The sequence below is a fragment of the Marinifilum fragile genome (assembly GCF_963677365.1).
Classification (GTDB): domain Bacteria; phylum Bacteroidota; class Bacteroidia; order Bacteroidales; family Marinifilaceae; genus Marinifilum; species Marinifilum fragile.
The window spans coordinates 4,267,693-4,325,363 of sequence record NZ_OY781962.1 but is presented as its reverse complement, the minus strand read 5'-3'; the positions used below and the strand labels follow the sequence as shown (position 1 = coordinate 4,325,363).

Annotated in this window: 52 protein-coding genes and 1 tRNA gene (2 of these 53 only partly in view); 26 read left to right on the top strand and 27 right to left on the bottom strand. The window is 37.6% G+C overall.

Annotation, left to right across the window (positions count from 1 at the left end; all coding sequences use genetic code 11):
• Positions 1 to 918, top strand: partial view of a lysylphosphatidylglycerol synthase transmembrane domain-containing protein gene (locus tag ACKPCA_RS17390; RefSeq protein ID WP_321280205.1) — the 3' portion only. The gene continues 102 nt to the left of window position 1, outside the view; 918 of the gene's 1,020 nt are visible here — the last part of the coding sequence; its start codon lies off the left edge, out of view; its stop codon occupies positions 916 to 918.
• A gap of 1 nt (position 919) precedes the next feature.
• A complete protein-coding gene (locus tag ACKPCA_RS17385) occupies positions 920 to 2,098 on the top strand; it encodes a hypothetical protein (protein ID WP_321280204.1) in 1,179 nt (392 codons plus the stop codon).
• Between the two features lie 45 nt (positions 2,099 to 2,143).
• Here ACKPCA_RS17385 and recQ read toward each other — a convergent pair whose 3' ends face one another.
• On the bottom strand, positions 2,144 to 4,321 hold the full coding sequence (gene recQ / locus ACKPCA_RS17380) for a DNA helicase RecQ (RefSeq protein WP_321280203.1): 2,178 nt from the start codon (positions 4,319 to 4,321) through the stop codon (positions 2,144 to 2,146).
• A gap of 260 nt (positions 4,322 to 4,581) precedes the next feature.
• Between recQ and ACKPCA_RS17375 the strand changes: the two genes are divergently transcribed.
• The 8 genes from ACKPCA_RS17375 (at position 4,582) to clpX (ending at position 13,583) form a co-directional block, all read left to right on the top strand.
• Positions 4,582 to 5,550 carry a KpsF/GutQ family sugar-phosphate isomerase gene (locus ACKPCA_RS17375; RefSeq protein WP_321280202.1) on the top strand — a complete coding sequence of 323 codons (969 nt, stop codon included), beginning with the start codon at positions 4,582 to 4,584 and terminating at the stop codon, positions 5,548 to 5,550.
• A 27-nt stretch (positions 5,551 to 5,577) separates the two neighbouring features.
• Positions 5,578 to 6,408, top strand: a complete 831-nt coding sequence (gene tatC / locus ACKPCA_RS17370; RefSeq protein ID WP_321280201.1) for a twin-arginine translocase subunit TatC — start codon at positions 5,578 to 5,580, stop codon at positions 6,406 to 6,408.
• A 75-nt stretch (positions 6,409 to 6,483) separates the two neighbouring features.
• Entirely contained in the window at positions 6,484 to 8,997 is a 2,514-nt protein-coding gene (locus tag ACKPCA_RS17365; protein WP_321280200.1) for a DUF5686 and carboxypeptidase-like regulatory domain-containing protein, read from the top strand.
• Between the two features lie 54 nt (positions 8,998 to 9,051).
• Complete coding sequence (gene lptB, locus ACKPCA_RS17360) at positions 9,052 to 9,786, top strand: LPS export ABC transporter ATP-binding protein (RefSeq protein WP_054716838.1); 735 nt, start codon at positions 9,052 to 9,054, stop codon at positions 9,784 to 9,786.
• Between the two features lie 139 nt (positions 9,787 to 9,925).
• Positions 9,926 to 10,007 (top strand) — tRNA-Leu (locus ACKPCA_RS17355).
• A 104-nt stretch (positions 10,008 to 10,111) separates the two neighbouring features.
• Entirely contained in the window at positions 10,112 to 11,461 is a 1,350-nt protein-coding gene (tig, locus tag ACKPCA_RS17350) for a trigger factor (protein ID WP_321280199.1), read from the top strand.
• Between the two features lie 145 nt (positions 11,462 to 11,606).
• Positions 11,607 to 12,281, top strand: coding sequence for an ATP-dependent Clp endopeptidase proteolytic subunit ClpP (clpP, locus tag ACKPCA_RS17345; protein WP_054716831.1), 675 nt, complete (start codon positions 11,607 to 11,609; stop codon positions 12,279 to 12,281).
• Between the two features lie 87 nt (positions 12,282 to 12,368).
• Positions 12,369 to 13,583 (top strand): ATP-dependent Clp protease ATP-binding subunit ClpX, encoded by a 1,215-nt coding sequence (gene clpX, locus ACKPCA_RS17340; protein WP_321280198.1) that lies wholly within the window; start codon positions 12,369 to 12,371, stop codon positions 13,581 to 13,583.
• Positions 13,584 to 13,688: 105 nt separating this feature from the next.
• Here the strand turns inward: clpX and ACKPCA_RS17335 are convergent, their stop codons facing one another.
• From ACKPCA_RS17335 to ACKPCA_RS17320, 4 genes are all read right to left on the bottom strand, one after another.
• Positions 13,689 to 14,540 carry a hypothetical protein gene (locus ACKPCA_RS17335; RefSeq protein ID WP_321280197.1) on the bottom strand — a complete coding sequence of 284 codons (852 nt, stop codon included), beginning with the start codon at positions 14,538 to 14,540 and terminating at the stop codon, positions 13,689 to 13,691.
• Position 14,541: 1 nt separating this feature from the next.
• Entirely contained in the window at positions 14,542 to 15,027 is a 486-nt protein-coding gene (locus ACKPCA_RS17330) for a dihydrofolate reductase (protein ID WP_321280196.1), read from the bottom strand.
• 23 nt (positions 15,028 to 15,050) lie between these two features.
• Complete coding sequence (locus tag ACKPCA_RS17325) at positions 15,051 to 15,845, bottom strand: thymidylate synthase (RefSeq protein WP_321280195.1); 795 nt, start codon at positions 15,843 to 15,845, stop codon at positions 15,051 to 15,053.
• A gap of 73 nt (positions 15,846 to 15,918) precedes the next feature.
• Positions 15,919 to 16,884 (bottom strand): nucleoside recognition domain-containing protein, encoded by a 966-nt coding sequence (locus tag ACKPCA_RS17320; RefSeq protein ID WP_321280194.1) that lies wholly within the window; start codon positions 16,882 to 16,884, stop codon positions 15,919 to 15,921.
• Between the two features lie 251 nt (positions 16,885 to 17,135).
• Between ACKPCA_RS17320 and ACKPCA_RS17315 the strand changes: the two genes are divergently transcribed.
• Both ACKPCA_RS17315 and ACKPCA_RS17310 read left to right on the top strand, forming a co-directional pair.
• On the top strand, positions 17,136 to 18,392 hold the full coding sequence (locus ACKPCA_RS17315) for a nucleoside permease (protein WP_321280193.1): 1,257 nt from the start codon (positions 17,136 to 17,138) through the stop codon (positions 18,390 to 18,392).
• 410 nt (positions 18,393 to 18,802) lie between these two features.
• Positions 18,803 to 19,138, top strand: a complete 336-nt coding sequence (locus tag ACKPCA_RS17310; protein ID WP_321280192.1) for a helix-turn-helix domain-containing protein — start codon at positions 18,803 to 18,805, stop codon at positions 19,136 to 19,138.
• Between the two features lie 53 nt (positions 19,139 to 19,191).
• On the opposite strand, the gene ACKPCA_RS17305 is transcribed toward ACKPCA_RS17310, so the two are convergent.
• Positions 19,192 to 19,794, bottom strand: coding sequence for a bifunctional nuclease family protein (locus ACKPCA_RS17305; RefSeq protein WP_054716809.1), 603 nt, complete (start codon positions 19,792 to 19,794; stop codon positions 19,192 to 19,194).
• Between the two features lie 473 nt (positions 19,795 to 20,267).
• On the opposite strand from ACKPCA_RS17305, the gene rplU reads away from it, so the two are divergent.
• From rplU to ruvC, 7 genes are all read left to right on the top strand, one after another.
• Positions 20,268 to 20,579: a 50S ribosomal protein L21 gene (rplU, locus tag ACKPCA_RS17300; RefSeq protein ID WP_054716805.1), complete on the top strand. Its 312-nt coding sequence runs from the start codon at positions 20,268 to 20,270 to the stop codon at positions 20,577 to 20,579.
• A 19-nt stretch (positions 20,580 to 20,598) separates the two neighbouring features.
• Entirely contained in the window at positions 20,599 to 20,859 is a 261-nt protein-coding gene (rpmA, locus tag ACKPCA_RS17295) for a 50S ribosomal protein L27 (protein WP_054716802.1), read from the top strand.
• Positions 20,860 to 20,975: 116 nt separating this feature from the next.
• Positions 20,976 to 22,250 (top strand): serine--tRNA ligase, encoded by a 1,275-nt coding sequence (gene serS, locus ACKPCA_RS17290; RefSeq protein ID WP_321280191.1) that lies wholly within the window; start codon positions 20,976 to 20,978, stop codon positions 22,248 to 22,250.
• Between the two features lie 87 nt (positions 22,251 to 22,337).
• Positions 22,338 to 24,152, top strand: a complete 1,815-nt coding sequence (locus tag ACKPCA_RS17285) for a tetratricopeptide repeat protein (RefSeq protein ID WP_321280190.1) — start codon at positions 22,338 to 22,340, stop codon at positions 24,150 to 24,152.
• Between the two features lie 38 nt (positions 24,153 to 24,190).
• Positions 24,191 to 24,493, top strand: coding sequence for a DUF4286 family protein (locus ACKPCA_RS17280; protein ID WP_054716794.1), 303 nt, complete (start codon positions 24,191 to 24,193; stop codon positions 24,491 to 24,493).
• Positions 24,494 to 24,503: 10 nt separating this feature from the next.
• Complete coding sequence (locus ACKPCA_RS17275) at positions 24,504 to 25,397, top strand: DMT family transporter (protein ID WP_321280189.1); 894 nt, start codon at positions 24,504 to 24,506, stop codon at positions 25,395 to 25,397.
• On the top strand, positions 25,390 to 25,944 hold the full coding sequence (ruvC, locus tag ACKPCA_RS17270) for a crossover junction endodeoxyribonuclease RuvC (protein ID WP_054717077.1): 555 nt from the start codon (positions 25,390 to 25,392) through the stop codon (positions 25,942 to 25,944). The genes ACKPCA_RS17275 and ruvC overlap by 8 nt, the downstream gene beginning before the upstream one ends.
• 58 nt (positions 25,945 to 26,002) lie before the next feature.
• On the opposite strand, the gene ACKPCA_RS17265 is transcribed toward ruvC, so the two are convergent.
• The 3 genes from ACKPCA_RS17265 to ACKPCA_RS17255 form a co-directional block, all read right to left on the bottom strand.
• Positions 26,003 to 26,398 (bottom strand): HIT family protein, encoded by a 396-nt coding sequence (locus tag ACKPCA_RS17265; protein ID WP_321280188.1) that lies wholly within the window; start codon positions 26,396 to 26,398, stop codon positions 26,003 to 26,005.
• Positions 26,399 to 26,433: 35 nt separating this feature from the next.
• Complete coding sequence (greA, locus tag ACKPCA_RS17260; RefSeq protein WP_054716785.1) at positions 26,434 to 26,907, bottom strand: transcription elongation factor GreA; 474 nt, start codon at positions 26,905 to 26,907, stop codon at positions 26,434 to 26,436.
• A gap of 177 nt (positions 26,908 to 27,084) precedes the next feature.
• Entirely contained in the window at positions 27,085 to 27,543 is a 459-nt protein-coding gene (locus ACKPCA_RS17255) for a hypothetical protein (RefSeq protein ID WP_321280187.1), read from the bottom strand.
• An 86-nt stretch (positions 27,544 to 27,629) separates the two neighbouring features.
• Between ACKPCA_RS17255 and ACKPCA_RS17250 the strand changes: the two genes are divergently transcribed.
• Positions 27,630 to 28,109, top strand: a complete 480-nt coding sequence (locus ACKPCA_RS17250; RefSeq protein ID WP_321280186.1) for a Rieske (2Fe-2S) protein — start codon at positions 27,630 to 27,632, stop codon at positions 28,107 to 28,109.
• 202 nt (positions 28,110 to 28,311) lie between these two features.
• A complete protein-coding gene (locus tag ACKPCA_RS17245; RefSeq protein WP_321280185.1) occupies positions 28,312 to 30,831 on the top strand; it encodes a sodium-translocating pyrophosphatase in 2,520 nt (839 codons plus the stop codon).
• 112 nt (positions 30,832 to 30,943) lie between these two features.
• On the opposite strand, the gene ACKPCA_RS17240 is transcribed toward ACKPCA_RS17245, so the two are convergent.
• A complete protein-coding gene (locus tag ACKPCA_RS17240) occupies positions 30,944 to 31,876 on the bottom strand; it encodes a bifunctional riboflavin kinase/FAD synthetase (RefSeq protein ID WP_321280184.1) in 933 nt (310 codons plus the stop codon).
• A gap of 321 nt (positions 31,877 to 32,197) precedes the next feature.
• Here ACKPCA_RS17240 and ACKPCA_RS17235 point away from each other — a divergent pair, with 321 nt between their 5' ends.
• The 3 genes from ACKPCA_RS17235 (at position 32,198) to ACKPCA_RS17225 (ending at position 35,635) form a co-directional block, all read left to right on the top strand.
• Entirely contained in the window at positions 32,198 to 33,352 is a 1,155-nt protein-coding gene (locus ACKPCA_RS17235; RefSeq protein ID WP_321280183.1) for a peroxiredoxin family protein, read from the top strand.
• A 96-nt stretch (positions 33,353 to 33,448) separates the two neighbouring features.
• Entirely contained in the window at positions 33,449 to 34,210 is a 762-nt protein-coding gene (locus ACKPCA_RS17230; RefSeq protein ID WP_321280182.1) for a UDP-2,3-diacylglucosamine diphosphatase, read from the top strand.
• A 51-nt stretch (positions 34,211 to 34,261) separates the two neighbouring features.
• Positions 34,262 to 35,635 (top strand): DNA recombination protein RmuC, encoded by a 1,374-nt coding sequence (locus tag ACKPCA_RS17225; RefSeq protein ID WP_054716767.1) that lies wholly within the window; start codon positions 34,262 to 34,264, stop codon positions 35,633 to 35,635.
• 629 nt (positions 35,636 to 36,264) lie between these two features.
• Here ACKPCA_RS17225 and ACKPCA_RS17220 read toward each other — a convergent pair.
• From ACKPCA_RS17220 to ACKPCA_RS17185, 8 genes are all read right to left on the bottom strand, one after another.
• The gene (locus ACKPCA_RS17220; RefSeq protein ID WP_321280181.1) at positions 36,265 to 37,440 is read right to left on the bottom strand and encodes a trans-sulfuration enzyme family protein; all 1,176 of its coding nucleotides are present in this window, start codon (positions 37,438 to 37,440) and stop codon (positions 36,265 to 36,267) included.
• A gap of 60 nt (positions 37,441 to 37,500) precedes the next feature.
• A complete protein-coding gene (locus ACKPCA_RS17215) occupies positions 37,501 to 38,823 on the bottom strand; it encodes a 4Fe-4S dicluster domain-containing protein (protein WP_321280180.1) in 1,323 nt (440 codons plus the stop codon).
• 210 nt (positions 38,824 to 39,033) lie between these two features.
• Positions 39,034 to 41,067, bottom strand: a complete 2,034-nt coding sequence (locus tag ACKPCA_RS17210; RefSeq protein ID WP_321280179.1) for a molybdopterin-containing oxidoreductase family protein — start codon at positions 41,065 to 41,067, stop codon at positions 39,034 to 39,036.
• A gap of 157 nt (positions 41,068 to 41,224) precedes the next feature.
• Entirely contained in the window at positions 41,225 to 42,442 is a 1,218-nt protein-coding gene (locus tag ACKPCA_RS17205; RefSeq protein ID WP_321280178.1) for an aminotransferase-like domain-containing protein, read from the bottom strand.
• Between the two features lie 159 nt (positions 42,443 to 42,601).
• Positions 42,602 to 43,510, bottom strand: coding sequence for a thiamine pyrophosphate-dependent enzyme (locus tag ACKPCA_RS17200; protein WP_321280177.1), 909 nt, complete (start codon positions 43,508 to 43,510; stop codon positions 42,602 to 42,604).
• On the bottom strand, positions 43,503 to 44,693 hold the full coding sequence (locus tag ACKPCA_RS17195) for a transketolase C-terminal domain-containing protein (protein ID WP_321280176.1): 1,191 nt from the start codon (positions 44,691 to 44,693) through the stop codon (positions 43,503 to 43,505). Before ACKPCA_RS17195 ends, ACKPCA_RS17200 begins: the two co-directional genes overlap by 8 nt.
• A 42-nt stretch (positions 44,694 to 44,735) precedes the next feature.
• The gene (locus ACKPCA_RS17190; protein WP_054716730.1) at positions 44,736 to 45,029 is read right to left on the bottom strand and encodes a 4Fe-4S binding protein; all 294 of its coding nucleotides are present in this window, start codon (positions 45,027 to 45,029) and stop codon (positions 44,736 to 44,738) included.
• Positions 45,030 to 45,055: 26 nt separating this feature from the next.
• Positions 45,056 to 45,595: a 2-oxoacid:acceptor oxidoreductase family protein gene (locus tag ACKPCA_RS17185; protein WP_321280175.1), complete on the bottom strand. Its 540-nt coding sequence runs from the start codon at positions 45,593 to 45,595 to the stop codon at positions 45,056 to 45,058.
• Positions 45,596 to 45,915: 320 nt separating this feature from the next.
• Between ACKPCA_RS17185 and ACKPCA_RS17180 the strand changes: the two genes are divergently transcribed.
• Positions 45,916 to 46,374, top strand: coding sequence for an Lrp/AsnC family transcriptional regulator (locus ACKPCA_RS17180; protein ID WP_054716724.1), 459 nt, complete (start codon positions 45,916 to 45,918; stop codon positions 46,372 to 46,374).
• A gap of 86 nt (positions 46,375 to 46,460) precedes the next feature.
• Here ACKPCA_RS17180 and ACKPCA_RS17175 read toward each other — a convergent pair whose 3' ends face one another.
• From ACKPCA_RS17175 to ACKPCA_RS17135, 9 genes are all read right to left on the bottom strand, one after another.
• Positions 46,461 to 46,808, bottom strand: a complete 348-nt coding sequence (locus ACKPCA_RS17175; protein ID WP_054716722.1) for a chaperone NapD — start codon at positions 46,806 to 46,808, stop codon at positions 46,461 to 46,463.
• 68 nt (positions 46,809 to 46,876) lie between these two features.
• Positions 46,877 to 47,449: a nitrate reductase cytochrome c-type subunit gene (locus ACKPCA_RS17170; protein ID WP_321280174.1), complete on the bottom strand. Its 573-nt coding sequence runs from the start codon at positions 47,447 to 47,449 to the stop codon at positions 46,877 to 46,879.
• Between the two features lie 27 nt (positions 47,450 to 47,476).
• On the bottom strand, positions 47,477 to 48,274 hold the full coding sequence (gene napH, locus ACKPCA_RS17165; protein ID WP_321280173.1) for a quinol dehydrogenase ferredoxin subunit NapH: 798 nt from the start codon (positions 48,272 to 48,274) through the stop codon (positions 47,477 to 47,479).
• Between the two features lie 10 nt (positions 48,275 to 48,284).
• Positions 48,285 to 49,061 carry a ferredoxin-type protein NapG gene (gene napG / locus ACKPCA_RS17160; RefSeq protein WP_321280172.1) on the bottom strand — a complete coding sequence of 259 codons (777 nt, stop codon included), beginning with the start codon at positions 49,059 to 49,061 and terminating at the stop codon, positions 48,285 to 48,287.
• A gap of 21 nt (positions 49,062 to 49,082) precedes the next feature.
• Positions 49,083 to 51,872 (bottom strand): nitrate reductase catalytic subunit NapA, encoded by a 2,790-nt coding sequence (napA, locus tag ACKPCA_RS17155; RefSeq protein WP_321280171.1) that lies wholly within the window; start codon positions 51,870 to 51,872, stop codon positions 49,083 to 49,085.
• 203 nt (positions 51,873 to 52,075) lie between these two features.
• On the bottom strand, positions 52,076 to 52,963 hold the full coding sequence (locus ACKPCA_RS17150) for a c-type cytochrome (RefSeq protein WP_321280170.1): 888 nt from the start codon (positions 52,961 to 52,963) through the stop codon (positions 52,076 to 52,078).
• Between the two features lie 4 nt (positions 52,964 to 52,967).
• Positions 52,968 to 54,293: an NrfD/PsrC family molybdoenzyme membrane anchor subunit gene (nrfD, locus tag ACKPCA_RS17145; RefSeq protein WP_321280169.1), complete on the bottom strand. Its 1,326-nt coding sequence runs from the start codon at positions 54,291 to 54,293 to the stop codon at positions 52,968 to 52,970.
• A 187-nt stretch (positions 54,294 to 54,480) separates the two neighbouring features.
• Positions 54,481 to 55,374 carry a 4Fe-4S dicluster domain-containing protein gene (locus ACKPCA_RS17140; protein WP_321280168.1) on the bottom strand — a complete coding sequence of 298 codons (894 nt, stop codon included), beginning with the start codon at positions 55,372 to 55,374 and terminating at the stop codon, positions 54,481 to 54,483.
• A 658-nt stretch (positions 55,375 to 56,032) separates the two neighbouring features.
• Positions 56,033 to 56,641, bottom strand: coding sequence for a hypothetical protein (locus ACKPCA_RS17135; protein ID WP_321280167.1), 609 nt, complete (start codon positions 56,639 to 56,641; stop codon positions 56,033 to 56,035).
• A 393-nt stretch (positions 56,642 to 57,034) separates the two neighbouring features.
• On the opposite strand from ACKPCA_RS17135, the gene ACKPCA_RS17130 reads away from it, so the two are divergent.
• On the top strand, positions 57,035 to 57,671 hold the 5' portion of the coding sequence (locus ACKPCA_RS17130; RefSeq protein ID WP_321280166.1) for an OmpA family protein. The gene runs 755 nt beyond the window's last position; only the first 637 of its 1,392 coding nucleotides appear in the window; its start codon is at positions 57,035 to 57,037; its stop codon lies off the right edge, out of view.

Genomic DNA, 57,671 nt, shown 5'->3' with positions numbered 1-57,671 from the left:
TTACATACCTTAAAAAACGATGTAAATTATTACTGGATTCTTCTTTCTCTGTTTTTTGGCTTATTAAGTCATATTAGCAGAACCATTAGATGGAACCTGTTAATTGAATCTTTAGGTAAAAAGCCCAGAACTGTAAATACATTCCTTGCGGTAATGGTTGGCTACTTTGCCAATTTGGCCTTACCTAGAATGGGTGAAATTTCACGATGTGGTATTATTAGCAGATATGAAAAAATTTCTTTTTCTCAATTGGTAGGAACAGTTGTACTGGAACGAGTTCTTGATATTATCATGCTTATCGTATTCCTTTTAATTGCCCTATCCACTCAATTTTCTGTAATTGCCAACTTTTTTGCCAACAACCCAGAAGTAAGTGAAAAGCTATCGAATGTATTTGCCTCTGCTTACACGCTATACGCATTAACTACAATTACTCTTGTAATTTGGTTGTTGAGAAAACAATTTAAGCATACTGGACTTTTCAAAAAAATAGATAAAACATTAAAGAGCTTCATGGATGGATTTCGCACCATCAAAAAGATCGAAAACAAATGGCCATTCATTCTACATACAGTCTTCATTTGGGTGATGTATTATTTAATGACCTATATCTGTTTCTTTAGTTTTGGTTTCACTTCCAATTTACCAGCACTTGCAGGTTTAACTGTATTTGTGATGAGTGCTTTTGGAATGGTAGCTCCTGTACAAGGAGGGGTTGGTGCATGGCATTTTATGGTAATTGGTACGCTTCTAGTTTACCTTCCGGGAGTTAATAACATCGAAAGCATGTCCAGAAGTTTTGCTTTGGTGGTTCACGGAGCACAAACGGCCATGATAATTATTGTTGGGGCATTATCCGTAATCGCTCTACCTTTTGCCAACCGAAAAGAATTAATCAACAACAAAGCAAAAGCCTAAAATGGGAACTTATAAACTTATCGAAGTAAACGACGACATTACAAAAAAAGAGTTTATAGAATTACCGGTTCGATTGTATCAAAACGAAAAGAATTGGGTAAGACCGCTCGATTTTGAAATCAACAACATATTCGATCCCAAGGAAAATAAAATGTTTCAACATGGAGAGTGCTGTCGCTGGATCATGACCAACTCTTCCAATGAAACCATCGGAAGAGTTGCTGCATTTGTTGATTACAAATCGAAAGATTTAAACGATCAGCCAACAGGTGGAATGGGATTTTTCGAATGTATTGAAAATAAAGATGCTGCGTTTAGCCTGTTTGATCATTGCAAGAAGTGGCTACAAGAGAGAAATATAGAAGCCATGGATGGCCCAATAAATTTTGGAGAAAGGCATCAATGGTGGGGCTTGCAGGTGGAAGGAGAGCATAGACCTGTTTACAATATGCCATACCACAAATCCTACTACAAAAAGTTTTTTGAAGATTATGGATTTCAGGTTTACTTTAAACAGTTCACCTACAAAACAGTTTTCTCGCCGGATAGCTTAAGCGATATCATTAAATGGAAAGCTGATAGACTAAGCAAAAATCCTGATTACAGAGTTGAGCATTTTTCTAAATCCAAAACCCAGCGTTTTATTAAGGATTTCGTTCACATATACAACGAAGCATGGGTGAAAGAAATTCCAGGAATTGAAGGCATCTCCGAAAACCAAACCCAGACTCTTTTTGATGATTTAAAACCAATCATTCATGAAAAACTCATGTGGTTTGCTTACTACAAAGATCAGCCTATTGGATTTTTTATCATGATTCAGGATTTGAATGAATATCTGCAACACATTAATGGTAGAATTACACTTTATGGAAAGTTGAGATTTCTTTATTACAAATACTTTCAAAAAAACAAAAATGCCATTGGCTTAATTTTCGGAGTTGTACCTGAGTTTCAAAAAAGAGGAATAGAAGCAGCCATGATTTACGAATTTTCAAAATCAGGGTTGGATAAAAAATTCCCGTTTCGAACTTTAGAGATGAATTGGATTGGTGATTTTAATCCTAGAATGAGTCATTTAATGAAACACATTGGTGCTGAAATGCACAAAACTCATCACACTTATCGTAAACTTTTCGATGAGAAAAAAGAATTTAAACGATCAGTAATTATACAATAAAAGAAAAGGCTGCAAATTGCAGCCTTTTCTTTTACATGAATAATTCTATAATCCATTTTCCGAATGAAATAAAATTCGCATCAAACGAATATCTTCCTCAGAATAATCTTCTTCTCCTAATTCATCAAGAGCATCCTCAATACTATCAGTTTCAGCTTCATAAAAATAATCCAGAATTTCTTCTTGCTTATCTTCATCAATAACTTCATCCACATAATAGTCAAGATTTAGCTTGGTTCCAGAATATACAATTGCTTCCATTTCTTTAAGCAATTCTTCATATTCCATTCCTTTTGCTTCAGCAATATCCTCTAAATCTAATTTTCTATCGATACTTTGAATAATATACACTTTAAACTTAGACTTGTCAGCTACGGTTCGTACCACCATATCTTGAGGTCTCTCAATATCATTCTCCTCTACATGTTTTGAAATCAGAGCAATAAAATCCTTTCCGAAACGCTTGGCCTTACCTGCCCCAACCCCTTGAATATGTGATAATTCTTCAATAGTCGTAGGATAATGAATAGCCATTTCTTCCAAGGATGGATCCTGGAAAACCACATAAGGAGGTACATCTTTTTGCTTGGCAACTTTTTTACGAAGATCCTTTAACATAGACAACAAAGCTTCATCCATCGCAGCGGTTCCTCCACTTTTTGGAGCTTCAGCATCTACTCCTTCAAAATCATGATCATCAGTTAACATGAACGGATATGGTTTCTCCAAAAAGGCATGTCCTTCCGGGCGAATTTTAATTACACCATATTGCTCAATATCTTTTTCAATAAATGAATTGATTAATGCACGACGATACACCATATTCCAAAAGTGCTGATCTTTCTCATCACCATCTCCATACAACTCAAGCTCATCGTGCTTATATGATTTTATTGCAGAATTTTGAGAACCAATTAAGATGTTAACCAAATGGTCCACTTTAAATCTTTCTTTTACTTCTTTTACAAGATTTAAAGCTTTAACTACATATTCTTCGCCTTGGAACTCTTTTTTAGGATGCAAGCAATTGTCGCAATTGCCACAATTTTCATCCACATGTTTCTCCCCAAAATAATGCAACAATACTGTACGTCTGCAAACAGCAGATTCTGCATAGGAAACCGTCTCCATTAAAAGCTGCTTACCAATTTCCTGCTCTGCCACAGGCTTACCCTGCATAAACTTTTCAAGCTTCTGTATATCCTTGTAACTATAGAAAGTTAAGCAACGTCCCTCTCCTCCGTCACGGCCTGCTCTACCAGTTTCCTGATAATAACCTTCCAAACTTTTCGGAATATCATAGTGAATTACAAAACGTACATCAGGTTTATCAATTCCCATTCCAAACGCTATAGTGGCAACTACAACATCTACATCTTCCATTAGAAACTTATCCTGATTTCCGGATCGAGTTGAGGAATCCATACCTGCATGGTAAGGCACAGCTTTAATTCCGTTTACCTGAAGAGTTTCGGCCAATTCTTCAACTTTCTTTCTACTTAAGCAGTAAATAATTCCTGATTTACCAGTATTCCCTTTAATAAACTTGATAATCTCTTTTGTTGCATTTACCTTAGGCAACACCTCGTAGTATAGATTTGGTCTATTAAATGAAGATTTAAATACCGTAGCATCCAACATTCCAAGATTTTTCTGAATATCATGCTGAACTTTAGGTGTTGCAGTTGCTGTAAGTGCAATAATTGGTGCATTACCAATTTCCTCTACTATCGGCCTTATCTTTCTATATTCTGGTCGGAAATCATGTCCCCATTCCGAAATACAATGGGCTTCATCCACTGCATAAAAAGAAATCTTAACCTGTTTTAAGAATTCTATATTACTCTCCTTTGTTAATGATTCCGGTGCGACATACAACAGTTTGGTACGTCCTTCTATTACATCCTCTTTAACTTTTAAAGTTGCCGATTTTGACAAGGACGAGTTCAAAAAGTGTGCAATCCCATCATCCTCTCCAAAATTTCTCATTGCATCAACCTGATTTTTCATTAGTGCAATAAGTGGAGATATAACGATTGCAGTACCTTCCAACATCAATGAAGGCAACTGATAACAAAGTGATTTTCCTCCTCCTGTTGGCATCAACACGAAGGTATCTTTACCGTCTAAAATATTTTGGATTACAGGCTCTTGATTCCCCTTGAAGTGCTCAAACCCAAAATACTTCTTTAAATTAGATGATAATTCAAAGTTTTTTCCCATGCTTTAATTAGATATGCTTACTATTTTGCTATGCGGCCCGCTAAATTAATATTATTATTAGCGACCAAAAATTTTTATAAGATGAATTTTACTCCATCTTCAATCCCCGAATTACAAAAATTAGATACTTTTGTATTTTAAATTTAGATAAACACTTGTACAATTCAAAACGATTTTCGCTTTTAACAGATTTTAACTGTATGTGATAAATCAAAATAAATGAGTTTATTTAGCTTTGTACAAACAAAAAACAAGAAGCTGTGAAGTCATCAGAGGATATTAAAAATATTGCAATCCAAACTATCGAAGAGGAAGCAAATTCCATTTATCAATTAAAAAATTACATTGATGGAGATTTTGTCAAAACCGTAGAATTAATCTTGGAAAGCAACGGAAGAGTAGTAATTACAGGAATTGGCAAAAGTGCCAACATTGCCAATAAAATTGTTGCAACTCTTAATTCCACAGGAACTCCTGCCCTTTTTATGCACGCAGCAGATGCAATTCATGGAGATTTAGGAATGATTCGTCCAAACGATACTGTAATCTGTATTTCAAAAAGTGGAAATACTCCGGAAATCAAAGTTTTGGTGCCACTTATCAAAAATATGGGAAATACTTTAGTTGCTATGGTATCTGGACTTGATTCCTTTCTCGCACTAAACTCTGACTATGTACTTAAAGCGAAAGTTGAAAAAGAAGCTTGCCCAAATAACCTGGCTCCTACGAATTCAACCACAGCTCAACTCGTAATGGGTGATGCACTGGCAGTTGCTCTATTAGAATGTCGTCAATTTACCGATCGTGATTTTGCTAAATATCATCCAGGTGGTGCTTTAGGAAAAAAATTATACCTGCGCATTAGTGATTTGGTTTCTAAAGAAAATCCTCCAAAAGTTGCCATCGATGAAAAAATTAGACCAATTATTCTTGAAATTTCTTCAAAAAGAATGGGATCAACAGCTGTTGTAAACGAAAAAGATGAATTATTGGGAATTATTACCGATGGTGATCTTCGCAGAATGTTGGAAAAAAATGAGGATGTGAGTCAACTAACAGCAAAAGATATTATGACTCCAACTCCTAAAACAACCAGCTCAGATGTTTTAGCAATTAATGCCTTCCAAATAATGGAAAAATATAACATTACAGGTCTGGCTGTTGTTGATGAAGGAAAATATATTGGCATGGTTCACCTGCACGATATTTTGAAAGAAGGAATTGTTTAATATCTTAGCTTCGCAAAATAATTAACTATGTCAGAAAAAGAACAACAGCAAGACGAAAATCAAATGAGCTTTCTTGAACATCTTGAAGTGTTAAGATGGCACTTAATGCGTTCTGTAATAGCGGTACTTGTTTTTGCCGTTGCTGCTTTTATATTTTACGATTTCATTTTTGATTATTTGATTTTGGCTCCTAAAAATCCTGATTTCTTCACAAACAGAATGTTTGCTAAAGTGGCAGAATACACGGGAGTTGATGCTTTAAAAATAAATACAAAGCCATTTCAAGTAATTAATATCAATATGGCAGGTCAATTTGCTACTCACATCAGCGTATCGTTGGTGGCGGGTATTATAGCGAGCTTTCCATATATATTTTACGAGTTTTGGTGCTTTATAAAACCAGCACTTTATGCTAACGAAAAGAAACATGCAAGAGGATCAATATTTTACACCAGTTTTTTGTTTGCTCTAGGTGTTCTTTTCGGCTATTATTTAATTACCCCACTATCTGTTCATTTCTTGGGATCCTATAGTGTTAGTGATCAAGTCATGAACCAGATCAACCTAAAATCCTACATCTCATCAGTTACTTCAATTGTTTTGGCAAGTGGAGTTATTTTTGAGCTGCCTGTTCTTATTTTCTTTTTAAGTAAAATAGGTTTGGTAACTCCTGATTTTCTAAAAAAGTACAGAAAGCATTCAGTTGTCCTAATTCTGATTTTATCAGCAATTATCACTCCTCCAGATATCTTTAGCCAGGTATTGGTTTGTTTGCCGTTAATGTTACTTTATGAAATTGGCATTAAAATCTCTAAACGAATTCACAAAAAGCAACAAGCTGAATTAGGTTTAGATTAAGATGATAGCCAGACTATTATAATAAACATTATTAAAGCTTGAGCTTAATCACTCAAGCATTATTTATTTATTAAGATGCAGATACTAAAAAAAGGATTTTTCATTTTAGGTGTTCTTACATTATCCTTATTAAGTATAAAGGCTTCAGGACAGTCCACCAAAGTAAGGGGGAAAATTGTTGACTCTGAAACAAAACAAGCCTTACCCTTTGTAAACATTGCTTACAAAGGAACAACAATTGGTACAATTACTGATTTTGACGGAAATTATTTTCTGGAAACCAGAACTCCAGGAGACACTATTCACATATCATTTGTAGGTTATAAAGAAAGAACATTTGCAATCCAGAAAGGCAAATTTCAAACATTAGATGTTGAAATGGAAGCCGAAACATTCGATCTTCAAGAAATTGTAGTTATTCCTGGCGAGAATCCTGCTCATGTGCTTTTGCGAAAAATCATAAAAAACAAAAAGAAGAACAATCCATCTCGCTTCGAGTCTTTCCAAGCGGAAACCTACACAAAGATGGAAATGGACCTGAATAATATTAAAGATAATTTTAAGGATAAAAAAATCATGCGTCAGTTCCAGTTTGTTTTCGACTACATGGACACCTCGGTGATTACCGGTAAACCTTATTTACCAATCTTCATTACAGAATCTTTGTCTGATTACTACTATCAGGACAAGCCAAGAGTTGAGCGTGAAATAATTAAAGCATCGCAGATGTCAGGAATTCAAGACAATGCCAGTTTAGCCCAATTCACTGGTCAACTTCACCAAAACATAAATGTTTACGACAATTTTATCGACCTATTCGATATGGGGTTTGTGAGTCCGATTGCTGATGGAGGTTTAAGATACTACAAATATTATCTAACAGATAGCACATATCGTGATGGTAATTGGTGCTATCACATGTCTTTTAAACCCAAAAGAAAGCAAGAACCAACTTTTGTGGGAGATTTTTGGGTAGCTGATACAACTTTTGCTATTCAAAATATGCAAATGCGCATTGCAAAAGGCGTAAATCTTAACTGGGTTAAAGATTTGGTGAGTAATAATGAATTTCAAAAATTAAACGATACAACCTGGTTTCTTAAAAAGCAAAATCTATTTGTAGATTTCATGCTTACCGAAAGAGACTCGACCAAACAAATGGGTTTCTTCGGTCGAAAAACCGTATCCTATAAAAATGTAGAGGTTAATGTTCCCTTAAAGGAAGAAATTATAAAGCTAGACAATAATGTTATTGTAAAGGAAGATGCATTATCACAACCACGTGAATATTGGGACAATGCTCGTCCTTATAAATTATCAGAAAGAGAATCTGGCATTTACTCAATGGTTGATTCCATACAAAATGTACCTCTTTATAAGAATATTGTTGATATCATTACAACATTCATAACTGGTTATTACGTTCATGGAAAATTCGAATATGGTCCATACTATAAATTGTATAGTTTCAACGAAATTGAAGGAAATCGATTCATGTTTGGAGGAAGAACTTCAAATGATTTTAGTACTAAAATAATGCTGAATGGACACTTGGCCTATGGTACCAAAGATCAGAAATTCAAATATGGACTAGGCTTCCTGTACATGATTAATAAACTCCCAAGAGAAACTTTTGGGATGCAATTTAAACACGATATTCACCAGTTGGGAAAAAGTCCAAATGCTTTTACCGAAGGAAACATTCTGGCTTCTTTATTAAAAAGAAATCCGAATAACAAATTAACAATGCTCGATCAGTTTGTTACCCACTACGAAAAAGAATGGTTTCAAGGGTTTTCAAACACATTAAAATTCCGATATGGAAAAATGACACCTACCGAGTATGTTCCTTTTTTACGTTCTGAATTTAATGGAGGAGGAATTGTTAAAAATCTTACTGCATCTGAATTGGAGCTAAGAACCCGTTGGACAAAAAATGAGAAAGTGGTAATGGGGGAATTTGAGAGAGTTCATCTTGGAGGGCCAATTCCAATTGTCAATCTGTACCTTACTCTGGGAATGAAAGGAGTTCTTGGCTCTGATTACAATTATCAGAAAATCGACCTAAGTGTAGAACACACATTTGAACTTCCTCCTCTTGGAAACTTGTATTTTTTAGCTTCAGGGGGTAAACTTTTTGGTAAAGTTCCTTATCCTCTATTGCATTTGCACGAAGGAAACGAGACCTATGCTTTCGATCCATATGCTTTTAATATGATGAATTACTATGAATTTGCAAGTGATCAGTATGCAAGTTTGTTTGTAGAGCATCATTTTAATGGATTGATTTTAAATCGAATTCCCTTATTCAGAAAACTAAAGTGGAGAACTGTGGTTTCAGGGAAAGGCCTAATTGGTAAATTGAGTGATAAAAACAATGGATCTTTGGCTAATACAGAAGCATACATGCAGTTTCCTCAAGGACTATCAGATGTTAGCAAACCATATTTTGAGGCAAGTGTAGGAATCGAAAATATTTTCAAATTTATCAGAATTGATGCGATGTGGAGATTAACTCACCTCGATGCAAACCCATACCAGGATTTTGAAGATTTTGGGATTCGAGCCATGCTACAAATCACTTTCTAAGGATATCTTTTTTATATTTGCACAACTCCAAACCATTAAAACAATTGGACAAGGATGATATTAAGAGCTGAGAATTTAATTAAACGATACAAGAGCCGTACTGTTGTAAAAGGTGTTTCGGTTGATGTAAAACAAGGTGAAATTGTTGGATTACTAGGACCAAACGGAGCAGGTAAAACAACATCTTTCTACATGATTGTAGGATTGATTCAACCAAACGGGGGAAGAATTTTTCTTGATGATCGAGAAATTACCAATGAACCTGTTTACAAGAGAGCTCAGCTTGGAGTAGGATATTTGGCTCAGGAAGCTTCTGTTTTCAGAAAGCTAAGTGTTGAAGACAATATTAAGTCTGTTCTGGAAATGTCTGATTTCTCAAAAGAATATCAAGCTCACCGATTAGAGGAGATGCTGAATGAATTCAGTCTTCAGAAAATCAGAAAAAGTTTGGGTATACAATTGTCAGGTGGAGAAAGACGAAGAACTGAAATCGCCAGAGCCCTTTCTATCAAACCGAAATTTATTCTTTTGGATGAACCTTTTGCTGGAGTTGACCCTATCGCAGTAGAAGATATTCAAGATATCGTTCGCCATTTAAAGGATAAAAATATTGGTATATTAATTACAGACCATAACGTACAAGAAACCCTTTCCATTACAGAAAGAGCATACTTATTGTTCGAAGGAAACATCTTAAAATCTGGAACTGCTGAAGAATTAGCAGCTGATGAAGATGTAAGAAGGGTATATCTAGGAAAGAACTTTGAGCTTAGAAAACCAGTAAAATAAAGGCTTCCAATAGGTTTACAGCTTTATATTTTACTGATAAATTTTCATCTCAGATTTTTTCTCGAAAAAAACTTCATTTTTTTCTGATTGCTATTGCAAATTATAAAAAACAGCTCTATATTTGCACCGCAATTAACCCGCGGATGTGGCGTAATTGGTAGCCGCGCTAGACTTAGGATCTAGTGCCGTAAGGCGTGGGGGTTCGAGTCCCTTCATCCGCACTACAGAAAAAATAACCTTAAACCGCCCATACTACGATACAATGTATCAATGGTTGAGCGGTTTTTTTTCAATTAATAAGGTTTTATCTTTTAATAGCTAAAAAATGAACATCACAAAAACCAACATTGATGATTTAAACGCTGTAATCAAATTACAGATTGTTAAAGAAGACTATGAAAGTCGTGTAAACGATGTTTTAAAAGACTATCGTAAAAAAGCAAATATCAATGGTTTCCGCCAAGGTAAAGTACCTATGGGTGTGATCAAAAAAATGTATGGTACTCCTGTTTTAGCTGACGAAGTGAACAAACTTCTTAGCGACGAGCTAATGAAGTACATTCGCGAAAATGATTTGAAAATTTTAGGCGAACCACTTCCTAACGAAACTGAGCAAAAAGAAATCAACTGGGAAAAAGATACTGATTTCGAATTCGCTTTCGATATTGCTTTAACTCCAGAATACACTCTTAATCTTAGCAAAAGAGATAAGATGACTTTCTTCAAAATTGCTGTTGATGAGAAAATGATCGAGAATGGTGTTGAAATGCACGCTCGTCGTTTCGGATCAAACGAGCCAGCTGAAGTTGTTGAAGAAAAAGAACTTTTAAAAGGTAACTACGCACAAGTTGACGCGGAAGGTAAACTTGTGGAAGAAGGAATTACTAGCGAAGATGTAGCAATCTCATTAGAATACATGGCTGATGAAGATGCTAAAAAGAAATTCATTGGAGCTAAAAAAGGTGAAGTTGTGGTATTCAACCCAGCTAAAGCTTTTGCTAACAAAACAGATTTAGCTTCTATGCTTAGCATCTCTAAAGAAGAAGCTGAAAACTTAGATGCTGACTTCCAATTCACAATTACCGAAATTACTAAATTTGTTAATGCTGAGTTGAACCAAGAATTATTCGATAAAGTATTTGGTGAAGGAACTGTTTCTTCAGAAGAAGAATTCAAAAACAGAATCAAAGAAGATATCGAAAAGCAATTGGTTAACGATAGCGATTACAAATTCTTGATTGATGCTAAGGAAAAATTGGTTAAGAAAGCTAAAATGGAACTTCCTGAAGCATTCTTAAAGCGTTGGATTATTGCTACCAACAAAGAAATGAACGAAGAGCAGGTTGAAAAAGACTTCGCAAACTACGTTGATGAGTTCAAATGGCAGTTGATTAAAAACAGATTGACTGAAGAAAACGAACTTAAAGTTGAGCAGGAAGAAGTTATGGAGTTTGCTAAACAACAAGCTCTAATGCAATTCCAGCAATACGGAATGATGGAAGTACCTGAAGAATACTTAACAAACTATGCTCAGCAAATGATGCAAAATCAAGAAGAGCAAAGAAGAATCTACGAACGTATGATCGACAACAAAATTGTTGAGTTCCTAAAAGATGCTATCAAAATTGAAGAACAAGAAGTTTCTACTGAAGAATTCAACAAGATGTTTGAATAAGAAGAACTTTTTACAATACAAAAGAACCACGCTTTTTTGAAGCGTGGTTTCTTTTTGATCCTAATCTAAGTTTTTGTTAAGCTATTCTTTTCAAATGGAGAAAATTTGACTAATTTAGGTCTACAAAATTTAAAATCATATCTATATGGTACCAAAAGACGAATTCAGAAAATTTGCCACACAGCACATGGGCATCAACAGCCTAACATTAGATAAATACACTTCAATTAGCAACAGCTACATTTCTCCAACAATCATCGAGGAACGTCAGCTTAATGTTGCATCAATGGATGTTTTCTCTCGTCTGATGATGGATAGAATTATCTTCCTTGGTGTTCCAATTGATGACTATGTTGCTAACATTATCATGGCTCAGCTATTGTTCCTTGAATCTACTGATCCTTCTAAGGATATTCAAATTTATTTTAACTCACCAGGTGGTTCGGTTCATGCAGGTTTAGGTATTTACGATACCATGCAATACATCAAATGTGATGTTGCAACAATTTGTACTGGTATGGCTGCATCAATGGGAGCTGTATTGCTAACTGCCGGAACAAAGGGAAAACGTTCTGCATTAAAGCACTCAAGAATCATGATTCACCAACCAATGGGTGGCGCACAAGGACAAGCTTCAGATATTGAGATTACCGCTCGCGAAATCTTAAAATTGAAGAAAGAATTGTATACCATTATTGCTGATCATTCAGGGAACACTTACGAAAAGGTAGAAAAAGATTCTGATCGTGATTACTGGATGACAGCCTTGGAAGCAAAAGAATATGGTATGATTGATGAAGTGCTAACGCGCGAGAAATAATCAATCATCTCAAAATCAAAACAAACCTAATGCAGAGTTAATCGTAAAATCATTAACTTTGCATTTTTAGTACTATAAATCAATATCATGGATAAATGCTCGTTTTGCGGGAGAGAAAAGAAAGATACTAACCTTCTGATTGCAGGAATTAGTGGTCATATCTGCGATAGCTGTATCGACCAAGCATATTCAATTGTACAGGAAGAATTAAAAAATCGTTCGGATCTTAACCTGAAAGAGATTAAATTATTGAAACCAATGGAAATTAAGGCTTTCCTTGACCAGTATGTAATTGGTCAGGAAGAAGCTAAAAAGTACCTTTCCGTTGCGGTTTACAATCATTACAAAAGATTACTTCAGGAAAGAGACGATGAAGATATCGAGATTGAAAAATCGAATATCATTCTTGTGGGTGAAACTGGTACAGGTAAAACTCTTTTGGCAAGAACCATTGCTAAAATGTTGCATGTTCCTTTTACCATTGTGGATGCAACTGTATTGACTGAAGCTGGTTATGTTGGTGAAGATATTGAATCAATTTTAACGAGACTATTGCAAGCTTCTGATTATGATGTAGAAGCTGCTGAAAAAGGAATTGTATTCATTGACGAGATTGATAAAATTGCACGTAAGAGCGATAACCCTTCTATCACCCGTGATGTTTCAGGAGAAGGAGTTCAGCAAGGATTGTTAAAATTGCTGGAAGGATCGATTGTTAATGTTCCACCACAGGGAGGTCGTAAACATCCGGATCAGAAAATGATTCCTGTGAACACGAAAAATATTCTTTTTGTGTGTGGTGGTGCTTTTGATGGCATCCAAAGAAAGATTGCTCAAAGAATGAATACGCAGGTTGTTGGTTTTAATGCTAGCAAGGAAAAAGAACAAATTGATCAAGAAAACTTCCTACAGTACATTGCTCCTCAGGATCTGAAATCATTTGGACTAATTCCTGAAATCATTGGTCGCTTGCCTGTTTTAACCTACTTGGAACCTTTAAACAGAGAAGCACTTCGCAACATTTTAACAGAGCCTAAAAACTCGATCGTTAAGCAGTATACTAAGTTGTTTAAGATTGATGATATTGAATTAACTTTCGATGAAAGTGCATTAGAATACATTGTTGACAAAGCTGTAGAATTCAAACTGGGAGCTCGTGGTTTGCGCTCAATTTGTGAAGCAATTATGATGGATGCAATGTTTGAGTTGCCTTCTGGAGACGAAAAGAAAATCTCGATTGATAGTAAATACGCTAGCGAAAAACTCGAAAAAGTAAACCTAAAGCGTTTAAAAGTCGCATAACCGATACCAGATTTAAAATGTAAAATCATATAATTGTATCGGAATATAATATAAAAAAATACCGGAGTTGACCTCCGGTATTTTTTTTACACTATAATAATTTCTCTATAAACTTATTGTAATTGTAGCACCTTGGGCTGTAACACTTGCATCACCATCGCAATTATCAATGGTATCGCCACCTCCATAATTCACAATTCCTTCTCCAATATCCTGCAATGTAAAAAGTGCAGTACCTCCAATAACATTTTTACATGCATAAGCATACAACAAATCAGACTGATTGGTCAATGACATGGCAGCACCAGTAGGATAAGTAATATCAATATCACTGGTAATATTATAAATATCATCTACATAATCCACATCATCTTTTTCACTTCTTACGTACTTGTAATCAGCCTCGAAAGAGGTAACCGGAAATTCAGTTACATTGCTTTCTGAATCGGTAATTGAAAATTTTATGGTACTGGATGATACTGAAAAATCTCTACCTACCACATCTCCAACAACATCAAAATTGAATACTCCAGAAACACCAAAATTATTTACCTCAAGATCTGGGAATCTTATCTCAAATTTTAATAATTTTTCATCTACAGGATCAACGATTACTTTGCCTTTAAATTTTCCCCCAATAGATGAAATAGTTTTTTCACTACCATAATCTATAACTACTGAATCAATTACTTCCCCGGTTCTGTAGATGCTTGGTTTAACACCATCTGGCACTTCATCATCTATTACATCCTTATTGGTATCCAAATTGTTCATTACAATGGCATTTACATTCATTACAATGTCATTAATTCCATTATTAATGTTTAAACAATACTTAGCAGGATCCGTAAAAACATCATCAATAATATCTTCCGGATCAGAACCTGTAGAACAAGAATTCGTTGTTCCTGCAAACAACAAGGCAATAAGTCCTAATTTTAAATATCTAAAATTCATACTATTTTCTTTTGTAATCGATAAATGAATATGAATATTCATTTTTCTCATCAGGCATACAATCCTCTCTGGCTATCGATTCCCATTCAGTTGATTTAATTTCTGGAAAGAATGTATCACCTTCAAATTCTTTATGAACCAAGGTTAGGTACAATTCATTAGCTTTATCCATTGCTTGTTCATAAATTGTTCCACCACCAATAACAAATACTTTTTCCTGATCCTTAACAGCATCCAAAGCTTCTTCCAAAGAATGAACTACAATACATCCATCTTGCTTGTAGTCTTCCTGACGAGTAATGATTACCGAAGTACGATTAGGCAGTGGCTTACCAATAGAATCGAAAGTTTTGCGTCCCATTATAATGGTATGTCCAGTTGTTAAAGCTTTAAATCTTTTCAAATCTGCCGAAAGACGCCAAATTAATTGGTTATCCTTACCAATCACATTATTTCTTGATGCTGCAACTATGATCGCTAAATTCATTTTCTACTATTATAAATTCGTAATTAAATAGATATTGCCCCTTTTATATGAGGATGTGCTTCATAATTCTCCAATGTAAAATCTTCATACTTAAAATCGAAAATACTCTTCACATCAGGATTAATTTTCATCTGAGGCAAATCTTTTGGTTCTCTGCTTAGTTGAAGCTTTACCTGATCTAAATGATTCATATAAATATGCGCATCACCCAAAGTGTGAACAAACTCTCCCGGTTCAAGATCACAAACCTGAGCCATCATCATGGTAAGCAAAGCATAGGATGCAATATTAAAAGGTACGCCCAGAAAAATATCGGCACTGCGCTGATATAGCTGACACGACAATTTACCGTTTGCAACATAGAACTGGAACAATGCATGACATGGTGGCAAAGCCATATTTTCAATATCTCCAGCATTCCATGCACTTACAATTAAACGACGAGAATCGGGATTGTTTTTAATATCGCGAACCACTTGCTTGATTTGATCTAATGATTCACCATTTTCCTTTGGCCACGATCTCCACTGGTAACCATATACATGTCCCAAATCTCCATTCTCATCGGCCCATTCGTTCCAAATGCGCACGCCATTATCCTGAAGATATTTCACATTTGTATCTCCATTCAAGAACCACAGCAATTCATGAATAATAGACTTTAAATGAAGTTTTTTTGTAGTAAGAACAGGAAAACCTTTAGACAAATCAAAACGCATTTGATGCCCAAAAACACTAACTGTTCCTGTACCTGTTCTGTCTTCTTTTTTGTTCCCTTCTTCAAGAACTCTTTCTAATAATTGAAGATATTGTTGCATAATGTATGAGTCGAAATTTTAGTTTTTAAAGATACATTAATTCGTAAAGAGTATCTAACACCAATCCCTTAGATTAACATTTTTTACCAAATGTTGACTTCACATAGCGTTCCAATCGGCAAATCCAAACCACTACAATTCCTAAAATCAACCTTGGAATAATCATCCATCCCAACGGAACACCAATAGCTGCAAATAACAATGGATCCTCAAGCTGGGAGTGCGACACTGCAATATGATGATTCAATAAGTCGGCATCTTCCTTACTCATTTTCCCTTCCTCAACCTGCTCCATAATAATTGCAGCTCCGTACGCCAGACCTAATGTATTGGCTACTATCCACGAAAAAGAAGTAGATTCCGGCAATCCCATCACAACTTGCAATGGTTTTAGGAATTTTGAAATCCACCTGATGACACCAAATAACTCAAGTATTTTTTGAAAAATCATTAATAACGTAATTAGCACAATCACCTTCATTGTCAGCAATAAGGATGACTGAGCCCAATCAAAGAACATTATCGAAAATGATTCATTTGATGTAGTAATGGAACTAATTTGCTGTATGGATTCACTTGGTAAAAGCCAGTTTAGCACTGCTCCAATTGCAAAACTTCCCAATACACGAAGAAGTATCATTCTAACAACCGATGATCCCGTTTTTTTCAAAACAGCAGTTTCGATTATAAAACCATGTGCAACCAAACACATTACCGCCAAAATGGTAACTACTCTACCCTGCATTTCAAGACTAGTAATTACAGCTATTGCAGTATATATATTGGTAAAAATACTTGTCAATAAAACAAATGCCGATTCACCAGGCAGGCCAATTAATTCGAAAGCAGGAGCCAAATAGGAAGAAATTAAAGTCAAGACTCCTGTGTAATTCAAAATCATGACACCAAAAGAAACCGGAATCATGATACTTAGCAACCATTTTGTAGTTGAGTAAGCTTTTGGCAATGCAATTCTTACCGCTTCTTTTATTTTCTCTTTTCCCGATTGCCTTGTTTGATAACTTTTATTTACCTGCATCAGCTATAGTTGTTTAGGGATCAAAAGTACCATTTTTTTTAAATCAACATCGGTTACATTTATCATTTATTAGACCAGCTACGAAGTTTTACTTTACTGCTTTTTAACAAGGCTTTTACCTTTCTTCTTTTTTTGTTAGATTTGGATCTTCCAAAATTGATAGCCAATTACATCTATTGATTTTGAACTACTAGAACAACCAAACCATTTAGAAAAACAATTACAAATCTAATTTATTTAAACAACGAATTATGGGAATTAAAGGTCGATTGACGCTATTAAACTTCCTACAGTTTTTTATCTGGGGAGCATGGTTGATAACCATTGCAAATTATTGGTTTGGAACAAAACAATGGTCACCTACCGAATTTGGTGCCGTTTTCTCAACAATGGGTATTGCCTCTTTATTCATGCCAACACTTACCGGTATTATAGCCGACCGTTGGATGAATGCAGAAAGATTATATGGAGTTCTTCATCTACTAGGAGGTGCAGCATTGCTTTACCTACCACAAATTGAAACCTCTACTACATTTATCAGCGTAATTTTAGTGGCCATGATTTGTTACATGCCTACCATTGCACTTATGAATACCATTTCTTACACCGTTTTAAAAAATAACAACTACGATGTAATTAAGGTATTTCCTCCAATTCGTGTGTGGGGAACCATTGGCTTTATTGTAGCCATGTGGGTAACCAACCTTACCGGATCAAAAGCTTCGGCAAACCAATTTTACATTGCCGGATTTGTATCATTCTTATTGGCGGCCTACTCTTTTACTATGCCTCAATGTAAGCCTCAAAACAAAGGACAAAAAGGCGCTCCTCTTACTGAAACATTAGGTTTAAATGCCTTTAAATTGTTCAAGAATTACAAAATGGCATTGTTCTTCATCTTCTCAATGTTTTTAGGTGCAGCTTTACAGTTAACAAACATGTATGGCGATGTATTTTTAGATAGCTTTAAACACGTTGATAAATATGCCGATTCATTTGTAGTTAAATATTCAACTATCATCATGTCCATTTCTCAGATTTCTGAGACCTTATTCATTCTGGCTATTCCATTCTTCCTAAAGAAATTTGGTATTAAGAAGGTAATGCTAATCAGTATGATTGCTTGGGTACTTCGTTTCGGATTATTCGCTTATGGAGATCCTGCAGGAGGATTATGGATGATTATCCTATCGTGTATCATTTATGGTATGGCGTTCGATTTCTTCAATATTTCGGGTTCGCTGTTCGTAGAAACACAATGTGATTCTAGTATTCGAGCAAGTGCTCAAGGATTGTTCATGATGATGACCAATGGTTTTGGTGCAATCATGGGATCTTGGATTAGTGGCATTATTATCGGAACATTCTTTACTGGTAATGATGGAAACTTTATTTGGATGGACATCTGGAATACATTTGCGATTTACTCATTTGTAATTGCAATATTCTTTGCAATTCTGTTTAAACACAAACACGATCCAAAGCAAGTAGGAACTATCGCACACTAAAAAATAAAGACTTACGGCCTGCATCACCCTCTAATTTTCTTTCTACTGAAGATTAGAGGGTGTTTTATTTATTCACTTTGCTGCTCTTTACGCTTTAAATTATTATACGACATGATATCTATCGTATAGTATAGTCGTTATTTTCATAGTTCTATATGCATTAAACTATATTATAGGTATTATTTTCATGTAACTGTATGTAGTAAACTATATTATAAGTTTAGTTTTCATGCTGCTATATGCAGCAAGCTATATTATAGTTGTAGTTTTCACACTGCTGTATACATAGGACTATTTCATAGGCATATTATTCATGTTACTATTTGTTAGATATTATTATCTAGATATTTTATTGATAATATAACCGAAATACGCTAAATTACAGTTATTATACGAACAACATACAGCTCATGAAACCTTCAAAACCCATAAAACTACCTGTAGATCTTCATAAACTCATACATGACGCCATGGCAGAAACACGCATGACTACTGTAGATTTAGCAGCTGAACTTGGTATCGGAAATTCCTCAGTTCATTACCTTTTAAAAAGACGTGGTGTTCAGGTTGGTCGACTTTGGACCATTTGCGAAGTCACAGGTGTGAATATTTTTAGACAATTGGCCGATGCAATTAACATCAATAATCCGGTAGATAAAGAAAAGGAACAACTCAAAAAAGAAATCGAAGATCTGAAAAAAGAGCGTGAGATTTTACGAGATGTGATCGCATTAATAAAGAAGTAAATTCAAAAAAAGCTATCCTTATGGATAGCTTGGTAATTTATTTCCGCATTTAATTATTCTCCTCTTTTATCTAGCTCATCTCTTATTAAAGATGCTTTTTCGTAGTCTTCATCCCGAATGGCATCATCGAGCATACTTTGCAACTGTGCGATCGAGTAATCACTAAACTCACTTTTTGAACTCGTTTCACTGGAGCCAAAATCGGTAGTAGGTGCTGTAATAGTTGGTTCTTGAGGTTCTCCCTCAATTGATAAAACAATTCCTGCTTTCTCAATAATCTCATTGGTTGTATAAATTGGGCACTTGAATCGAAGGGCAATGGCTACAGCATCTGAAGTTCTGGAATCAATACGAATGCGATTGCTTCCCTTTTCACAAATTAACTCTGAATAGAATATTCCTTCCTCCAATCGATATATATTGACCTCGGTAACATTTACAGCAAATGCTTCTGCAAAACTTTTAAACAAGTCATGAGTCAATGGTCTTGGTGGATCTAATTCCTCAAGCTGAATAGCTATCGACTGTGCTTCAACTCCACCAATAATAATGGGAATGCGTCTATCGCCATCCTCTTCAGATAAGACCAATGCATATGCTCCAGTTTGTGTTTGACTATATGACAATCCAAGAACGTTTAGTTTTATTTTACCCATAGGTTTTTACAAATTTCCATCTTTCTTGAAGCAAATATAATAATTGTTTCGAAGCTTCTTAACAATAATAGTAAACAAGACTTCTTTATTTATTTTCACTCCTCAATTCCTCAAATTAAAATCGATACAAAAATCGATTATTCCTAACATTAAAAAAACTACTTAATCTCAAACATTCGGTAGCTTCCTTAAATGTATTACATGAAGATACAATTATTAGGCTACATAATCCAAACCTGAATCAGGAAACTTTGTACATTTGCAAGGATTTCTCAGCCCAATTTGTAAATGAGGGCATTAACAAAGAAAAAAGTTGGCAAAAAGCTGTTTTTCTATCCTTAAAACTTTGTTTATCAATTATTCTTTTCTATTTTTGCAATCCGAAAAATAATTTTCTTCGGGGGTTCACCAAGAGGAATAACTTGATTTATAGGTTACCCACCCCCTGGAACAAACCGTAAAATTGTATTAAAATGTACGCAATTGTAGAAATCGCGGGTCAACAATTTAAAGTTGAAAAAGACCAGAAGATTTTCGTTCACAGATTAGAAGCTGAAGAAGGTGGACAAGTTGAGTTCGCTAAAGTTCTTCTAGTTGATAACGAAGGTGAAGTTGTAGTTGGAGCTCCTGCTATTGAAGGTGCTAAAGTAACTGCAAAAGTATTATCACACATGAAAGGTGATAAGGTAAAAGTATTCAAAAAGAAAAGAAGAAAAGGATACAAAAAACTGAACGGTCACCGTCAGTACCTTTCACAAATTCAAATTGAAGAAATTGTAGCTTAATCCTTAAAAATATTACAAAATGGCACATAAAAAAGGAGTTGGTAGCTCGAAGAACGGTAGAGAATCGGAAAGTAAACGATTAGGAGTTAAAATTTACGGCGGACAATTTGCACAAGCTGGAAATATTCTTGTACGCCAAAGAGGAACTAAGCATAACGCAGGTGAAAACGTAGGTTGTGGTAAAGATCACACTCTATTTGCACTTGTTGATGGAACAGTTGTTTTCAGAAAGAAAAGAGACAACAAATCATACGTTTCTATTGAACCTCTTGCTGAATAGTTAATTCAGTATTAAAATATTTAAATCTCCTGCTTTATCAAGGTATAAAGACAGGAGATTTTTTTATTTTTACACTTTCATAAAAATCAGGAATAATCATCAACAAAAGATAATAGATGCTAAGCCTAAAATATTTACAGGAAAATCAAGAGGAAGCCATTAAGGCTTTAAAGATCAAAAATTTCGATGCTACTGAAATTATCGGAAAAATTATTGATCTTGATGAAAAAAGAAAAGCTACTCAAGCAGAACAGGATGCAACTCAGGCAGAAATGAACAGCTTGTCGAAAGAGATTGGTATGCTTTTTAAAAGTGGAAAGGCTGAAGAAGCTAATGCAGCAAAAGCTAAAACTGGTGAGTTAAAAAACTCCATTGCTGAATTAAACTCGAAGCAAACTTCCATTGTTGAAGAATTAAACAATCTGCTATTGCAGATTCCAAACATTCCTCATTCATCGGTTCCTGCAGGTAAAGGCGAAGAGGATAATGTAATTGAAAAGAGTGTTGGCGAAGCTCCAAGTTTGGCTCCCGATGCAATTCCTCACTGGGAATTGGCAAAAAAATACAACTTGATCGATTTCGATTTGGGTGTGAAGATTACTGGTGCTGGTTTCCCACTTTATCGTGGAAAAGGAGCAATTCTTCAAAGAGCTTTAATCAATTTCTTCCTGGATGAAAACCGCAAAGCAGGTTACGAAGAAGTAATTCCTCCATTGGTTGTAAACGAAGATTCTGGATATGGAACAGGTCAGTTACCAGATAAGGAAGGACAAATGTACCATGTTACAGAAGATAATTTGTACTTGATTCCAACAGCTGAAGTTCCTGTTACAAATATTTATCGTGATGTAATTTTAAAAGGAGAAGATTTTCCGGTTAAAAATACGGCATACTCGGCTTGTTTTAGAAGAGAAGCTGGTTCGTACGGAAAAGATGTTCGTGGTTTGAACCGCTTGCACCAATTCGATAAAGTTGAAATTGTACAGTTGCAACACCCTGAAAAATCATACGAAGCATTAGAAGGCATGGTAAATCATGTTGAAAGCATTATTCAAAAATTAGAATTACCATATCGTTTATTGCGATTGTGTGGTGGTGATACCAGCTTTACATCTGCTTTAACTTTTGACTTTGAAGTATACTCTGCAGCTCAGGAAAAATGGTTGGAGGTTAGCTCGGTTTCCAATTTTGAATCTTACCAGGCAAATCGCTTGAAATTAAGATTTAAGGATAAAGACATGAAAAAACCACAATTGGCTCACACATTAAATGGTAGCGCATTGGCTTTGCCTAGAATTGTAGCTGCATTGCTGGAAAATCACCAAACACCAGAAGGAATTAAAATTCCTAAAGCATTGATTCCTTACACAGGATTTGACATGATCGACTAATCGATTATCAAAATATTTGCTTAAGCCCGAACCTAAAAGTCGGGCTTTTTTTTATTTTTATGGTGCTGAATCAATAAAAAATTCATTTTGAAAAAGAATCTAACAAGTATATTACTGATTTCATTGTTATCAGTAGGCCTTTCTACTTTTGGTCAATTGAACATCCAATCTGGAAGCCAGTTGGCGTTTAAATACTTTCGCGACAAGGAGTACAAGCCAGCTTCTACCCTCTTTTACGATTTGTACGATGTTACAAAATCCAAAACTTATTACAACTACTATGTAGATTGCCTGCTTGAATTAGAAGAATTTAAGGATGCTGAAAGTTTTGTAAAGAAACAGGTACGAAAGAATCCGAATGATAATAGTTTCATTATAAGTTTGGGTTATGTCTATAAAAAATGGAATCAGGAAGAAGAAGCAATCAAGCAATACAATAAAGCACTACAAAAGCTAAAACCCATTAAGGTTGATATTAATAGTATTGCCAATGCATTTATTTCCAAACGCGAATATGAGTTTGCTGCCAAAGTCTATGAAAGAGGAGGAGAACTATTGAAACAACCACATCTCTATCATATCGAATTGGGAAATATTTATCTCTACCAAAGAGATTTTGAAAAAATGCTTACTGAATTTTTAATTGGCGTATCTATTGATCCAAGTAAGGTAAACTCTGTACAAAATCGCCTTCAATCTGCACTTGCTCAGGATATCGATTCAAGTCTTGATCCAATTATCAGAAATCAGCTATTGAATAAAATGCAGACAGAACCAGACAATTTGGCTTTGAAAGAATTATTGCAATGGTACTTTATGCAGAAAAAACAGTTTAAACCTGCCTTGGCTCAAGCCAGATCTATCGACTTAATAAAAAAGGAAGATGGATTTCGTTTAATGTCTTTAGCTAATACAGCAAGAACAAATAAAGATTTCGAAACGGCATTGGAAGCTTTTCAGATCGTTATTGATAAAGGCGTAGAAGCTTCAAACTATTTTACAGCCAAAACAGAATTTTTAGAAACAAGATTTTTACAGTTAAAGGATGCCCAAAATACCTCGCAAGAAGAATGGAAAAGCCTGGCTTCTTCTTACGACAAATTCTTAAACCAAGAAAAAAATATTGGTCAAACAAGCAGGGCTATTGTTAGACAGGCTCACATATTATCGGCTTACCTAAACCAAAGCGATAAAGCAATTGAAAAACTTGAAGCTGTTCTAAAAAATCGCAACATTCACCCACAATTTAAATCAGAAATTAAAATGGAATTGGCAGATATTAAATTGTTTGCCGATGAAAAGTGGGATGCCATTCTGCTCTATTCTCAGATTGAAAAAGCCAATAAAAACAACACCATAGGCTACGAGGCAAAGTTTAAAAAGGCTAAGGTTTCATACTATATGGGTGAACTTAAATGGGCAAAAGCACAATTGGATGCCCTTAAAGGGAGTACTTCCAAATTAATTGCCAATGATGCCATTGCTTTATCGCAGCTAATTAGTGATAATACCACACTAGATACCAGTTACACGGCAATGAAAACATACGCTGAAGCTGAGTTTTTACTATTCCAGAAAAAAGAAGATGAAGCCTTGAGCAAATTGGATGAGTTGATAAGAAATCAACCAGCCCATAGCCTGATAGACGAAGTGTATTTTAAAAAATATGAAATCTATTTGCAGCTGAATAAATTGGATAAAGCTCTGGAAAATCTTGAAAAGATAATTATAGATCATCCTTGGGATTCAATTGCAGATAAAGCATTATTCAAAAAGGGAAAACTACTTGAAAAAATGCAAAATTCAACTGCTGCATTAGAATGTTATAAATCGATTATTACAGATTATCCCGATAGTATTTTTTCTGTTGAAGCGCGAAAAAGGATAAATGCTTTGAGATAGATTTTTATAAATTTGCGCGACTTTTAAAGATAAATAATATGTTATTATACAATACAAGCTATTTGCTAGATCAGGAAATAGAGGAAGTTTTTGTGGAATGGATGAAAATTAAATTCATTCCTCTTTTAAAGGAAACCTGTACTTTCTCTAATAATTATTTTTGCAAAGTAATGGTTGCACAAGAAGATGGTGGAATGACTTATTCATTGCAACTCCTATTCAAAACCCAAGAACAATTGGAAAAATACATCAATAGCTTTGAACCAAAAATTAAAGCGGTTTTTAATGCCAGATTTCAAAATCAGGTAATCACATTTTCTTCGCTTTTGCAAGAAGTTTAAATCCAATTCATTGAATCAGCAAAAAAAGGCATATACTTACGCATTACTAGCAATTTTATGTTGGTCTACAGTAGCAACGGCATTTAAAATTGCGTTAGAGGGTATGGACTTTCTGCATTTGCTATTGATTTCATCAGGCACTGCTCTTATTTTTTTGTCTCTTTTATTGGTGCTGAAAAATCAATTCTCAAGCAGTTTTAAGGTAAGCAGAAAGCATTATTTTAGCTCTGCTATTCTAGGCTTATTAAACCCATTTTTATACTATCTGGTTTTACTAAAGGCCTATGCCATTTTGCCTGCTCAATTTGCAATGAGCTTGAATTACATCTGGCCAATTACTTTGGTTTTGCTTTCGATTCCATTGTTAAAACAGAAAATTGGAATTAAAAGTATTATATGCATTTTGGTCAGTTTTGCAGGAGTGGTCGTAATTGCCAATAAAGGCTCATTTGCTTCACTGCAAACTCCAAATCCATTCGGAGTGTTCTTGGCAATCGGAAGTTCAATTTTCTGGGCTTTGTATTGGATTTATAATGTAAGAGATAAGCGAGAAGAAGTTGCCAAGCTATTTCTGAATTTCATTTTTGGTTTTATTTACATTGCAATAACCATAGCACTATTTTCTGATTTCACAATTCCTGATACCAAACCTTTATTGGCAGGAATTTACATTGGAATTGTTGAATGTGGAATTGCCTATGTACTTTGGTTAAAAGCTATGAAATTAACCGTTTCAACTGATAAAATTGGTCATTTGGTTTTCCTTAGTCCCTTTGCCTCATTAATATTTATTAATCTGATTCTCGGAGAATCTATCTATCTTAGTACACTGGCAGGCTTGGTTCTTATTATAGCTGGAATTGTGCTGCAAAAACTTGTTCAAAAATCCAATTCAATTGAGTAACGACAGAATAATTATGGGAATTGATCCGGGAACCAATTTAATGGGATACGGATTAATTAGAGTGGTAAACAGAAAACCTGAAATCTTAGTTTCGGGAGTTCTCGATTTGAAAAAAATTGGCGATCCCTATATTAAGCTTCAAAAGATATTTCAACGCACACTGCAAGTTATTGACGAATATCATCCAGATGAATTGGCCATTGAATCGCAATTTTTTGGTAAAAACATTCAGTCGATGTTGAAATTGGGTCGTGCTCAAGGAGTAGCCATTGCTGCCGCTTTGCAACGCAACATTCCAATTTTTGAATATGCCCCACGTAAAATTAAGCTGGCAATTACTGGTACAGGAACAGCTTCGAAAGAACAATTGGCTGTGATTCTTCAGCGCTATTTTAAGATGAAAGATTTTCCACAAAATCCAGATGAGTCCGATGCCATTGCAATAGCACTTTGTCACTTCTTTCAGGACAATGCATTGGTAACTGCGAAAAAATCCAGTTCATGGGCCGATTTTGTAAAAAACAATCCAAGTCGAGTAAAAAAGTAAATACTTGAAATGAAAAAAGCCGCTAAAAAAGCGGCTTTCCTGTATATCTGAAATTCTTTTATTCTAAATTCTTACGAATTGCCTCTGCAACTTCGGCTAGTTCTTCCTGGCTTGGAGACAATTTAGGATTGTCAAAATTTAAATCTCCAATATTATTCAATGGCACCAAATGGATGTGCGTATGCGGAACTTCCAAACCAATAACGGCAACTCCCACACGTTTACACTCTACACTTTTGTCAATTGCTTTGGCAATCTTTTTGGCAAATACATTTAAACCTGCCAATACATCATCTTCCAAATCGAAAATGTAATCAACTTCTTGCTTTGGAATTACCAATGTATGTCCTTTAGCCAAAGGGCTAATATCTAAAAATGCAAAGTACTTGTCGTTTTCTGCAATTTTATGGCAAGGAATCTCGCCTTGAACTATTTTTGTGAAAATTGAAGCCATTTTATCTGTTTTAAGAAGTTTTCAGTTTGTTTCTTTTAGATAGAAATTTCGATAATTTCGAAAGGAATAATTCCATTCGGAACTTGAATATCCACTACATCACCAACTTTCTTTCCAATTAAACCTTTCGCAATTGGTGTATTAATAGAAAGTTTGCCTTTTTTAAAGTCAGCTTCACTTTCCGACACCAAAGTGTAAGTCATTACAGCACCATTTTTCTGGTTCTTGATGGTAACTTTGTTCATCATCTGAACCTTTGATGTATCAATTTTAGTTTCATCAATTACTCTACTGTTGGCAATAACTCCTCGCAATTGAGCAATTTTTGCTTCCAACAAACCTTGAGCTTCTTTTGCAGCATCGTACTCAGCATTTTCCGACAAGTCCCCCTTGTCAATAGCTTCACCAATTTGCCTAGAAATTTTTGGACGCTCAATGTTCTCAAGCTGTTCCAATTCTTCTCTTAGTTTTTTTAAACCATCTGCCGTAACATATGAATAACCAGACATAATATCCTCCTATTTATTTTTTTCTTGATTTCTTAATTTCCAGATCATCAAAGACCTATAAAACAAAAAGAATCCCGACTTATCGGAACTCTTCAGGAATACAAATATACAAATTTATATTTATGCTCCCTTTCTTACCATATAAACTGTGACTTATAAAAGTACTAAAAAATTATACTAATTGTACTTTCTCTCTAAAATTTCCTTGTAAATTATTGCCTGACGCCAATCTATCTCTTCTTCATCATCTTCCTCCTCTTCTTCCTGATAGAGACTCTTTAGTGCATCGAAAGTCGAAAGCTTATTTTTCTCAGTATATTCTATACTACTTTCTCGAGGATCTTTCTGCTCAGGAACTGAATCCAAGACTACCTCTTGCTCGGCAATTGGAATTTCTGTTTCCCATTCTTCATTCTCCTGATATGGCTCAGGCATTTGCTGTCCCAGCAAAGCTTCAAATATCGATTCAAAATCTTTTTGCCGCTTCGGAGTTTGAGAAGTGGCTTGCTCCGCTAATTCTCCATCATCAGGTGGAGACATAGCAATAGGTTTTTTCTTGCTTTTCTTTATAGAACTAAAAATACCTACAATGGCCAGTATGATCAGATATATTATATTTCCCCATCCTTCATCCATGAGAGTTCTGATATTTAATTGTTAGTTTTACGTTTTCACAATAATAATCAGGATAAACCTGCGTTTATCAATGCAAACTATAAATTATGTCAGTCAACAAATCAAATTTACTATATTTTTTCATTTTATTTTCATTGTGCATAAGTATTTGTTCATGTAGTTCCAATTCGGTTGATGTTAACGAAATTGTTCCTTACAGACAAATTAATGCTCACATTGATCTTACTTATTACAATCAATTGACCAATAATTCGGCCATGTATTTCGATTTCATTGAAGGCCGTTCTTTAGGATACAAAGATCACGGCATATTTGTTTTTAGAACCAATGGTCAATACTATGCCTACGATGCTACTTGCACTCATGATGTTGAGGCTGAAGAACATGTTGAGTTGAATGATCCTAATGATGATGACGCATGGAATAATGGTGCGACTTGTCCTGTTTGCGGAAGCGAATTTATTCTTTCAACAGGAGCAGCTCCAACCAGCGAATCTATAGCCATTCATCCATTAAAATCATACAGAACCAGTGTATCTGGTAATATACTTAGGGTTTACAACTAATCAATATATAAAAGACACAAAAAAATTAGTCCCATTTGCAACAGAACTAATTTTAACATCTTAAATATAACAAAATCAGCTTACAAAGCAAATCAACGAAATTTTTTCTGATTGCATATTTATATAAAAAAGGCTTGACTCGGTAAACAATAATGCATAATTTGAAAGGAAATTCACCTATTCAAATTAATTTTTTAATCTTATGAAGAAAGCATTATTACTACTTGTGTTCGGGGTTTTGTGTGTACCGTTCGCAACTTTTGCAAGTGAAGCCGATTTGGTAGTTCCAGATTTAAGACAAAGTGTCTTTGATGGAGTTGGAGGCATGAATGGCTGGAACTTGCTCCTCTACGGAATTATAATTATTGCCTTGGGTTTAATGTTCGGAATGGTGCAATTTAATCGCATCAAAAAACTTCCAACGCATAAATCGATGGCAAAAGTTTCAAATATTATTTACGAAACCTGTAAAACCTATTTGTTGCAACAAGGTAAATTCCTGATTATTCTTTTCTTGATTATTGGCGTTGCCATTGGTTATTACTTTTTGGCATTAGCTAATTTAAGCATTCCCAAAACCTTACTGATTCTTCTGTGGACCGTCCTTGGTATTCTTGGCTCATATGGTGTTGCTTGGTTCGGAATCAGAATCAACACCTACGCAAACAGTAGAACCTCCTTTGCTGCTTTAAAGAAAAAGCCTTTTGATGTTATGTCTATTCCTCTTCAGGCAGGAATGAGTGTTGGTTTATTGCTGATTTGCGTTGAGCTGATCATGATGATTGCCATCCTTCTTTTTATTCCTGGTGAAAGTGCTGGCGCATGTTTCGTTGGTTTCGCAATTGGAGAATCGCTAGGTGCTTCTGCCCTAAGAATTGCTGGTGGTATCTTTACTAAAATTGCTGATATTGGAGCCGACTTAATGAAGATCGTATTCAAAATTGGGGAAGACGATCCAAGAAACCCAGGTGTAATTGCCGACTGTACAGGTGACAACGCTGGCGATAGCGTTGGACCTACTGCCGATGGTTTTGAAACTTATGGTGTTACAGGTGTGGCATTAATTACTTTCATCATTTTAATGTTTGGTGAAACTGGTTTGATTCCAAATGTTGGTTTCGCATCTACACTAATTGTATGGATTTTTGCCATGCGCGTATTGATGATTTTCACATCCGTACTGGCTTATTTGGTAAATCAAGCCATTGCTAAGGCAAAATATAGTAATAAAGATAGTTTTGATTTTGAAGCTCCATTAACCACTTTGGTATGGATTACTTCTGTCATTTCCATCATCGTAACTTATGCATTGAGTTACATATTGATTTCTGATCTTTCTAATGGATTATGGTGGAAACTTTCAACCATTATTTCCTGTGGTACTTTGGCTGCTGCCATTATTCCTGAGTTTACCAAAGCTTTTACCAGTTCAAACTCTCGCCATGTTCGTGAGGTGGTTAGTGCTTCACGCGAAGGTGGTGCGTCACTTACGATTTTATCGGGTATGGTTGCCGGTAACTTCTCGGCATTCTGGAAAGGAATGGTAATGATGGCGCTAATGGCTGTTGCGTTTTACACCGTTCAGGATATTGATGCTTTTGGTGAATATCCAGGTATCTTTGCATTTGGTTTGGTTGCCTTTGGTTTCTTGGGAATGGGCCCTGTTACCATTGCTGTTGACAGCTATGGGCCAGTAACCGATAATGCACAATCAGTATTTGAATTGTCTCAAATTGAAAGTATTCCTAACATTAGCGCAGAAATTGAAAAAGATTTTGGTTTCACTCCTAATTTCGAAACAGGAAAACACAACTTGGAGGATAACGATTCGGCAGGGAATACTTTTAAAGCAACTGCAAAACCTGTATTAATTGGTACTGCAGTAATTGGTGCTACTACAATGATTTTTGCCATCATCCTTTTATTGAAAGGAACTATTCTTTCTAACGGAGAATCATTATTGCAAATTGAATTGACCGATCCATCGGTTATTCTTGGTTTGATTACTGGTGGCGCTGTAATTTATTGGTTCTCGGGAGCCTCAATGCAAGCTGTTACTACAGGTGCTTACAGAGCTGTTGAATACATCAAGAAAAATATCAATCTGGATAAAGCTGAAGCTGATATTAACGATTCCAAGAATGTCGTTAAAATTTGTACCCAGTACGCTCAATCGGGAATGTGGAACATTTTCGCGGTGATTTTAAGTTTGACTTTGGCTTTTGCTTTCTTTAGCCCTAATTTCTTTGTGGCTTACCTAATTTCAATAGCCATTTTCGGATTGTTCCAGGCAATGTACATGGCTAACGCTGGTGGTGCATGGGATAATGCTAAAAAAGTTGTTGAAGTTGACTTGAAAGAGAAAAACACTCCTCTTCACGATGCAACCATTGTAGGTGATACTGTTGGTGACCCATACAAAGACACTTCTTCTGTAGCGTTGAATCCAATTATTAAATTCTCTACTTTATTTGGATTATTGGCTGCTGAAATTGCAATTGAATTGATTGTTCATGCAGACAAAACTGGAGAAGCTAACATGGCTCCATACATTGGGGGTGTGTTCTTGTTGATCGGATTGTTCTTTGTTTATCGTTCGTTCTACGGAATGAGAATTCCTGATAAACCAATTGAAAAAGGAAATCCAAACCCAGAAGCTAAAGCAAAAGAACCTGGAACCAACCATCAAGAAAGTGTAAAAATTGAGGCTAGTAAGAACTAAATATTTGATTTCAATAGTAATAATGACCCCGAGGATTATCTTCGGGGTTGTTTTTTAACATTTCTGATTTAAAGTACAGACGCAAGGCCTTGCGTCTCTACGAATACCGATTTTATTTCCCTAACAATTCAACGACTGCTTCCTTATCTTTTGCCAGTTGAGCTTTTAGATCATCAATTGATGCAAAAAATTGTTCATTGCGAATTCTTTGATAGAAATGTATGGTAATGTTCTTGTAGTAAATGTCCTGATCGAAATCAAGAATATGAACTTCGATGGAACGGTTATCCAACTGATTGTTTACCGTTGGTCGAACACCAATATTCAACATGCCCAAATAACGCTTGTCATCAACATCCACTTTAACGGCATAAACACCATCTTTTGGTACCAGCTTATAACTTTCCTGAGGATCGATATTGGCAGTAGGAAAGCCTATTTTATGTCCTATTTTTTTCCCATTAACCACATCGCCTTTTATAAAAAATCGGTAGCCTAAATATTTATTTGCCGTTCTAATATCACCTTCGCCAATGGCTTTTCGGATTTTGGTTGAACTAACATTAATGGCATCCATGTTTAAAACATCCTGTCGCTCTATTTTAAAGTTCAACTGATCAGCAAACACCTTTAAATCTTCGTACTTTCCTTCGCGATTGTGACCAAAACGATGATCGTAGCCAACTACCAGGTATTTCATACCCAACTGCTTTACCAAAATTTGCTCTACAAACTCTACATACGAAAGTTTCGAAAACTCTTTGGTAAAAGGATATATTACCAAATGATCGATACCAGCCGCCTCAAGCAAAACCTTCTTCTCTTCAAGTGTATTGATCAATCGTAATCCATTATTCTCCTCACTCAAAACCAAACGAGGGTGAGGATAAAAAGTAAAAATTACGGTTTCTCCATTCACTTTATGCGCCAATTCCTGCAATCGACGTATTACTTTTCGGTGTCCCAAATGAACACCATCAAAAGTTCCAATTGTAACCACAGGGTTTAGAGCAGAAAAATCTTTAAGATCCGTATATATCTTCATCAGTAATATCAGTTGTATGTGGTGAAATTCAATCTAAATCATCAATCCCTTCTTTATCTCAAGCCAAAAAATCTCACCTTTTTAATCTGAAAACAAAAATATGAAAAATTCCCGAACCTGATCGATTCCTTCAATATCTCGCATTGGTTGATAATGATTATACAGGAAATTATTAGTAAATTTCCGCCTGAAGTTTCGCAGCCCATTTGCTTTGAGAATTTGACACCTTAAGATCAAATCAGCCAAAGCTTTTGATTATAAATTATTTGATAGCGAAACCAAGTATTTTTGCAGTTTAAATAACACAATCTAATCCATAGTATGAGAAAACTATTATTTGTACTTCCACTAGTTTTATTTTGGGCTTGTGGTCAAAAAGGAAATGTAAGCATCGAAGGAAAAATCGATAACGCAAAGGGTAAAACTTTGTATTTAGATCATTTGCATGTTGCCAGTACAACTGCTGTTGATTCGGTAGAACTTGACGAAGAAGGTCGATTTGAATTTGATTTGAACGTTACACAACCTGAATTTTACTTGTTGCGCTTATCAAACGGTAAATTGCTTACTCTTTTGGCTGAGGAAAACGATAAAATGTTGGTATATAGCAAGGCCGAAAACATGAATAAAAAGTATATCGTTGAAGGATCGAAAGGTTCGAAAATGGTAAAACAAATTAACGATACTTTAAATGTTACCAAAGCTAAAATTGCTAATATCCGTAAGCAATTGGAAGAAAAGAAAAATGATGCTGATTTCTCAACTGTGTCGCAAAATTTAGTTGCTGAATATATTGAAGTAATTCAGGCACAAAGAAAATTCTCTATAGACTTTATCATGCAAAATGCTACCTCGTTGGCTAGCTATATGGCGTTGTATCAAAAAATTGATGAAAACACTTTCACTTTAAACGAGAATAAGGATATTCAGTTTGTGAAAATTGTAGCTTCATCTATGAGAGCACTTTACCCTGAACATGAATATACCAAAGCAATTTTGGCCAACTACAAAACTCTTGAAAAGAGAATGGCTAATCTAAACATGGCCAAAATGATTGAAGAAAACGGCGCTAGTTTTCCTGAAATCAAATTGCCTGATAGCAATGGTAAGGAAGTAGCTCTTTCATCTTTAAAAGGAAAATTTATTGTATTAAGTTTCTGGGCTTCTCAAGACCCAAATTCTCGTAAACAAAATGAAACCTTAAAGAAAATCTACGACAAGTATAAAAACAAAGGTTTAAGAATTTACCATGTTTCTGTTGACCAGGATACTGAGCTTTGGAAAAAGGCGATTAAAGAAGACAAGATGGACTGGATCAATGTTTGTGATCCTGAAACAGGAAGCGCTTACGCAACTCGTTTGTTAAACGTACAAAGAGTTCCAGCTAACTATCTAATCGACCAAAGAGGTGAAATTGTTGGTAAAGATCTTTTTGCAAGAAGATTGGAAGAAAAAGTTGCTGAATACGTAAAGTAATACAACTAAAATAGATTAAGTGCCTAAAGTACAAAGGTGAAAACTTATTTTCATTACTTTTAAACTTTAGGCATTTTAAGTACATGATACTTTCTCATGAGTAAAAACAAAAAAATATATTTTGCTTCGGATGTGCATTTAGGAGCACCAGCTTTAAAGAATAATCGTGAACGCGAATTGTTATTTGTAAAGTGGTTGGATACAGTAAAAACCGATGCCGAAGCAATTTATCTAATGGGTGATATTTTCGATTTCTGGTTCGAGTACAAACGTGCAGTACCAAGAGGATTTACCCGAGTATTAGGAAAGCTGGCCGAAATTACCGATTCGGGAATTCCTGTACATTTCTTTACCGGAAATCACGACATATGGGTGTTCGATTATTTGCCAAACGAAACTGGCGTAATCGTTCATCGTGATATTGTAAAAACCGAACTTCAGGGTAAGAAATTCTTTTTGGGTCATGGCGATGGATTGGGGCCATACGATAAGGGATATAAGTTTCTGAAAAAGATTTTTACCAATAAATTTCTGCAATGGGCATTTGCCAGAATACATCCCAATTTTGCAATTTGGTTGGCACACAATTGGTCGGGGCACAGTCGACTTAAAAATGGCAAGATTGAAGCAGATACATTTAGAGGCGAAGACAAAGAATGGTTGGTGTTATATGCCAAAGATGAACTGAAAAAGGAACATTTCGACTATTTCATTTTCGGACATCGTCACTGGCCTTGCAATATCGATTTGAATGGCAAAAGCAGATATATCAATACTGGCGATTGGGTAACACATTTTACTTATGCCGTGTTGGATAATGGTGTAATGGAATTGAAAGAATTCGAAAAACCTGTTTAGATTATCGTAGAGACTTAGCACTGCTACGTCTCGACATCAAAAAATATTGAAATGGAATTTTTATACATCGCAATTGGAATTGCCAAAGGGATAATTATTGCCTGGTTAATTCTTAGAAAAAAAATATCGCATCAAGCATCTCTGCATCGTGAGGAATTGCTAAAGCAGGAAAATGCTTTTATCAACGAAAAAAGTGAATTATCGCACCAATTATCGATATTGGAAGAGCGTGCAAATAACATAAAACGCGAAAAAGAGGAAATAGCGAATTTGCTGGGCGAAGAAAGGGATAAAAACGAAAACTTAACCCGTTCGGTATCTATTTCGGCTACCGAAAGAAAGAATTTGGAAGAGCGATTGGTAAACCAAAAACAGGAACTGGAAGAATTACAAAAGAAGTTCACCACAGAATTCGAGAATATTGCCTCTAAAATCCTGAAGGAAAACACCAAAGAGTTTACTACATCGAACCAAAAGAATATGGATGATATTCTAGGTCCGATCAAGGAAAAGCTGACTTCGTTCGAAAAGAAGGTTGAGGAAACGTACGATAAGGAATTGCGCGATAAAATCAGCCTGAAAGAAGAGGTAAAAAAGCTTTATGATCTGAATGCAAAGATTAGCGATGAAGCTAATAACCTAACCAAAGCCTTAAAGGGTGATGTGAAGAAACAAGGCAACTGGGGCGAAGTTGTATTAGAAAGAATATTAGAACGTTCGGGTCTTTCGAAAGGAGAAGAGTACGAGCGCGAAGTGGTGACTCACAACAGCGAAGGACAAACCATTCGCCCTGATGTAATCATTCGTTTGCCTGAAGAGAAGCATGTAATTGTTGATTCGAAGGTTTCGCTAGTGGCATATGAACGATTTGTGAATTCCAACGGAGAAGAGGACAAGGACAAGTTCCTAAAAGATCACGTCACCTCCATGAAAGCTCATGTGAAGGAATTGTCTAATAAGCATTACCAAAGTTCCGATGAACTCAACTCGCCTGATTTTGTATTGATGTTTGTTCCAATTGAATCATCCTTTGCTATGGCGGTACAGGCAGATCACGAATTGTTTAGCTATGCATGGGAAAACAAAATTGTAATTGTGAGCCCTTCTACCCTATTGGCAACCTTGCGCACCATTGCCTCAATATGGAAACAGGAGCATCAAAACCGAAATGTTTTGGAAATTGCTCGCCAAGGTGGAGCTCTTTACGACAAATTTGTAGGTTTTGTTGAGGACATGATCAGTTTAGGCAGACAAATGGATACGGCTAAAAAAACTTACGCTACCTCGATGAACAAACTAACCGAAGGTCGTGGTAACCTAATTCGAAGTGCTGAAAAAATTAGAGAGCTGGGTGCTAAGGTGAAGAAAAAACTACCTCAAGCCTTAATCGATAGAATGGATGATGCTCCGATACTGAAAGAATAGTTTCAATTGAGGTAACAATGATATTGAGCCACGATTTTTCGTGGCTTTTTTTGTGGGTAAATCTTCTACTCCCCCCTACAATAGTTGACTCGTTTTACTACAGAAGGGTAAATTTGGCTAAAGGCACCTCCTTTTCGCTACAGGACTACCTATTGGGGCTACAGGCGATACATTTCGGCTACAGGAATATGACTTTTGACTACAGAGGTATAGAAATTGACTACAGGCGTGCCAAAACTGTTGGAGGCCTTATAACTGCTGGCTTGTTTTTAGTCTGGAAGATAAAGTTTGCCTACTGATTTACTATATATCTATACAGACAGCATTAATGCTGTCTCTACCTCTAATACTTACATACCCTCTGAATGCCCCACGATAGTTGACCTCTTTTGCGATAGGTGGGTTATTTTAGCGATAGGTATGCCAAAATGGCGATAGGACAGTTCATTTTCCCGATAGGCCCTTCATTTTAGCGATAGGCGAACGTTTTTGGCGATAGGAATATCAAAATTCGCGATAGGACATGCTGTTATAGGGTCACTAAAAATCTTAATCATTTTCAAATCCAAATAAAAAAGGACACGTCATGACGTGTCCCTACAGATTATTTTATTATTAATTCTTCATTGTTAATTACCGATTGCATCAAGGGCTTCACCAATCCACCCCTTCAATTTCTCGATATTCTCAATACCAACTGAAAGACGAATGGTTCCCGGTAGTGGATATTTGGCTCCCCAAACAGGTTCTACCGGCAAAAGAATGGTATCTACTTCGCCAAGAGTTGGCACCAAAGGAATATGATCTTCCAAGGCAGCGATAAAGCGATTGCATTTTTCGCGTTTGTCCTCATCCGAATCTCCTTTGATGTCGAAGGTGACCATGCCACCAAAGCCTTTGTCGCCAAACAGGGCAACAGCTTCTTTTCGGGTTGGGTGAGATTCCAATCCTGGGTACAATACCTCTTCAATTTTAGGATGATTTTGCAGGAATTCTGCCAAAGCAAGTGCATTATCGCAATGCTGCTTGAAACGCAAGTTGAAACTCTTTAGCTGAGTTCCCAAACGGTAGGCATCATCAGGACTTAGAAAGTGTCCTGCCCATTTGCGATACTCAATGGCTTCCTTCATCAGCTCCTCATCTTTACCACAAATTACACCGGCAGTAATGTTACCATGTCCGCTCATGTATTTGGTTGCAGAATGGATCACCAAATCGGCACCGTTAACCAATGGTTTCCACAGATATGGAGTTCCGAAAGTATTGTCTACAATAATTTTGCAATCGTATTGCTTTGCCAGTTCCATGATTCGCTTTACATCAGCCACAATCAACATTGGGTTGGAAACCGCTTCGAAATACAGGAATTCTGGCTGAATCTCCTTCAACATGCGCTCCAATTCGTCGAAATCATACAGCCCATCATTGGCATAAAAACGGTGCACATCTAGGTTGCGACGCTTGATCAGAACCGTATCGATAAATGAATTGGTGCCACCATAAATTTCATGGAAGAACAGCCATGGTCGGGTATCTTTACCCTTATGGAAAACTGATACTGCCACATCGATGGCTGCCATTCCTGTTTCTACCAATAAAGCCCATTTACAGTCTTCCAGCTCCATAATTTGCTGCTCAACAGCAACAGTGGTTGGGTTTCGATAACGCGAATAGATGTAATTCTCCGGCTCATGCGGATGATCCAATTCTGCAGCGAATGCTTCTTGGGTGGTTTTCGAATCTTTTAGGTTGAAACCCGCCTCTCGGTAAAGCGGTGTGTGCGATGCGTTGATGTTTTTTTTCATGGTTAATATATTGCCTTCGTAGAGACGTAGCAATGCTACGTCTTTACAGTTCTTTCTAATTTATATATTTCGTAATTCTTTCTCTGGTGTTATCACATCCGATTCATAATAGAATTCTGCCCTATCGATGATTTCTCCAATAAATACAATTCCCAACGAAACCGGAAGAATCAATTCCAATTGCAAATCGAGCAAAATATAAGGTATCAATAAACAAAGAATTCTAAGCAAAGATAGTATCGGGAAGTAGGCTATGTCTTGATTTTTTAATGCACGCTTGCGCCAAACGTAAATAATGCCCTTTAGCAAAATGATGATCTCGATGAGAATGGATATGTCTGCCATCCAGGCAAAGAGCAAAATGCCTGTTAGCAATACCATGCCTGAATGCAAGACAAGATGGTCCTTTCTTTGCAGTAGTTTGTAGACCATATCTACCGATATCAATGCAAAAATTCCAAAGGCCAAAGCTGCATAGCCAAACATTTCATTGCCGGTAAGCAGTTGTAATCCGGTAAGTCCTAAAAATCCTGAAAAGGAGAAGATCTCTCTACTCAACCAGGAACCTTTTAAGTTGAGAATGAATCGCCACATGCGCATTTTCTTTCCAATATGAAGCGATGTTAATGCAATAGCCAAAACAGAAACTATGGCAAAAGGAATCAACTGCATATCTATGGCACCCATCAAATGAGCTGCCTGCCAAGCTACCAATCCTGCAACGGCAATGGTAAACAGCACCAAGGTCCATTCCTTGTCCAATGCCACCTTATCTTTTGACTTTGGTAGCCATTCTTCTATCTTTTTCTCATCAATTTCTACCTGATCGGTATTCTCCACCTTTGGTGCCGTATTTTCTTCTCTTAGCGGAATCAATTGAATGGATGGTTTGATGCCCATATCCACAAAACCGGGTATTACTCGATCTTCTTCCGTCAAATCCAAAAGCCCAAAATCCAGCGCTCCTACCGGACAAGCTTCCACACAAGCAGGACGTTTTCCATCCGAGATTCTATCCACACAGAAATTACATTTCTCAACAATCTTGGTAGTTGGATTGAATTTTGGTGCATCATACGGACAAGCCCAGGTGCAATAGGTACAACCAATGCATGCCTCGGCATGATGAATGATGGCTCCCGTTTTTTCATCGCGAGTGTAGGCCAATGCAGGACAGTTCTTCATGCAAGGAGCATCCTCGCAATGGTTGCAGGCCAATGAAAAATGGAAAACAGGCAATCCTGGATGTTTAATTTTATTTCCAGTGTTTACCTCTCGCCAATTTACACGAAAATCGGTTCCGTTTTCTATGCTACAACCCGCCACGCAAGCGTTACAGCCTACGCATCGGTTGGTGTTGAATATGAATGAGTTTTTTTCCATTTATTGCTCTTATACTAATGTAAGGCTTCTTCTATTTCGTCGCATGTTACGCCAACTCTTCATTGAACATTTCAGTTGCGACGATTATTTTACGTCATGTTGACCACGGGTTTCACCCGTGGCTATTCAAGTTGCATCCCTTCGGGATTATTTTATAATTTCTACTTTTCTCCAATTGTTAATTCCTAATTGTTAATTTATCATTGATCCTTACTCATTATTAATTTTCTTCAGATTAATCCATGTATTGTGAAAAGCGGTACCGTGTCCCATATCAGTTTCGTATCCTTTGGTAAACAGGTTTGGTGCAGCGCCCAAATGAGATTGATGACCATTGGTCAGTACTACATTTCCTCTGCGTAATCCCAAATCATACTGCAGTTTTACTTCTGCTCTACCCTGATGGTTATAAATTTCAATTTTTTCACCATTTTTCATCTCCTTATCTTCAGCATCCAATGGATGAACAAAAAGATAGGCTTCGGGTTCAAATTGCTTGATCACATTTAAATTGCCAAACTGTGAATGAATTCGATTCTTTGAGTTTGGCGATATCAACTGAAACTCAAATTCACTTTGTTCTGGCAAAGGAACGTAATCGGGTAGTTCATCCACTCCCCAAAGTTTCTTTGCCGACTCACTATACAGCTCAATTTTGCCGGAAACAGTTGGAAACTGGTAATCTGAGAATGGTATTTCCTCGAAAGAGTTTGCCAATTGCGGACCTTTCTTCAGTTGTTCCAGACTTAATTCAGGAAAATCTTTCAGGAATCCATTCAAATATTCTTCGATTGCCTCAGCGTTTGGCTCTGGTATATTTTCTTTAATTTCTTCATCTGTGAATCCCAATTGTTTTGCCAGCAGATAATAAATTTCCGTTTCGGGCTTAACCTCACCCGCCGGTTCCATTACTTTCTGTCGCAATTGCACATAAGGATTCCAATATGAGCCAATGATATCGGATTGTTCGAACATATTTTTTGCTGGTAGAATAATATCAGCTTCCAAAGTAGTGTCGGTCATGAACTGATCCACAACCACTCTAAAGTCTGCCTTACGGAATGCTTTACGGATTTTATTGGTATCTGGATTTTGAGATAAAGGATTTCCCCTTTCTACCCAAATGAACTTCACTTCCGGATCTTTGATATTCAATAAATCCTCACCCAATTTGGCTACAGATATCTTCCTTCTGAAACTTGGATGTTCGCATCCCGGAAAGTATGATTCCGGTTCCTTCAAATCATCGAATACATAGCTCTGAAGATTTGCATAATGAAAACAAGCACCCGGTTTCCCAATATTTCCTGTAATCACCGACAATGCTAATATACAGCGAGTGGTTTGACCACCGTTTTCATATCGCTGCATACCGTAACCAGGAATCAATGTCATGGCATCTGTTGTTCCAATTTCTTTTGCCAATTCCTGAATGGCTTCCACTGGAATACGACAAATTTCTGATACTTTCTCAAGTGTATATTTATCAGCTCGCTCTTTGAATTGCTCAAAGCCAAGTACGTATTTCTCTATAAATTCGTGATTGATCCAATCATTCTGAATCAATTCCCTTGCAATCCCTAAAGCCAAGGCTGCATCGGTTCCCGATTTGATTTGGAAGAGTGAATTCGCACGTTCGCTGGAAGGCGTTCTGCGAGGATCAACCACAATCAATTTTGCAGCTTTTTCCTGTGCTTTTTCAACAGGAATCATCTCTTGAATATTGGTTTCGGCAGGATTCTTTCCCCACAACAAAATCAGCTTGGCATTCTCTAAATCCCAGGGTGCATTGTGTTTGTTGGCACCTAAGGTCAGTCGAGTGGCTTCCAATCCTGCAGGCCAACAAAGGTTACCATAGGTTGTAGTTGCACCTCCAAACAATTTCCAGAAGTTTGCTCCTACTCCATTCAACAAACCAGACATGCCGCTAGCAGCAAAATAAAGGATTGAATGTGGTCCAAAGCTCTGCTTACAGTTTTTCAACTGTTCAACAATGGTATTCAATGCTTCATCCCATGAAATGCGTTCGTATTTTCCTTCTGCTATTCGCTTTTGCGGATATAAAATTCTCTCCTTCGAATTGGCACGTTCTACATAAGCCAAACCTTTAATACATGGCCCTTCTGGTGTAGCACGATTTTCTGGATGTGGGTCAATGCCAATCACTTTATCGTTCTCTACTCGAACTTTAATACTACAGGTGCTGTAGCAATTTCTCGGACAAGCTGTTGAATAGGTCTTCATTTATATCAATTCTGAAAATTCAGGGAAAATTAATCAAAAAAAAGAAAAGGGAGCAGATACACAATCTGAATCATGTAAATACTCCCAATATTTAATATCATCCTCGAATTAAAACCCGAGGCAATTCATATACACGCTATTTTGGCTATGGCAACGATTATGCCTCAACCATCATTTCTGCTTCGATGATTTGAGCCAAACGCTGAATTCCAGCAATTGCTTTTTCGTTGTTAACGTAAGAGAAGTTCAAACGCATAGTATTGGTTCCACCTCCATCGCAATAGAATACATTACCAGTTACGAAAGCCACTTTCTTTTCAATTGCTTTGTGGAACAATTCCAAGGCATCCATATGCTCAGGTAAGGTAATGAAAAGGAACATTCCTCCTTCAGGATGGGTCCATTTCACTCCTTCAGGCATACATTTTTCCAACTCTGCCAACATTACATCTCTGCGCTGGTGGTACAAATCGATGGTCTTTTTCAGGTTCGCTTCGAAATGCTCCGACTTCATATAACGAACCGCCAATTTCTGAACGAAAGTTGGTGTACACAAGTCAGACGACTGCTTGGCAACTACAATTTTGTCGTTCACATCTTTTGGACCTAAAACCCAACCAATACGCAAACCAGGTGCGAAAGTCTTAGAGAAGGTTCCCAATGTGATTACATGATCATCATTGTCCAAATCATACATCATGCGCTGTGGTTCTCCTTCGAATCTCACCTCTCTATAAGGACAATCCTCAACAATCAACACATCGTATTTATGTGCCAATGCAATAATCTCCAAACGACGAGATTCAGGCATGGTAATTCCTGTTGGGTTTTGGAAATCAGGAATGATATAGATGAATTTTGGCTTAATACCTTGCTCTGCCAATTCAATCAACTTGGCTTCCAATAGCTCAGCACTCATTCCATACTCATCCATTGGTACTCCTTCCATTTTAGCTCCATAAGCCTGGAAAGCACTAATTCCACCAAGATAAGAAGGCAAACCGCAGATCACAACGTCTCCTTGGTTCACAAAAACTTTTCCAACCAAATCCAGACCTTGCTGCGATCCGGTAGTTACAATCATGTTGTCTAATTCGCACTGAACTCCTTCATTCTGATACCTCTTCAAAAGAAGTTCTCTCAATTCAGTAACCCCTTCCGTTGCATCATATTGCAATACCTCTGCGCCTTCTTCCTTCAACATGGTTGAGATGATCTCATCCAAATTGTCAACAGGGAAAGATTCTGGTGCTGGCAGTCCTCCAGCAAAAGAAATTACTTCAGGGTTTTGGGTCAATTTTAGGATCTCACGAATAGCAGATCTTTTGATGTTGTTGCTAATGCTGGAAAATGTTCCTTTTAAATCGCTGATCATTGTGTTTGGTTTTTGTTTTATTGAGACGCAATGCCTTACGTCTATACTGTTTGTTGTTTAATTTATTTTGGATTGTTACACCCCTTCACCTATCGGCACTTCCACTTAAAGGGGAGATAGCTACAGCCGAAGGGGTACAATTATTCATTATTAATTGATTTACAGCCATTTTTTGCGCATGCGTTCCCACTTCTTGTCGCGGTTTTCGATTACGCATTGGATATCGGCATCGCTCATGTGCTTGAAACGTCCCTGCTTTTTCAGGTATTCTTCAACCGATTTGAATTCTTTCGGATTTCTGTTCAATTTGTATTCACCATCCTCATATTCAGCAAGGAAAATCAAACCACAATCCACTGCATCTTTGGCAATCTCTACTGATGTTTCGGTTGGAGTTCCCCAGCCTGTTGGACATGATGCATACACGTGTATAAAGCTTGCACCTTTAACGTGCTTGGCCTTGTTTACCTTGTTAATAAAATCCTGAGGATAACCAATACTTGCCGTTGCTGCATACTGAATATCATGAGCTGCAATAATCTCAAACAAGTTCTTCTTATGAGTTACCGTTCCCGGGATATTTTGACCTGCTGGTGTCGTAGTTGTTTTGGTTCCGTAAGGAGTTAAACCACTCTTCTGAATTCCGGTATTCATGTAAGCCTCATTGTCGTAGCAGATGTATAATACATCATCGTTGCGATCAATCATTCCTGATAGTGCCTGAAATCCGATATCGGCAGTCCCACCGTCACCGGCGAATACTACAGTTTTGAAATCTTTTTGTCCCAATGCTTTGGCTCCTGCAGCAATACCTGAAGCCATACTTGCTGAACCTGGAAAAGTTGTAATAATTGCATTTGAATTGAATGCCATTTGTGGATAAATGAATCCTACTGCTGACATACAACCAGCTGGAAGAGCAGAATAGGTACGCTCGCCCAATACTTTCAATGCCAAACGTACAGCAATACTACCGCCACATCCGGCACAAGCTTTATGACCATAGAAAAACTCCTTCTCGGTCATGTTTTTCGCATTCACTTTTGGGATATCTAATACTTTAGTCATTGCCTTCTACATTTAAGCTGAAAAATTCTACTGTCTCTTCACTCTTGTTCTCCAATCCTGCATACAACTTGTTATACATATCTTCGATTTCTGCTTTTGTAATATCGCGACCACCTAAACCGCCAACAAAGTTGCTTTTGTACACATATTTGTTAATCTGAGAAATGGCTGAGTTCACATTGGTGTAAACGGTTCCTTCGTATCCGAAAGAGATGTCTTTATCGATAACACCCATTGCTTTTACTCTTCTGGCCAAATCCTTCACTTCCTGAACTGGGAAAGGACGCATGTAGCGGATTTTCAACAATCCAACTTTTTTGCCTTCTGCACGAAGCTTGTCAACAACCACACGAACGGTACCGCAAACACTTCCCAAGGCTACCAATACAACTTCAGCATCTTCGCACTTGTATTCCTCTACCATGCCATGATATTTTCTGCCAAACATTGCCGCAAAATCCTCATCGGTTTTGTGAATCACGTCAATGGCATTGAACATGGCCTCATTTTGCTGATACTTGAACTCAGTATTGTCATCCGGACGAGAACTAAAACCTAGGTTCTTAGGATTCTCAAAAGACATCTTGTTTGGAGTCTCGAATGGAGGCAAGAATTCATCTACCATTTCCTGCTCTGGAATCTCAACCAACTCGTAGGTATGAGTCAGGATGAAACCATCCAAGTTCACCATCATTGGTGTCAATACATCTTTGTGTTCCGCAATTTTGTATGCCTGGATGATCATATCCAATGCTTCTTGAGCATCTTCCACATATACCTGAATCCATCCTGAATCCAAAAGGGAAAGTGAATCGCGCTGGTCTCCATAGATACTCCATGGCAAAGCAACCGAACGGTTGGCATTCATCATTACAACTGGCCAACGACCACCACTACAGTAATGAAGTCCTTCGGCCATATATAACAATCCCTGAGAAGAAGATGCTGTAAAAGTTCTGGCTCCAACTGCACTGGCACCCATGGTTGCTGAGATTGCAGAGTGCTCAGACTCTACATGCATATATTCCGCAACCATTTCGCCTGCCTCAACCATTTCAGACAAACGCTCAACCGTAATGGTCTGCGGAGTGATTGGGTATGCAGCTACCACATGTGGACGTGAAAGTTTCACGCCTTGTGCTACTGCCTCATCACCTGATATGAATATTTTATTTGATTTCATTGATCTTTCTTTTGCGATTATCGGACAAGCCTTATCATGTCCCTACTCTTTAACCATTTCAATTGCATCTTTCGGACACTCGTGGGCACAAACCCCACAGCCTTTGCAATAATCCATGTCGATTTTGATTTTGCCATTGTCTTTCATGATGGTTCCATCAGGACAAAGCAAGTAGCAACGCAAGCAGTAAATACACTCATCATGATTTACTACAGGCTTAAAGGTTCTCCAACCTGCATTCTTTTCAGGAAGAAATCCGGCATCGTATTGTGGGCCCGTTGGATAATCATCAATATGAGTTGGAGTTTTATATTCTGTATGTTTTGGACGATTCATTTTAATCAATTGTCAATTATTAACTCTTAATTGTTAATTAGCTCGTATGCTCTCTCTACAATCTTCTCATTCAGTTGAGCCAACTTTGGCTTCATCTCGGTATGAATACTAGCAATTGCAGCTTCTTTACTTACCAAACCCGATGCCGCAGCCAAAGCACCATACATTGCCGTATTGGTAATTGGTCTGCCCAATACCTCCATAGCCAAGCTAGTCGCATCAATTCCTCGCAAGTCCAATCCTTTCAATTGTTCGCTATATTGCTCTACATTTCTGGTGTTGATCAATACACATGCATTTGGTTTGATTCCTTTTTCGAATCCAGGAACAATTAGCGTTTCGTCCATTACTACAACAAAGTCGCTCTCCTGAACTTCGCTTCGATCATGAATTTTTGTGTCATCAATTTTAGTGAATGCCAATACAGGCGCTCCTCTACGCTCAGGTCCGAATGATGGGAAAGCCAAAGCATGCTTTCCACCGTGAACACTGGCAGCAATTCCTAACAAACGAGAAGCGGTAAACCCTCCTTGACCTCCTCGTCCGTGCCATCTGATTTCTTTCATTATTTAGTGTTTGTTTATTTCGCTTAACTTTTGCAAGCCTCTCCCTATAGGGATCTCCCCTAAAAGGGGAGAAATTCAAAATCAACACCTACTCATTAATTGGAATTTTCCCAATCGTTAATTGTCAATTATTCATTACTCATTATTAATTGCTCATTGAGAGTAAGCGTAATTTTGTCTTGTAAAAATACCCATCAACCAAATGATTTACTAGCATATAGAATAATTATAGAAAACTATTCTATGCAGCATACAGTTGTAAAGAATTTATATCTTTGCAAAAGCCAAAATCAGACATATGAATAGAAAATTTTTCTCCTATGGAAAATCTAGACAGAACCGATCGCAAAATTTTAGAGCTCCTTCAACAAGATTGTAGGATCACAATTAAGGAGTTAGCAGAAAAGCTACACCTAAGCAACACCCCAGTTTATGAACGTGTAAAGAAGCTGGAAAGAAGTGGAATTATCAAAAACTATGTTGCTGTTCTAGATCCTGAAAAGATCGATAGAAATATGGTAGTGTTCATTTCGGTGTCGATTACACGACATACACGCGATGTGGTCGATCAGCTTACTAAGGATGTGTTGGCACTTCCCGAAGTAATGGAATTTTACATTACTTCCGGTAATTTTGATGCCATGCTAAAAATCATGGTGAAGGACATGAATGCCTTTCAGTATTTTATACAAGAAAAATTATCGAAGTTCGAATACATTACTCGATTTAACAGCACTTTCGTGATTTCTTCTTCGGATAAGATTGGTTATGATTTGTGATTTATTGCCGTAGGGACACTTCATGACGTGTCCACAATGACGATATATCTATAAATAAAAAGGACACGCCGTGACGTGTCCCTACATTACAATTTTTTCTTTTTCAAATCTCCGTCATAATTAATCAATCCAGCATCTTTGCTATTGTCATTCAACCAGGGTTTTATTCCATCCGATTTTTCAATCTTGTCTCTTTCCTGATCCAACTCATCTTCGGAATAGGAATACATCATTTCAGCCGAAAGTACATTTTTTATTGCCTGAATCTTCTTCAGTTTGGCAATCTCCTCACTAATTCCCTCTCCTTCAATTGTGACAATGATCTTTCCCTCATCATGCAAGTGATAATCACACAAATCACTGTCTTTAAGTTGCCCTACCAAATGTTCGGTATTCTCTGGAAGTACACGAATTACTACACTGGATATATTCATATTTTCTTGATTTATTAGAACATGTAAAGACGCAGGCCTTGCGTCTCAATAGAATAAATTTATAAATTTTAATTGTTTACTCCTTCAGAAACTTTATCCTTTAAATTGGATTCCTCAATACCAAATTTTTCTCTAAACTCAGCAGTAAACAAGTTTTCGATATTAATGCTAACATCGGCCTGAGGAACATGACATTGTGAACAGTTAAAGTACGCCATATTCAAATCCTTCACCTCCTTTACATACACTTGCTTATCTTCCTTAGGGTTTGAATACACCCCAGCTTTTACATCCAGTTGTGGACGCCAGCTTTGAAAGTGGGTTTTGGAGATTTCACGAGCCCCCGATTCTTTCACCTTGTCGGGCATATGGCAACTCAAACAAATGTTGTTTTCCCTTTTAATTGGAAAGAATCCAGCAGTTGTATGAGGAATCATAGGAGGAGCATTTTCGAAAGAGCGGTTGATGGTTATGCCTGTTTCAGGTTTATCCTCATTAAAATTGGCCTTCATTTTAAAATTGGTTTCATCCGAATACAAATCTGCATCAATAAAACCCAATTGATCTTCATCAATTTGTTTCTCTTTAGGCTGATTGCAAGCAACTAAAAAGAACAAAGCAATTAGGGATAGATATTTCATATTTTTAGATTTTATTTAATCTCTTAATTATTTTTTAAAATCAAATTTTAACGAATATTTCATCGCATCATCATTGCAAACCTCAATGCATCTTCCGCAATTGGTACAGGCTCCGCTGCGTATAAAATCACTTTCCTTTCCTACAATACTCAAAACAGGTTCTTCCACACAAACATCGAAACAATCCATACAATGGGTACATTTCTCTTTGTCGTGCTTCACCTTAATTACAGCTTGTTTTCCAATAAGGGAATAGAATCCTCCCAAAGGACAAATGTGTCCACACCAACCTGCTTTTAAAACAAACAGATCTACAAAGAAAATTACAGCAACAATTCCCCATCCTGCTCCAGAACCAAAAACAACAGCCCTGTGAAGCATAGATATCGGACTTATAATTTCGAAGGCTGCCATTCCAAATATTGCAGAAACAATTAGGCTTAAAGTCAAAATGTAATATCTCAGATTTCTAGAAACAGAAACCTTCGCTTCTGTCTCTATCTTAAAGATCTTGCGCAAGCGAAATGCAATATCGGTTATGATATTCATCGGACAAATCCAGGAACAGAACATTCTTCCTCCTATCAGTGCATAGATCAGGAAAATCAATAATGCTCCTAACAATACTGAGCTTGACGCAATAAATCCAGACACCAATATCTGCAACACAGCATAAGGATCACTCAAATGAATGGAATCAACAATAATGGCAGAACTGTAATTGCCCCGAAGGACTTCCCATCCAAAATAGTTTCCTCCTGTAAAAAGGAACAGAAAGGACAGCTGAATGATTCGTCTTAGTATGGTATATTTAATTGTTTTCATCCAATTATCTTTAGTCATCAATTAAATCATCATCATTCAAGTAATCGATAGCAGACTTCACATCCTTTTCATCATCTTCTTTTTCGACTTGATCATGGATTCGTTTCTCATCTTCTTTTTCCCAGCTTTTGATGTAATGGTCGCCAACTTTACCAGTTGCTTTATCCAAAGGCAGAACAAAAATGGCAGCCTTCTCGGCAACACATGCCTGCTCACACATTCCACAGCCAGTACAAACATCAGAGTGAACTACAGGAAGTAGCTTGGCATGCTTACCAGTTCTTTCATTTACCTCATAATCCAGCGTTATGGCTTTATCAATTAACGGACAGGTGCGATAACAAGCCTCACAACGAATTCCCCAATACGCCAAACAAGATTCTTTATGAATCACTGCCAAGCCCATTTTAGAATTCAGTATATCTGGCTTCTCTTCTTCTTTGGTCAGGTTTTTTAAATCCAAAGCTCCCGAAGGACAAGAATCTGTACAAGGCATATCGGTACACAAGTAGCAAGGAATCGATCTCGGTTCGAAAAAGGGTGTTCCATTTGCAATGCCATCACCTGGCTCTGCAAGCTTCAGCGTATCATACGGACAAGCTTCAACACATTGTCCGCACTTGATACATGCTTTCAGAAAGTCTTTTTCTTTTAAAGCACCAGGAGGACGAAGCACATAGTCAGCCTTGGAGTTTGCTTTGATGGATTTCCCCCAAATTAAACCGCCACCACCTACAAATACAGCACCTTCCAGTACTCTTTGAATTACTTTTCTTCTCGACACCATAAATTCTTTTTGAATTATGAATTACGCTTTGCTTATTTTCACTGCACACTTCTTAAAGTCTGTCTCCTTCGACATCGGACAAGTGGCATCCAAACAAAGTTTATTTACAAACACCTTCTCGTCGAACCATGGTAAGTATACCAAACCTCTTGGCACACGGTTTCTTCCACGAGTTTCGATGTGGGCTTTGATGCGTCCTCGCCTTGATTCAACCCAAACCAAATCACCTTCTGTAAAACCTTGCTCAGCGGCATCTTTCGGATGGATGTAACAAAGAGCTTCCGGTACTGCACGGTACAATTCAGGTACACGCATGGTCATGGTTCCCGAATGCCAGTGCTCCAATACACGACCGGTACACAACCAGTAAGGATATTCCTTATTCGGCACCTCAGGTGCTTCCATATATGGGCGGAAGAAGATCTTCGCTTTATTTTTCAAATCAACTTTAGGCTTCGACATATCAGGCTTTGCAATCGATCCTTGAGGCATATTCTTCAATGCCTTTCCGTAGAATGCAAATGGTCCAACATCTGCTTTCTTGGCATATACATCATATTCCGAATTGAAGCGCCATAGCGTTTCTTTGCCATCGACTACAGGCCATTTCAAACCTCTACAATGATGGTAGGTATCAAAATCAGCCAAATCGTGCCCATTACCCGTACCAAACTTGCGATATTCTTCCCAAATGTATTTGTGGATGAAGAATCCGTAGCCTTCAAATGGCTTCCCATCCGATCCCTTCACCTTACGCTTGTCTCCTCCGGCTTCAGTATTGATCTTACCCTCTCCAATCGGATCAGGCCAAGCATATTTCTTTGCATCCTGGTTGGCAAACAGCACATCGTATAAAGTATCTTCAGGAGAGTAACCCATGGCCTTCGCTCCTTCCAAAACATCAGGCAAACCATCCTTCAATCCAGGAACTTTCTGAGCTCCCCAAACTTCCTTCAGTTTAAATCGCTTCGATAATTCAACAAACTGCCAGATATCGGGCATTGCATCACCAACCGGAGTCACCTGTTGCTTCCAGTGCTGCGTTCTACGCTCTGCATTACCATATGCTCCCCACTTTTCGTAGATCATCGCCGAAGGCAAAATCAAATCAGAAACCTTAGCCGAAATACCTGGGTAGGCATCGGAACAAACTATGAAATTATCCATTTGGCGAGCTGCACGAATCCAGTGGTTCGCATTGGCCGAATTTTGATAAGGATTACAAACATTAATCCATGCAAATTTGATCTTTCCGTCCTCAATATCTCTGTGGATTTTCATCAAGTGACTACCCACTTTAGGGTTAATGGTTCCTGCAGGAACTTTCCACAATTTCTCCGAAACTTCACGATGCTTGGCATTGGCAACCAACATATCTGCAGGCAAACGATGTGCAAATGTTCCCACCTCGCGAGCGGTACCACAAGCGGATGGCTGTCCTGTCAAACTAAAGGCTCCATCACCTGGCTTCGATTGCTTTCCTAACAACAGGTGTACCATGTAAGCCTGCTCGTTCACCCACGAACCTCTGGTATGCTGGTTAAAACCCATGGTCCAGTAAGAACAAATCTTACGTCCCTTTTCAATATACAAGCCGGCCAATGCCTTCAACTTCTTCTTGAAATCTTCAATTGTCTCTTCTGAATTTCCTTTTGCAATTTTGGCTACCGTATCCAAATCATAAGGTTTCAAAGCTTTTTTGAACTCCTCGTATTGAATGATCCAATGATTCACCGCCTTGTCACGATGCTTCATCTCCATTACATCCCCTTCCTTGTAGCCAAGGTAAGCCAATGTTTTTCCCTCATCGGCAGTCAATTTCTTGGCAACCTCATGCTTCACGGTTTCCTTTTCCTTATCGGTAAACTTAGGATGATCAGGCGTACGCATTCCGTAACCGATATCCACAAAACCCGTTGCAAACACAGTATATTTCTTCACAAAATCCCAATCGATAGACTCGGGATGATTGTACACAATCTCGTGCGCAATGTAGTTCCAGATCGCTAAATCGGTGTTGGGCTTGAAGATGATTTCAATATCTGCCAAATCGGAAGTGCGGTTGGTATAGGTAGAAAGGTTTACCACCTTGGTTCTTTCCGGATGGCTCAATTTGTTTTCGGTAATTCTAGACCAAAGAATTGGATGCATTTCAGCCATGTTGGCTCCCCAGGTTACTACCGTATCGGTAATTTCCATGTCGTCATAGTTTCCTGCTGGCTCATCAATACCGAAAGTCTGAATAAATCCTACTACTGCCGATGCCATACAATGACGGGCATTTGGATCGATGTTATGAGAACGGAAACCAGCCTTCATCAACTTCGAAGCAGCATATCCTTCCATTATGGTATACTGACCCGAACTAAAGATTCCAATCCCCGTCGGGCCCAATTCTTTCATAGCCGATTTCATGTGCTTCTCCATTTCGTCGAAAGCACGTTCCCAGCTAACCGCTTTAAATTTTCCTTGTTTACTGAAATTGCCATTCTCGTCAACACGAAGCAGAGGCTTTTTCAGACGGTCGGCACCGTACATTATCTTAGCATTAAAATATCCTTTGATACAGTTCAATCCACGATTTACCGGAGCCAATGGATCACCTTTTACAGCAAGTATTTTATCGTCTTTGGTGGCAATCATGATACCACAACCAGTTCCGCAGAATCGACACACAGCCTTGTCCCATGTCCAGCCACTTTCGGCCTCACGAGCTTCTGCTTTCAGAGTTTCCGGAACAGCAATTCCAACGGCAGTTGCTGCGGCGATGGCTGCCGAACTCTTTAAAAAATCACGCCTTGCAAGTTTCATATATTTTGATTTTTTTATTTTCTAAAATTGTTACTAAAGACATTCCTTCACCCTTTCGCCTGTCGGCACTTTCCCTGGAAGGGAAAGGCTCTTTGATTAGAGTATAGTGCTAAGTTCCATTTGTAGCACAAACCTAGATTTTGCGCTCTCCCCTTCCAGGGGAGATCCCTACAGGGAGAGGGGTGTATTAGACCATACCTTATTTATACTTCCTCTCTCGCCTTCTTAATATTCCTCAATCCAAACACAATAAAAAGCAGGGCAAACCAAACTCCGAATACCGAAATGAAGAAGGTGATCTTCAACCAGATTGGAGCCATTCTATCGGTACTCCAAATGTGGCGTCCTTCTATTGCAGAATGAAGCTCTGTAGGTTTAGCCATTACCATGTGCTCCTCCGCTTTTGCTCGTGCAAATCCTTTGGTGGCTTTTACCATTACATTCACTCTTCCTTCCTCATCGCCTGGCAGAGTTGGATCAACATCTACATAAGCAATACCCAATTCGTTGGTTTGAGCCTTGCCCAATAAATGCTTCCCAAAAGTTCCCATTACATAGGCGCTTACGCTTACTTCAGGTTGTGGCAGCTCTTCAGCGAATACCTTCACAACCAATTTATCAACATTCTCATCAAAGCTTAATTTCATGGCATATTCAGGAATGATAACACCTTCCATATTCGGCAATTCCTGCTTGTAGTTCTCATTAAAACTACGGATGTAGGCTACAATGTTCCACAATTCATCATCGGCGAAAGCCTCGGCGAATTTTGGCATGGTTCCACGTCCTGTTTTAATTTTATAGAACACCGATCCATCGCTTTGTGCTTGAAACTGCTCTGATGCAGGATCACCAGGAGGTGGCGACATTGGTGTAAAATTATCCTGCCCTAGTGTACCATGACAAGATGTACATGAGTTCTCGTAGGCAACCCTCCCTTCTAAAACCATATCATCATCGAAAAGGAAAGGGCTTAGTTTTTCGTTGGCTTCCAAGGGTACTTGCCAATCGCTTTGTGCATTCACATTTGCCACAGCCAAAAAGCAAAGGCAGAACAGAATGATTATATGATATCCTTTATTGTTCTTCATCGCATTAATTGTTTTTGTGGTTCATGTCCTCTTTTACTTCCCAAATCGGAACTACAGGGAATAATTTTGCCAATACAGTGATTATCATCAATACCAAAATGAATGATGCTACGGTAATGGCAATCTCAGGTGTGGTTGGCGTGTAGCCTGTCCATCCTTCAGGAACATTCTGAATCGGATAGTAAGGAGCCAATTGGGTAGGAACCACAATCAACACTCTTTTGAACCAGGCCCCGGCCAAAACAACAACTGCAATAAGCGTTAGCGGTAATGGCTTACGCATAGGCTTGAACAAGATCAAAAGGAAAGGAATCACCAAACCACCCAATTGAACCAACCAGAACATTGCCGACTCGTGTCCGTAAAGCATTTCGTGAACATGTTTTGCGTCGGCTGTGTTGGCCTTATATCCGGGAACGATAATTTCATTGATATTGAAGTACACATACACCAAAGCAACCAGAACCAAGAGTTTTCCCATTCTGTCGAAATGGTCGGCAGTGATATAATTTTTAAGTTTATAATTGTTGCGGAAGAAATACATGGCAATAATTACCGCAGCACAACCTGCTACGAATGCTCCCGAAACAAAGTATGGCCCAAAAATTGGCGAATCCCATCCCGAACGCAATGTCATGGCAAACAACCAGGAAGTAACGGTGTGAATGGATAGTGCAATCGGGATAATCAGAACCAGCAACATGCGTGTGTAACGATTCATCAATCGGAATTGCTTTGCCGTATTGTTCCATCCCAAGGATAGGCTCTTGTACATTTTCTGTTGCCACTTTGGCACATTGTTTAGCTTATCGCGACACAATGCAATATCAGGCAACATGGGAATATAAAGGAGTAAAGCACTAATCGCCACATAGGTTACCACAACGGCAATATCCCAAACAATTGGCGATTGCACCCTACCGTGTATAAATACATTCAACAGACGATCTGGGCGTCCCATATCGGTAATGATAATTAAACCTGCTACCATGGCGAAGGCAACAGCTACCAATTCGGCAATTCGTGCTACGGGTCGTACCCAGTCCACTTTCATCATGCCCAATACCGAGGATACCAGCATCCCGATTAAAGAAGTGGCAACAAAGAAAACGAAGTTCGAAATGTAGATGCCCCACGATACATAGTCGTGAAGACCTGTTACCCCCAAGCCGTTTCGCAACTGTTGATAATAGTAATACAAGCAGATTATTAGTGATACCGTAAGAAAGCCCATCCAAAGCTTGAAAGCACCTCCCCAGTTCACATTTTTTAAAAGATCCCGATCAATTTGCTCCTCGCTCAGATGACCTTTTGTTATTGTTTCGTTCATAGTTATAACGTAGTTAGATTTTGAGATTCATTTTAACCTACACCCCCTTTGCCTGTCGGCATTTCCCCCTGAAAGGGGAAACCTCCTAATTCAACAGATTGACAAGTTTTAAATCGACTTCAATCTTTAATTTCTCCCCTTCAGGGGAGATCCCTACAGGGAGAGGGGTGTTTCCAATCTAATTGATTTATCCCTCACTCTCTCTCGGAGGCAAGTAGTAAACACTAGGCTGTGTACCCAATTCAGGCATTAGCGTATAAGCAGCATTCTCTTCCAACAAGTGACTCAAACGCACTGTTTTCTTGGTAGTACCATTGGTCACCAAATCTTCATTCTGATCGCCAAAGTAGTACACCCCATTCGGACATGCCGATACACAATAAGGCAATTTCCCTTCGCGCAAACGGTCGGCGCTGAATGCACACTTGGTAACCGTACCTTTTTTCTGAGGCACATTCAGTTCCATATCGTAGGTTACTTCTGCATACTGATCGGAATTCTTAGGCTCAGTCCAGTTAAAAGTACGTGCCGAATAAGGACAGGCTGCCACGCAGAATCTACAACCAATACAACGCTCGTTATCGATGAGTACAATTCCATCCTGACGCTTAAAGGTTGCATCAACCGGGCAAACCGATACACAAGGTGGGTTATCGCAATGCTGACAGGTTTTAGGCATCCAGTAGGAGGTTTTCTTTACCGGATCTTCCATTTCCAACACATTGATGTGGTGCATTTCGGGCTTTAGCTGATGTGCACTCTGGCAGGCTTTCATACACTTGCGTGCATTTTTACACTTGGCCAAATCAACCACCATTACAAACTTCTTTCCCGGGATCCCTTCGCGACCTCTTTTTTGCAGGTAGGATAAATCCTGAATCTTATCTCCAGGTTTTAGGTGGGCTACATCTACTTCTACCAATTTGTTGTCGGCAGTAAGTACTTTTACTTTGTTACCGCTGGCTTTGTTCGAATCGGAACATCCTTGCAGCAGCAAGGCCGATCCAGCAACGGTACTCGCTCCTGCAATGCCCAATTTTTGCAGGAATCTTCTTCTCGAATTGTCGGTTTTATTCGCCATGTTCATCTGTTTCTTTTAGGTTTTCTTTTTAGCAGATGGAACATTCCAATGATGAAGGTTTTGATTCATGTAGTAGCTTGATCATTCCTTTTATCATGGACGTTTCATAGATTTATTTATTGAGTTTACCGATTAGAAATTAAAATGAGCCTTTGGTTCGCAAACTCCCAAAGCCTCTTTAATTTTCTATCGGCATTTACCATTGTAATCTCTAGCTTTCGCTATGCTCATCTAAAGATACAATTGGTATAAGCTATCAATAATCCTAATAAATATATGAAATATAGGCTTGTATGACTACCGTTATGTTTATATATCTAGATGTGTTTTAAATCGTAATTAAAGATAATAATGTCTGAATACCCCATTATCCAATAGATAGAGAACCTTTTCAGATAAAAAGATAATCTCATCGTTTTATGCAGTTTATATTTAGAATAAATTCAGATAAACCAATTCCATTGGGACACATCATGATATGTGTGTATAAATAATAAATTACCATACCGTAGGGACACGAGATCTCGTGTCCGTTTGAGAAATATTCTCGAACAAAAAGACATACCGTCAATATAATTAGAGGCCACGCCTTTAAATAATGAAAGGACACGCCATGGCGTGTCCCAACAATAAAAATATTTTGTGTGATCCGTGTTTTCTATTCATTTGCGGATTCTCCATAAAGCATCGTTCTGCTGACCCCACCTTTGTAATAGGCCGATACCTCTTGGCCTGTCATATCGGTGGCTTTCAGGTGGAACTCATAAAGATTTTCGTCCAGGATCTTGATGCTAAGCTCAGGTTGGCGGATTCCGTTCCCCTCAAATTTGTTATAGAGTACATTCGAAATTCCAGTGTTCGTAATAATTTGCGTGCCTACCTGATTGGTCAGATGCTGGGCATCGCGGATGCTTAAGGCTGTGCTCCCCTCCTGATCCCAGGTGTAGGTGCCGGCATCTATTTTTCCATTTTGACTTACCTGCAAATCGAGACGAATGTTGGCAAAGCCATTCTCTATTAATCCTTCAATGTCGCTGTAGGCAATATCGCCCTCGTACAAGTAGATTCGCAAAGGATAGGATGTTACTCCCTGCTCGCTTTGATCTGGGGCATAGGCCAGCATCATGTGGATGTCCTCGTAAAAATTTTCGCCCACCTCAATGTGATTTTTCAACTCTGGTACTTCTTCCTCATCATGACTTTGACTGCAACTCATAAAAAAACCGCTCACCAAAAGTGCAAGCATCAAAATACTGTTTTTCTTCATCGTGTTTGTTGTTTTTTTGTGTGTGAGCCTTAAAGTTATAAAAACAGGTTCAGGATAGAACAGCTCTTTGTTGACTTTACAGAATGTTTCACAACATAAAATGTAATAATCAAAACCTTCACCCCATTTTCTCGTACCCTGTGCTTTAGCTGAGGGGTTTTAATAGATACAGAGAAAAATAATTAATAATCTTGTACAGAATATGTTTTGTTAATACATTTGAAATGATCGGAGGAATTTGGGAGTATTATTATCGTTTTAATTCCTTAGAAAACAATCCTTTTTCTCCTGTTTTCCTCACTGACAAACCTTCTGTAATAAGCATAAACATCAAGCATTTGAGATTTTGTACAATTTATTGGAGGTAATCACTAAACTATAACTTTACTTATAATGAAGAACATTTACCGAAAGTATCTCATCATGTTGAGTGCTATTTTTACGGGCTTTGTATCATATGCCCAGGAAGAGAATATGGTGCTCAACCCTAGTTTTGAAGAGTATGAAGAATGCCCTCAAAGCTACACTTTTATGGATAAGACCCACAAGTTGATTCCGCATTGGACCTATCCATCATTTACCACTCCCGATTATTTTAACGAGTGCAGTAATGGAGAAGTAGGCGTACCCGATAATTTTGCAGGCTACAGCAAAGCCAGAACCGGCAAAGGCTACATGGGAGCCATTCTAAGTGGAAGCAATCGCAATTTCAGGGAGTATTTTCAAGGGACCTTAAGTTATCCTATGATTGCCGGCCAAAAGTATTGCGTTTCATTTTGGTACAAATTGGCATCAGGAAGTAAATTCGCCGTCGATCAGTTGGGCATACATTTTTCTGAGACTGAAACAGCCAACGGCAATTCAAGCTTTTTAGATTTTAGAGCTCACCTAAGCAATAAAGAAGGCTTATTTCTAGATAATACTGAAGAATGGGCTCAGTTCTGCATGGTATATACTGCCCAAGGTTACGAGGAGTACTTTATCGTAGGAAACTTTAAGAACTACGACAACACCAACTATGTGGTTACGG

Excerpts from the sequence above, each read along its gene's own strand:
- nrfD (WP_321280169.1), bottom strand. The coding sequence starts at position 54,293 with ATGAACGAAACAATAACAAAAGGTCATCTGAGCGAGGAGCAAATTGAT.
- ACKPCA_RS17205 (WP_321280178.1), bottom strand. The coding sequence starts at position 42,442 with ATGATCAGCGATTTAAAAGGAACATTTTCCAGCATTAGCAACAACATC.
- clpX (WP_321280198.1), top strand. The coding sequence starts at position 12,369 with ATGGATAAATGCTCGTTTTGCGGGAGAGAAAAGAAAGATACTAACCTT.
- tig (WP_321280199.1), top strand. The coding sequence starts at position 10,112 with ATGAACATCACAAAAACCAACATTGATGATTTAAACGCTGTAATCAAA.
- ACKPCA_RS17310 (WP_321280192.1), top strand. The coding sequence starts at position 18,803 with ATGAAACCTTCAAAACCCATAAAACTACCTGTAGATCTTCATAAACTC.
- rpmA (WP_054716802.1), top strand. The coding sequence starts at position 20,599 with ATGGCACATAAAAAAGGAGTTGGTAGCTCGAAGAACGGTAGAGAATCG.
- rplU (WP_054716805.1), top strand. The coding sequence starts at position 20,268 with ATGTACGCAATTGTAGAAATCGCGGGTCAACAATTTAAAGTTGAAAAA.
- ACKPCA_RS17140 (WP_321280168.1), bottom strand. The coding sequence starts at position 55,374 with ATGGCGAATAAAACCGACAATTCGAGAAGAAGATTCCTGCAAAAATTG.
- napA (WP_321280171.1), bottom strand. The coding sequence starts at position 51,872 with ATGAAACTTGCAAGGCGTGATTTTTTAAAGAGTTCGGCAGCCATCGCC.
- ACKPCA_RS17220 (WP_321280181.1), bottom strand. The coding sequence starts at position 37,440 with ATGAAAAAAAACATCAACGCATCGCACACACCGCTTTACCGAGAGGCG.
- recQ (WP_321280203.1), bottom strand. The coding sequence starts at position 4,321 with ATGGGAAAAAACTTTGAATTATCATCTAATTTAAAGAAGTATTTTGGG.
- ACKPCA_RS17385 (WP_321280204.1), top strand. The coding sequence starts at position 920 with ATGGGAACTTATAAACTTATCGAAGTAAACGACGACATTACAAAAAAA.
- ACKPCA_RS17245 (WP_321280185.1), top strand. The coding sequence starts at position 28,312 with ATGAAGAAAGCATTATTACTACTTGTGTTCGGGGTTTTGTGTGTACCG.
- ACKPCA_RS17315 (WP_321280193.1), top strand. The coding sequence starts at position 17,136 with ATGGGAATTAAAGGTCGATTGACGCTATTAAACTTCCTACAGTTTTTT.
- ACKPCA_RS17250 (WP_321280186.1), top strand. The coding sequence starts at position 27,630 with ATGTCAGTCAACAAATCAAATTTACTATATTTTTTCATTTTATTTTCA.
- lptB (WP_054716838.1), top strand. The coding sequence starts at position 9,052 with ATGATATTAAGAGCTGAGAATTTAATTAAACGATACAAGAGCCGTACT.
- ACKPCA_RS17335 (WP_321280197.1), bottom strand. The coding sequence starts at position 14,540 with ATGAATTTTAGATATTTAAAATTAGGACTTATTGCCTTGTTGTTTGCA.
- ACKPCA_RS17170 (WP_321280174.1), bottom strand. The coding sequence starts at position 47,449 with ATGAAATATCTATCCCTAATTGCTTTGTTCTTTTTAGTTGCTTGCAAT.
- ACKPCA_RS17280 (WP_054716794.1), top strand. The coding sequence starts at position 24,191 with ATGTTATTATACAATACAAGCTATTTGCTAGATCAGGAAATAGAGGAA.
- ACKPCA_RS17210 (WP_321280179.1), bottom strand. The coding sequence starts at position 41,067 with ATGAAGACCTATTCAACAGCTTGTCCGAGAAATTGCTACAGCACCTGT.
- ACKPCA_RS17325 (WP_321280195.1), bottom strand. The coding sequence starts at position 15,845 with ATGCAACAATATCTTCAATTATTAGAAAGAGTTCTTGAAGAAGGGAAC.
- ACKPCA_RS17225 (WP_054716767.1), top strand. The coding sequence starts at position 34,262 with ATGGAATTTTTATACATCGCAATTGGAATTGCCAAAGGGATAATTATT.
- ACKPCA_RS17200 (WP_321280177.1), bottom strand. The coding sequence starts at position 43,510 with ATGACTAAAGTATTAGATATCCCAAAAGTGAATGCGAAAAACATGACC.
- ACKPCA_RS17175 (WP_054716722.1), bottom strand. The coding sequence starts at position 46,808 with ATGAATATATCCAGTGTAGTAATTCGTGTACTTCCAGAGAATACCGAA.
- ACKPCA_RS17135 (WP_321280167.1), bottom strand. The coding sequence starts at position 56,641 with ATGAAGAAAAACAGTATTTTGATGCTTGCACTTTTGGTGAGCGGTTTT.
- ACKPCA_RS17215 (WP_321280180.1), bottom strand. The coding sequence starts at position 38,823 with ATGGAAAAAAACTCATTCATATTCAACACCAACCGATGCGTAGGCTGT.
- ACKPCA_RS17305 (WP_054716809.1), bottom strand. The coding sequence starts at position 19,794 with ATGGGTAAAATAAAACTAAACGTTCTTGGATTGTCATATAGTCAAACA.
- ACKPCA_RS17240 (WP_321280184.1), bottom strand. The coding sequence starts at position 31,876 with ATGAAGATATATACGGATCTTAAAGATTTTTCTGCTCTAAACCCTGTG.
- ACKPCA_RS17255 (WP_321280187.1), bottom strand. The coding sequence starts at position 27,543 with ATGGATGAAGGATGGGGAAATATAATATATCTGATCATACTGGCCATT.
- ACKPCA_RS17320 (WP_321280194.1), bottom strand. The coding sequence starts at position 16,884 with ATGCAGGTAAATAAAAGTTATCAAACAAGGCAATCGGGAAAAGAGAAA.
- ACKPCA_RS17330 (WP_321280196.1), bottom strand. The coding sequence starts at position 15,027 with ATGAATTTAGCGATCATAGTTGCAGCATCAAGAAATAATGTGATTGGT.
- ACKPCA_RS17195 (WP_321280176.1), bottom strand. The coding sequence starts at position 44,693 with ATGAAATCAAATAAAATATTCATATCAGGTGATGAGGCAGTAGCACAA.
- ACKPCA_RS17235 (WP_321280183.1), top strand. The coding sequence starts at position 32,198 with ATGAGAAAACTATTATTTGTACTTCCACTAGTTTTATTTTGGGCTTGT.
- napH (WP_321280173.1), bottom strand. The coding sequence starts at position 48,274 with ATGAAAACAATTAAATATACCATACTAAGACGAATCATTCAGCTGTCC.
- clpP (WP_054716831.1), top strand. The coding sequence starts at position 11,607 with ATGGTACCAAAAGACGAATTCAGAAAATTTGCCACACAGCACATGGGC.
- ACKPCA_RS17190 (WP_054716730.1), bottom strand. The coding sequence starts at position 45,029 with ATGAATCGTCCAAAACATACAGAATATAAAACTCCAACTCATATTGAT.
- ACKPCA_RS17180 (WP_054716724.1), top strand. The coding sequence starts at position 45,916 with ATGGAAAATCTAGACAGAACCGATCGCAAAATTTTAGAGCTCCTTCAA.
- tatC (WP_321280201.1), top strand. The coding sequence starts at position 5,578 with ATGTCAGAAAAAGAACAACAGCAAGACGAAAATCAAATGAGCTTTCTT.
- serS (WP_321280191.1), top strand. The coding sequence starts at position 20,976 with ATGCTAAGCCTAAAATATTTACAGGAAAATCAAGAGGAAGCCATTAAG.
- greA (WP_054716785.1), bottom strand. The coding sequence starts at position 26,907 with ATGTCTGGTTATTCATATGTTACGGCAGATGGTTTAAAAAAACTAAGA.
- ACKPCA_RS17185 (WP_321280175.1), bottom strand. The coding sequence starts at position 45,595 with ATGAAAGAAATCAGATGGCACGGACGAGGAGGTCAAGGAGGGTTTACC.
- ACKPCA_RS17365 (WP_321280200.1), top strand. The coding sequence starts at position 6,484 with ATGCAGATACTAAAAAAAGGATTTTTCATTTTAGGTGTTCTTACATTA.
- ACKPCA_RS17265 (WP_321280188.1), bottom strand. The coding sequence starts at position 26,398 with ATGGCTTCAATTTTCACAAAAATAGTTCAAGGCGAGATTCCTTGCCAT.
- ACKPCA_RS17230 (WP_321280182.1), top strand. The coding sequence starts at position 33,449 with ATGAGTAAAAACAAAAAAATATATTTTGCTTCGGATGTGCATTTAGGA.
- napG (WP_321280172.1), bottom strand. The coding sequence starts at position 49,061 with ATGGTGTCGAGAAGAAAAGTAATTCAAAGAGTACTGGAAGGTGCTGTA.
- ACKPCA_RS17150 (WP_321280170.1), bottom strand. The coding sequence starts at position 52,963 with ATGAAGAACAATAAAGGATATCATATAATCATTCTGTTCTGCCTTTGC.